56 protein-coding genes and 1 pseudogene are annotated in these 57,300 nt (G+C 42.6%); 30 read left to right on the plus strand and 27 right to left on the minus strand.

Features of this window, described 5'->3' with window-relative positions; genetic code table 11:
- Positions 1-302: 302 nt before the first annotated feature.
- Genes pdxA through FTV31_RS05500 form a run of 3 tightly spaced genes read left to right on the plus strand, consistent with a single transcriptional unit; the run spans position 303 to position 2,965 of the window.
- Complete coding sequence (gene pdxA / locus FTV31_RS05490; RefSeq protein WP_218948678.1) at positions 303-1,271, plus strand: 4-hydroxythreonine-4-phosphate dehydrogenase PdxA; 969 nt, start codon at positions 303-305, stop codon at positions 1,269-1,271.
- Positions 1,272-1,301: 30 nt separating this feature from the next.
- Positions 1,302-2,114, plus strand: a complete 813-nt coding sequence (gene rsmA / locus FTV31_RS05495; protein ID WP_180013514.1) for a 16S rRNA (adenine(1518)-N(6)/adenine(1519)-N(6))-dimethyltransferase RsmA — start codon at positions 1,302-1,304, stop codon at positions 2,112-2,114.
- Between the two features lie 5 nt (positions 2,115-2,119).
- Positions 2,120-2,965, plus strand: coding sequence for a symmetrical bis(5'-nucleosyl)-tetraphosphatase (locus tag FTV31_RS05500; RefSeq protein WP_180013516.1), 846 nt, complete (start codon positions 2,120-2,122; stop codon positions 2,963-2,965).
- A gap of 56 nt (positions 2,966-3,021) precedes the next feature.
- Here FTV31_RS05500 and FTV31_RS05505 read toward each other — a convergent pair whose 3' ends face one another.
- From FTV31_RS05505 to FTV31_RS17270, 8 genes are all read right to left on the minus strand, one after another.
- A complete protein-coding gene (locus FTV31_RS05505; RefSeq protein ID WP_034704141.1) occupies positions 3,022-3,468 on the minus strand; it encodes a DUF2147 domain-containing protein in 447 nt (148 codons plus the stop codon).
- Positions 3,469-3,609: 141 nt separating this feature from the next.
- Complete coding sequence (locus tag FTV31_RS05510) at positions 3,610-4,059, minus strand: DUF2147 domain-containing protein (protein WP_004785238.1); 450 nt, start codon at positions 4,057-4,059, stop codon at positions 3,610-3,612.
- A gap of 60 nt (positions 4,060-4,119) precedes the next feature.
- A complete protein-coding gene (locus FTV31_RS05515; RefSeq protein ID WP_180013518.1) occupies positions 4,120-4,290 on the minus strand; it encodes a hypothetical protein in 171 nt (56 codons plus the stop codon).
- Between the two features lie 165 nt (positions 4,291-4,455).
- Positions 4,456-4,902, minus strand: a complete 447-nt coding sequence (locus tag FTV31_RS05520; protein ID WP_034704115.1) for a DUF2147 domain-containing protein — start codon at positions 4,900-4,902, stop codon at positions 4,456-4,458.
- 87 nt (positions 4,903-4,989) lie between these two features.
- Positions 4,990-5,664, minus strand: a complete 675-nt coding sequence (locus FTV31_RS05525; RefSeq protein WP_159123660.1) for an LrgB family protein — start codon at positions 5,662-5,664, stop codon at positions 4,990-4,992.
- A 9-nt stretch (positions 5,665-5,673) separates the two neighbouring features.
- Positions 5,674-6,045, minus strand: coding sequence for a hypothetical protein (locus tag FTV31_RS05530; protein WP_180013520.1), 372 nt, complete (start codon positions 6,043-6,045; stop codon positions 5,674-5,676).
- 34 nt (positions 6,046-6,079) lie between these two features.
- Positions 6,080-7,420: a ribosome rescue GTPase HflX gene (gene hflX / locus FTV31_RS05535; protein ID WP_166139222.1), complete on the minus strand. Its 1,341-nt coding sequence runs from the start codon at positions 7,418-7,420 to the stop codon at positions 6,080-6,082.
- Between the two features lie 76 nt (positions 7,421-7,496).
- Entirely contained in the window at positions 7,497-7,628 is a 132-nt protein-coding gene (locus tag FTV31_RS17270; protein ID WP_257220898.1) for a hypothetical protein, read from the minus strand.
- 189 nt (positions 7,629-7,817) lie between these two features.
- Between FTV31_RS17270 and FTV31_RS05540 the strand changes: the two genes are divergently transcribed.
- Positions 7,818-8,627 carry a 1-acyl-sn-glycerol-3-phosphate acyltransferase gene (locus tag FTV31_RS05540; protein WP_175968124.1) on the plus strand — a complete coding sequence of 270 codons (810 nt, stop codon included), beginning with the start codon at positions 7,818-7,820 and terminating at the stop codon, positions 8,625-8,627.
- 35 nt (positions 8,628-8,662) lie between these two features.
- Here the strand turns inward: FTV31_RS05540 and FTV31_RS05545 are convergent, their stop codons facing one another.
- On the minus strand, positions 8,663-10,297 hold the full coding sequence (locus FTV31_RS05545; protein ID WP_180013522.1) for a phospholipase D family protein: 1,635 nt from the start codon (positions 10,295-10,297) through the stop codon (positions 8,663-8,665).
- A 101-nt stretch (positions 10,298-10,398) separates the two neighbouring features.
- Here FTV31_RS05545 and FTV31_RS05550 point away from each other — a divergent pair, with 101 nt between their 5' ends.
- Positions 10,399-11,409: a metallophosphoesterase gene (locus tag FTV31_RS05550; protein WP_034704127.1), complete on the plus strand. Its 1,011-nt coding sequence runs from the start codon at positions 10,399-10,401 to the stop codon at positions 11,407-11,409.
- 23 nt (positions 11,410-11,432) lie between these two features.
- On the opposite strand, the gene FTV31_RS05555 is transcribed toward FTV31_RS05550, so the two are convergent.
- The 3 genes from FTV31_RS05555 to FTV31_RS05565 form a co-directional block, all read right to left on the minus strand.
- Positions 11,433-11,846 carry a hypothetical protein gene (locus FTV31_RS05555; protein ID WP_180013524.1) on the minus strand — a complete coding sequence of 138 codons (414 nt, stop codon included), beginning with the start codon at positions 11,844-11,846 and terminating at the stop codon, positions 11,433-11,435.
- A 144-nt stretch (positions 11,847-11,990) separates the two neighbouring features.
- Positions 11,991-13,307 carry an MFS transporter gene (locus FTV31_RS05560; RefSeq protein WP_180003873.1) on the minus strand — a complete coding sequence of 439 codons (1,317 nt, stop codon included), beginning with the start codon at positions 13,305-13,307 and terminating at the stop codon, positions 11,991-11,993.
- Positions 13,308-13,449: 142 nt separating this feature from the next.
- Positions 13,450-14,094: a hemolysin III family protein gene (locus FTV31_RS05565; RefSeq protein ID WP_034704133.1), complete on the minus strand. Its 645-nt coding sequence runs from the start codon at positions 14,092-14,094 to the stop codon at positions 13,450-13,452.
- A gap of 102 nt (positions 14,095-14,196) precedes the next feature.
- Here FTV31_RS05565 and FTV31_RS05570 point away from each other — a divergent pair.
- Positions 14,197-15,417, plus strand: a pseudogene (locus tag FTV31_RS05570) (SAM-dependent methyltransferase).
- The gene (locus FTV31_RS05575) at positions 15,411-15,848 is read left to right on the plus strand and encodes a GNAT family N-acetyltransferase (protein ID WP_034704137.1); all 438 of its coding nucleotides are present in this window, start codon (positions 15,411-15,413) and stop codon (positions 15,846-15,848) included. Before FTV31_RS05570 ends, FTV31_RS05575 begins: the two are co-directional and overlap by 7 nt.
- 53 nt (positions 15,849-15,901) lie before the next feature.
- Here FTV31_RS05575 and FTV31_RS05580 read toward each other — a convergent pair whose 3' ends face one another.
- The 4 genes from FTV31_RS05580 to FTV31_RS05595 form a co-directional block, all read right to left on the minus strand.
- Positions 15,902-16,255, minus strand: a complete 354-nt coding sequence (locus FTV31_RS05580; RefSeq protein WP_034705429.1) for a hypothetical protein — start codon at positions 16,253-16,255, stop codon at positions 15,902-15,904.
- Positions 16,256-16,420: 165 nt separating this feature from the next.
- Positions 16,421-18,553, minus strand: a complete 2,133-nt coding sequence (locus tag FTV31_RS05585; RefSeq protein ID WP_180013526.1) for a 3-hydroxyacyl-CoA dehydrogenase NAD-binding domain-containing protein — start codon at positions 18,551-18,553, stop codon at positions 16,421-16,423.
- A gap of 10 nt (positions 18,554-18,563) precedes the next feature.
- Positions 18,564-19,769 (minus strand): acetyl-CoA C-acetyltransferase, encoded by a 1,206-nt coding sequence (locus FTV31_RS05590; RefSeq protein ID WP_180013528.1) that lies wholly within the window; start codon positions 19,767-19,769, stop codon positions 18,564-18,566.
- A gap of 224 nt (positions 19,770-19,993) precedes the next feature.
- A complete protein-coding gene (locus tag FTV31_RS05595; RefSeq protein WP_004785199.1) occupies positions 19,994-21,004 on the minus strand; it encodes an AraC family transcriptional regulator in 1,011 nt (336 codons plus the stop codon).
- Positions 21,005-21,217: 213 nt separating this feature from the next.
- Between FTV31_RS05595 and FTV31_RS05600 the strand changes: the two genes are divergently transcribed.
- From FTV31_RS05600 to FTV31_RS05610, 3 genes are all read left to right on the plus strand, one after another.
- Positions 21,218-22,342, plus strand: coding sequence for a CaiB/BaiF CoA-transferase family protein (locus FTV31_RS05600; protein ID WP_180013530.1), 1,125 nt, complete (start codon positions 21,218-21,220; stop codon positions 22,340-22,342).
- Positions 22,343-22,568: 226 nt separating this feature from the next.
- Complete coding sequence (locus FTV31_RS05605) at positions 22,569-24,212, plus strand: nitrite/sulfite reductase (protein ID WP_180013532.1); 1,644 nt, start codon at positions 22,569-22,571, stop codon at positions 24,210-24,212.
- Entirely contained in the window at positions 24,205-24,690 is a 486-nt protein-coding gene (locus FTV31_RS05610; protein WP_180013534.1) for a DUF934 domain-containing protein, read from the plus strand. The genes FTV31_RS05605 and FTV31_RS05610 overlap by 8 nt, the downstream gene beginning before the upstream one ends.
- A 52-nt stretch (positions 24,691-24,742) precedes the next feature.
- Here FTV31_RS05610 and FTV31_RS05615 read toward each other — a convergent pair whose 3' ends face one another.
- From FTV31_RS05615 to FTV31_RS05625, 3 genes are all read right to left on the minus strand, one after another.
- On the minus strand, positions 24,743-25,198 hold the full coding sequence (locus FTV31_RS05615) for a VOC family protein (RefSeq protein ID WP_179993197.1): 456 nt from the start codon (positions 25,196-25,198) through the stop codon (positions 24,743-24,745).
- Positions 25,199-25,384: 186 nt separating this feature from the next.
- Positions 25,385-26,560 carry an acetyl-CoA C-acyltransferase gene (locus tag FTV31_RS05620; protein ID WP_180013536.1) on the minus strand — a complete coding sequence of 392 codons (1,176 nt, stop codon included), beginning with the start codon at positions 26,558-26,560 and terminating at the stop codon, positions 25,385-25,387.
- 112 nt (positions 26,561-26,672) lie between these two features.
- The gene (locus FTV31_RS05625) at positions 26,673-27,194 is read right to left on the minus strand and encodes a GspH/FimT family pseudopilin (protein WP_180013538.1); all 522 of its coding nucleotides are present in this window, start codon (positions 27,192-27,194) and stop codon (positions 26,673-26,675) included.
- 375 nt (positions 27,195-27,569) lie between these two features.
- Between FTV31_RS05625 and omp38 the strand changes: the two genes are divergently transcribed.
- Together omp38 and FTV31_RS05635 are read left to right on the plus strand one after the other, a co-directional pair.
- On the plus strand, positions 27,570-28,646 hold the full coding sequence (omp38, locus tag FTV31_RS05630) for an outer membrane protein Omp38 (protein ID WP_180013540.1): 1,077 nt from the start codon (positions 27,570-27,572) through the stop codon (positions 28,644-28,646).
- A 104-nt stretch (positions 28,647-28,750) separates the two neighbouring features.
- Complete coding sequence (locus tag FTV31_RS05635) at positions 28,751-29,284, plus strand: cysteine peptidase family C39 domain-containing protein (RefSeq protein WP_180013542.1); 534 nt, start codon at positions 28,751-28,753, stop codon at positions 29,282-29,284.
- Between the two features lie 55 nt (positions 29,285-29,339).
- On the opposite strand, the gene FTV31_RS05640 is transcribed toward FTV31_RS05635, so the two are convergent.
- From FTV31_RS05640 to FTV31_RS05650, 3 genes are all read right to left on the minus strand, one after another.
- The gene (locus tag FTV31_RS05640) at positions 29,340-30,803 is read right to left on the minus strand and encodes an amino acid permease (RefSeq protein ID WP_180013624.1); all 1,464 of its coding nucleotides are present in this window, start codon (positions 30,801-30,803) and stop codon (positions 29,340-29,342) included.
- A complete protein-coding gene (locus FTV31_RS05645; protein WP_180013544.1) occupies positions 30,803-31,837 on the minus strand; it encodes a methyltransferase in 1,035 nt (344 codons plus the stop codon). The genes FTV31_RS05640 and FTV31_RS05645 overlap by 1 nt, the downstream gene beginning before the upstream one ends.
- 66 nt (positions 31,838-31,903) lie before the next feature.
- Positions 31,904-33,274 carry a uracil-xanthine permease family protein gene (locus FTV31_RS05650; protein ID WP_180013546.1) on the minus strand — a complete coding sequence of 457 codons (1,371 nt, stop codon included), beginning with the start codon at positions 33,272-33,274 and terminating at the stop codon, positions 31,904-31,906.
- A 162-nt stretch (positions 33,275-33,436) separates the two neighbouring features.
- Here FTV31_RS05650 and typA point away from each other — a divergent pair, with 162 nt between their 5' ends.
- Positions 33,437-35,272: a translational GTPase TypA gene (typA, locus tag FTV31_RS05655; protein WP_180013548.1), complete on the plus strand. Its 1,836-nt coding sequence runs from the start codon at positions 33,437-33,439 to the stop codon at positions 35,270-35,272.
- 152 nt (positions 35,273-35,424) lie between these two features.
- Positions 35,425-35,868 carry a large conductance mechanosensitive channel protein MscL gene (mscL, locus tag FTV31_RS05660; RefSeq protein ID WP_159123684.1) on the plus strand — a complete coding sequence of 148 codons (444 nt, stop codon included), beginning with the start codon at positions 35,425-35,427 and terminating at the stop codon, positions 35,866-35,868.
- Between the two features lie 121 nt (positions 35,869-35,989).
- Here mscL and FTV31_RS05665 read toward each other — a convergent pair whose 3' ends face one another.
- Positions 35,990-36,274 (minus strand): peptidylprolyl isomerase, encoded by a 285-nt coding sequence (locus FTV31_RS05665; RefSeq protein WP_005237136.1) that lies wholly within the window; start codon positions 36,272-36,274, stop codon positions 35,990-35,992.
- The gene (gene mutM / locus FTV31_RS05670; protein ID WP_180013550.1) at positions 36,271-37,131 is read right to left on the minus strand and encodes a bifunctional DNA-formamidopyrimidine glycosylase/DNA-(apurinic or apyrimidinic site) lyase; all 861 of its coding nucleotides are present in this window, start codon (positions 37,129-37,131) and stop codon (positions 36,271-36,273) included. Before mutM ends, FTV31_RS05665 begins: the two co-directional genes overlap by 4 nt.
- Before the next feature lie 383 nt (positions 37,132-37,514).
- Between mutM and FTV31_RS05675 the strand changes: the two genes are divergently transcribed.
- The 3 genes from FTV31_RS05675 (at position 37,515) to FTV31_RS05685 (ending at position 40,976) form a co-directional block, all read left to right on the plus strand.
- Entirely contained in the window at positions 37,515-38,777 is a 1,263-nt protein-coding gene (locus FTV31_RS05675) for a carbohydrate porin (RefSeq protein WP_180013552.1), read from the plus strand.
- 104 nt (positions 38,778-38,881) lie between these two features.
- Positions 38,882-39,991 (plus strand): NADH:flavin oxidoreductase/NADH oxidase, encoded by a 1,110-nt coding sequence (locus FTV31_RS05680; protein ID WP_180013554.1) that lies wholly within the window; start codon positions 38,882-38,884, stop codon positions 39,989-39,991.
- A 58-nt stretch (positions 39,992-40,049) separates the two neighbouring features.
- Positions 40,050-40,976, plus strand: coding sequence for an AEC family transporter (locus FTV31_RS05685; RefSeq protein WP_180013556.1), 927 nt, complete (start codon positions 40,050-40,052; stop codon positions 40,974-40,976).
- A 73-nt stretch (positions 40,977-41,049) separates the two neighbouring features.
- Here FTV31_RS05685 and FTV31_RS05690 read toward each other — a convergent pair whose 3' ends face one another.
- The 3 genes from FTV31_RS05690 to FTV31_RS05700 form a co-directional block, all read right to left on the minus strand.
- Positions 41,050-41,847 carry a tetratricopeptide repeat protein gene (locus FTV31_RS05690; protein WP_180013558.1) on the minus strand — a complete coding sequence of 266 codons (798 nt, stop codon included), beginning with the start codon at positions 41,845-41,847 and terminating at the stop codon, positions 41,050-41,052.
- 273 nt (positions 41,848-42,120) lie between these two features.
- Entirely contained in the window at positions 42,121-42,846 is a 726-nt protein-coding gene (locus FTV31_RS05695) for a folate-binding protein YgfZ (protein WP_180013560.1), read from the minus strand.
- Between the two features lie 115 nt (positions 42,847-42,961).
- On the minus strand, positions 42,962-45,124 hold the full coding sequence (locus FTV31_RS05700; protein ID WP_180013562.1) for a multicopper oxidase family protein: 2,163 nt from the start codon (positions 45,122-45,124) through the stop codon (positions 42,962-42,964).
- A 749-nt stretch (positions 45,125-45,873) separates the two neighbouring features.
- Here FTV31_RS05700 and acnD point away from each other — a divergent pair.
- The 13 genes from acnD (at position 45,874) to FTV31_RS05765 (ending at position 57,278) form a co-directional block, all read left to right on the plus strand.
- Entirely contained in the window at positions 45,874-48,480 is a 2,607-nt protein-coding gene (acnD, locus tag FTV31_RS05705) for a Fe/S-dependent 2-methylisocitrate dehydratase AcnD (RefSeq protein ID WP_180013564.1), read from the plus strand.
- Positions 48,481-48,599: 119 nt separating this feature from the next.
- Positions 48,600-49,214: a hypothetical protein gene (locus tag FTV31_RS05710; RefSeq protein ID WP_257227156.1), complete on the plus strand. Its 615-nt coding sequence runs from the start codon at positions 48,600-48,602 to the stop codon at positions 49,212-49,214.
- Between the two features lie 443 nt (positions 49,215-49,657).
- Positions 49,658-49,801 (plus strand): zinc ribbon-containing protein, encoded by a 144-nt coding sequence (locus tag FTV31_RS05715; protein ID WP_179993182.1) that lies wholly within the window; start codon positions 49,658-49,660, stop codon positions 49,799-49,801.
- A 120-nt stretch (positions 49,802-49,921) separates the two neighbouring features.
- Positions 49,922-50,500 carry a DUF4126 domain-containing protein gene (locus FTV31_RS05720; protein WP_180013566.1) on the plus strand — a complete coding sequence of 193 codons (579 nt, stop codon included), beginning with the start codon at positions 49,922-49,924 and terminating at the stop codon, positions 50,498-50,500.
- A 197-nt stretch (positions 50,501-50,697) separates the two neighbouring features.
- Positions 50,698-50,904, plus strand: a complete 207-nt coding sequence (locus FTV31_RS05725; RefSeq protein WP_180013568.1) for a hypothetical protein — start codon at positions 50,698-50,700, stop codon at positions 50,902-50,904.
- Between the two features lie 128 nt (positions 50,905-51,032).
- Positions 51,033-51,254: a hypothetical protein gene (locus FTV31_RS05730; protein ID WP_004785142.1), complete on the plus strand. Its 222-nt coding sequence runs from the start codon at positions 51,033-51,035 to the stop codon at positions 51,252-51,254.
- A gap of 149 nt (positions 51,255-51,403) precedes the next feature.
- A complete protein-coding gene (locus FTV31_RS05735) occupies positions 51,404-51,652 on the plus strand; it encodes a DUF6868 family protein (protein WP_180013570.1) in 249 nt (82 codons plus the stop codon).
- Between the two features lie 125 nt (positions 51,653-51,777).
- On the plus strand, positions 51,778-52,491 hold the full coding sequence (locus FTV31_RS05740) for an SIMPL domain-containing protein (protein ID WP_180013572.1): 714 nt from the start codon (positions 51,778-51,780) through the stop codon (positions 52,489-52,491).
- A gap of 746 nt (positions 52,492-53,237) precedes the next feature.
- Positions 53,238-53,693 (plus strand): hypothetical protein, encoded by a 456-nt coding sequence (locus FTV31_RS05745; RefSeq protein ID WP_180013574.1) that lies wholly within the window; start codon positions 53,238-53,240, stop codon positions 53,691-53,693.
- A gap of 87 nt (positions 53,694-53,780) precedes the next feature.
- The gene (locus FTV31_RS05750) at positions 53,781-54,446 is read left to right on the plus strand and encodes a pseudouridine synthase (protein WP_180013576.1); all 666 of its coding nucleotides are present in this window, start codon (positions 53,781-53,783) and stop codon (positions 54,444-54,446) included.
- Positions 54,447-55,015: 569 nt separating this feature from the next.
- Positions 55,016-55,960 (plus strand): hypothetical protein, encoded by a 945-nt coding sequence (locus FTV31_RS05755; protein ID WP_180013626.1) that lies wholly within the window; start codon positions 55,016-55,018, stop codon positions 55,958-55,960.
- Between the two features lie 236 nt (positions 55,961-56,196).
- The gene (locus FTV31_RS05760) at positions 56,197-56,592 is read left to right on the plus strand and encodes a ribonuclease E inhibitor RraB (RefSeq protein WP_034171734.1); all 396 of its coding nucleotides are present in this window, start codon (positions 56,197-56,199) and stop codon (positions 56,590-56,592) included.
- Between the two features lie 239 nt (positions 56,593-56,831).
- A complete protein-coding gene (locus FTV31_RS05765) occupies positions 56,832-57,278 on the plus strand; it encodes an SRPBCC domain-containing protein (protein ID WP_004785131.1) in 447 nt (148 codons plus the stop codon).
- Positions 57,279-57,300: the final 22 nt, after the last annotated feature.

Genomic DNA, 57,300 nt, shown 5'->3' on the forward strand with positions numbered 1-57,300 from the left:
TCTGCAATTGCTCAACCATCAAATAGAAAGTTGACCATGAGATGCCTGTGTATCGCTTGAACTGAGGATCAGAAAGCTTGTTTGAATCGATGTATTTCATCCGCAGATTATGCACGAATGCTAAGAAGTCCGGAGTGCAAATATTAACCAAAAAGAAGATCGGTTTTTGATTTATGAAAGAGATCTAATATAATGAGAAAGGTACAGTATTATTTGAATAAACATCATCTAAACCTTTATCTAAAACTTTCCCTGTGAAATTTGTACTAAAATAAGGACAATTGATAATACAGAAGAAAGTCATGCTGCCTTTATATATTACCAGTGGTGAACCTGCCGGAATTGGTCCAGATATCTGCTTGAGTCTGGCGGATCGTATTGATGAGCGTCCATTGGTGGTACTTGCCGATCTGGAAATGCTCCGTCAACGGGCGCAGCAGTTAAAACTTCTGGTTGAACTGATTGAATATACAGGGCAAACGACTTCTTCAGAAAAAGGTCAGCTTTATGTTGAGCACGTGCCTTTAAAAGAACCGGTAGTACTAGGTCAGCTAAATAGCCATAATGCCGCTTATGTACTGGAGCAGCTACGTCGTTCAGCCGAATATGCCATGTCAGGCAAAAGTGTCGGAGTGGCTACAGCGCCAGTGCAAAAGTCGGTAATCAATGATGCTGGGATTCATTTCAGCGGTCATACCGAGTATTACCAGGAATTTGCGGGTGTACCGCGTGTGGTGATGATGCTGGCGACTAAAACTTTACGTGTGGCTTTAGCAACCACACATCTTCCACTTCGTGCAGTTGCCGATGCGATTACTCCGGAACGCCTGCATCAGGTGATTGATATCCTGATTCATGACCTGAAATCCAAATTCAAAATTGAACATCCGCATATTCTGGTCTGCGGTTTAAATCCACATGCGGGTGAGGGTGGTTATCTGGGTATGGAAGAGATTGAAGTGATCAATCCAGTACTAGAAACTTACCGTGAGCAAGGTATCAATATGAGCCTGAGCCTGCCTGCAGATACTTTATTTACTCCTGAAAACCTGAAAGATGCCGATGCTGTTTTGGCGATGTATCACGATCAGGGCTTACCTGTGTTAAAATCTCAGGGCTTTGGTGAAGCCATCAATATTACTTTGGGCTTACCGTTTATCCGAACTTCTGTCGATCACGGCACAGCACTCTCCCTCGCAAGTACAGGCCTTGCGAAAAGCTCAAGCTTACATGTGGCTGTGGATTTGGCGCTGGATTTAGCGCGTCAATGATCTCGTCTTTATTACACGTTGGAAATGTCTATGTATCAGATTAATGCCTTAAACCCAAAAGATGAAGGGCATCACACGCGTAAGCGTTTTGGTCAAAACTTCTTACATGACCAACGTGTCATTGCTAAAATTGTGCGTTCGGTAAACCCGCGTGCAGGCGAAAATATTATTGAAATTGGTCCGGGTCTGGCTGCTTTAACATCGCCTTTAATTGGTGAATGTGATGCTTTGACTGTACTTGAGCTTGACCGTGACTTGGCAGCAGGTCTGCCAGGACGTGTGCCGCATCCTGAACGTTTAACCATTATTGAAACAGATGCACTGAAATACGATTTCACCAATTTGTTTGAAGAAGGTCGTCCGTTACGTGTAGTTGGAAACCTGCCTTATAACATTTCGACACCACTACTGTTCCATCTCCTGGAATTTGGTGACAAAGTCAAAGACATGCACTTCATGCTGCAAAAAGAAGTGGTGGATCGTATTACAGCTTCACCGAACACCAAAGAATATGGCCGTTTGTCGGTGATGATCCAGTATTACTGCAAACCAACCTTTTTGTTCGAAGTGCCACCGGGCTCTTTCAATCCGCCACCAAAAGTGACGTCTGCCGTGTTCCGTTTGGAGCCATATGATGTAAAACCGATCGTGGCAAAAAATGAAAAAGCTTTGGCTCGTCTGGTATCGCATGTATTTACCCAGCGCCGTAAGACTTTGCGTAATAGCTTGAAAGGGATGCTGGTTGAAGATGGTTTTGAAAAAGCAGGTGTAGATCCAATGGCACGTCCAGAGACACTGACACTTGCCCAATTTGTGGCTTTATCTGATCAAATGGTAGCTTAAAAATAATGACCCGCACTGTTCGATACAATTATGTGATTGGTGATGTACAAGGCTGTTTCGAAGCCTTGAAGGCACTACTGAAAGAAATCCGTTTTGATCCTGATCAGGACTTTATCTGGTTTGCTGGTGATCTGGTGGCTAGAGGGGAAAACTCGCTGGGTGCATTACGCTTTATTAAAAAGCTGGCGGATAATGGCGTGGCGGCAACAGTACTCGGTAATCATGATCTGACTCTTTTGGCTTATGCACGTGGCATCAAGTCGATCAAAGACAAGGACAATGTCCGTGATGTGATTGATGCGATCGACAGTGATGAGTTAATTGACTGGATCCGTAAACAGCCGATGTGTCTGTTTCCGAATGAACAGACGGTACTAACCCATGCCGGTATTCCCAATATCTGGGATGCGGCCAAGACGGCTGAATTGGCTAAAGAAGTAGAAGCCATTATTGCCCATGATGATTTTGAGGTGGTGGATGCTTTCTTAAAGGAAGTGTTTGGGAAAGAACCTACACTCTGGTCAGATGAATTAGAAGGTCATGAGCGTACGCGCTGTATCGTGAATTACCTGACCCGGATGCGTTTAACTGACGCAGAAGGGCGTCTGGAATACAGTTTTAAAGATTCACTGGATGATCCGATGCCAGAAGGGTTTAAGCCCTGGTTTGAATTTGAATCGAAAACTGCCGCAACCCATCGAATTGTATTCGGGCATTGGGCTGCTTTACAGGGTAAAACCATTTCTGAGCGAATTCAGAATGTCGATGGTGGTTGTGTCTGGGGTAATCAGCTGATGGCTTATCGACTGGAAGACCAGCAAATGTTCGCCGTCGATAATCCGGTATTTTAAAATATTTAAAGCTCAAAAAAGCCACGTTCAATGTGGCTTTTTTATTGTGCTGATGATTAGTCTGCGCGAATCCAGGTCTGGTTGCGGCCCAGAACTGAAACACCCACACTGGCACGTAGCGTTAAACGCTTGCCGGTATTGTTTAGACGAACCTTGGCATCATAAATTTTACCTGCCAATGGATCAATGACACGACCTTTTTCATAATTTTTGGTGCCTTCAACGTGTTTCAGGCCTTTTAGAATAGTCATGCCTAAAATCGGTTGATCGGTATAAGGGGCTGGGCATTTATTACATTTTTCGCGTGGTGTATAACCTGGACGTGGCGTGATTTTCGCAATCTTGCCTGAGTAAGTATTATTTGCTTCTTTTTCGATGACAATGATGGCTTTTGCTGCTCCAGTTTTATCATCAATCTGCTGCCAGGTTCCGCTAATATCTTGAGCCCACAGGTTCATCATGAATCCTGTAGTCAATGTGGCAAGGAGTATCTTCTTTAACATATCCATCATTCCAAAGAACTTTTCATTATTGCCCGCACATGTTAGGAAGATTGCACAAATAGTCAATAAATAATTAAAAATCATGGAATTAAATTTATAAAAAAAGCTGCATGTTTGGCAGCTTTGAGAAAAAGTGTGAACTTATTCCTGACGGATCCAGGTCTGGCTACGGCCTAAAGCAGAAACACCCACATAACCACGTAGGGTTAAACGTTTGCCGTTGCTGCTTAGACGAACCTTGGCATCGTAAATTTTACCTGCCAATGGATCAATCACACGACCTTTTTCATAATTCACGCTATCACCGACCTGTTTTAAACCTGTCAGTACGTCCATCCCCAAGATCGGCTGATTGGTATAAGGAGCAGGACATTTATTACAGGTTTTTTGTGGGGTATAACCTGGACGAGGCGTTACTTTGACAATTTTCCCGGCATAAGTACCATTGCTGTCCTGACGGATTTCAATCAGTGCTTTTGGTGAACCAGTCTTATCATCGATTTGTTGCCATGTCCCGGTCAAGTCTTGTGCATAAATGGTCCCAGTCATGAATGTAGCAATGAGCATTAATCCTAATTTAGATTTATTCATTTATATTTATCCTTTTTTCATAGATGAAACAAACTATCCCAAACACAAGCGTGTGGTTTTTTAATTTTGGTTGATTTTAGAGTAATGAGCGTTGCAGATCGCTCGGTCAATCTGCTTTAAGCCTGTTGATTCCCCATGACAGAAATCTGCCAATGTTAATTGCTTTGTTACTGAATTTTCAGTAAAAGCAGAGAAATTCAGTAAGATCTTTAACATGGTAATGTCTTGCATTCTATCTCCTTATATTGCGCATCAAAATCCGTTTGATGCTAAGCCTGTTAAAGCAAATGAATCTAATATTTATATGCATGTTTTATATTGTATAAAAAAGCATCTGTCTAATATTGATACAACTTAATGCATGAAAATGCAAGCTTCTGTGCACTAAGTCATGAATTAATCTTGTTTAATCCAAGTCTGGCTGCGTCCCAAGGCTGAAACACCTACATAACCACGTAGGGTTAGACGTTTGCCATTGGCACTTAATTTAGCTTTGGTGTTGTAAATATTGCCAGATAAAGGATCAATTAGTTTGCCCTGAGAGAAATTATTGTTACCTGCATCCTTTAAGCCGGTGAGTACATCCAGACCAAGAATCGGTTTATTGGTATAAGGTGCAGGGCAGGAAACACAGGTTTCACGCGGTGTGTAGCCAGGACGAGGCGTAATCTTGGTAATTTTGGCGGTATAAACACCATTTGAAGTTTCACGAATTTCCAGAATTGCTTTAGCTGATCCTGTTTTATCGTCAATACTTCTCCAGGTACCTGAAATATCGGAAGCGAAAGCCAGATGACTGAAAAAGGTCAGGGCTAAAACGGAGAATAATTGAACCTTTTTCATAGGTCTGTTCCTGAGTGAAAAATTCTTTATTTCTCTATAGTAAGAATAGTTTCACTCAGAAACAAACGTTAAATATTGATTGATGAGTCACATTTTTTGCAGATAAAGTATAAAAGTTGGCAACCAGATCGCAGTAAAAACGGCATTCACTGCCATGCCAAACGTAGCATAACGTCCGGCAACACTGCCACGCTGCCAGGCTTGAGCTGTACCAATCGCATGTGCTGCTAGACCTAGAGCCAGACCTGAAGCACGCTCATCATTGATATGTCGTAAAATAAATGGTGAAAATGCTGCACCAATTACGCCAGACAAAATGACGATCAGAATGGCCAGACTAACAGGTGCCTCCAGTAAGGTCGCAATATTAATTGCAATTGGTGTCGTGACTGCACGGGTGGCAAAGGCCATGATGTCGCCAGAAGACATATGTAGTAAATAGGCGAGACCCATCGGTAAGGCGACCGCACTGATACTGGCAAAAACCAGAATTCCGACAATAGCTTTCAGTGGCAGGTCATCATAACGCATGGCGGCTAGCGGAATCGCCAGTGCAACTGTGACATAACCAAGCAAATGGTTAAACAGTGGATTGACCTCATCCATATAATGCTCATAAGGAATACCCAGCACCAATAAAATCACCAGCACCAGGAACATGCTAAACACAATCACAGGAATTTGCGGAATAACACGATTGCAGGGTTTGGCAAGCAGATAAGCAATTAAGGTAATCGCAAAGCCATAAAGAACAGAAAACATGTGCGACTCCTATAACCAGCGTTTTGCCATTTTGGCGTAGATCCAAAGAGGGAGCAGAGTACTCAGGCATAACACCAGCATAAAGGCCGGAATTTTTTGTCCCATATGCATCAACATAATTAGCGCGCCTGCACTAATCGGTAAAAAAGCGAAGGCACTTTCTTTCATCAGCTTGTTATTGGTATCCACCAGACGCGCTGGAATTTTGCCAAAATAGCGCCAGGCAAATAAGGTGACTAGCAGGCTGATGAGTCCGACCAGGTTGCCCAATTCAGGGTGTTCCAGCTGGGTCATTAGCCAGACTGAAGCTTCACGAAATACAATAATTAAGAGGAGAGTGCTGATCCATGCTGGCCAGTCAATATGTTTTATCCAGTTCATTGGTGATGTCATTTAAAAGTTTACTTATCAAGTTTTACTCGATCTTACGCTGGATTTCAAACTCTTCAAGTGGACGCTGGAATTGAAGTGCTTGAGATCCCAGAATTTCTTCTATCGGTAAATGAGCCTGTTTGATCAACTGTTCCAGCTTTGGAGGTGCAATCCGTACATCGATATGTAACTGACCTTCATCATCATAATGTTCGGACTGAATCACATTCAGCGCATAAAGTTGATTGCGCAGTTTGCCATAGGCAGGTTTCAATACCAGTTCAAAGTGCTGAATCTGGCCCATTAATGCTTCATGAACTGCTTTGCGTAACAGATCCAGCCCTTCACCGCTATGTGCTGAAACATAGACCCGTTCAGGCTGACCGGGCTGTCGGTAAATGATTTTGGCATCTTCACCGCTACAGTCGATTTTATTATAAACCCGTAACACCGGGACGTCGGCACCAATTTCCTTGAGCACCTTTTCAACGGCTTCAATTTGTTCAAGCATTTCCGGACTGCTGGAATCGATCACATGCAAAAGCAGGGTTGCTTCAACAGTTTCTTCCAGAGTTGCTTTAAAAGATTCGACCAGTGAATGCGAAAGATTACGCACAAAGCCTACCGTATCTGCCAGTACCAGATTACCGACGCCGTCCCATTGCAGGCGTCTTAAAGTTGGGTCCAGAGTCGCAAATAGTTGGTCGGCTGCATAGACATCGCTATCAGCCAGAATATTGAATAAGGTAGATTTTCCCGCATTGGTATAACCTACTAAAGACACCGTTGGAACAGCCGCTTTTTGCCGAGCAACACGGCCCTGAATACGGGTTTGACGGACTTTTTCTATTTTGGCTTTAAGCTGTCCCATGCGGATACGCAATAAACGGCGATCTGTTTCTAGCAGGGTTTCACCCGGACCACGCAGACCGATCCCGCCTTTCTGGCTATCCAGATTGGTACGGCTACGAACCAGTCGTGAAGACAGATGCTGTAACTGTGCTAATTCAACTTGCAGTTTCCCTTCATAGGTGCGGGCACGCTGTGCAAAGATATCGAGGATAAGTTCGGTACGATCGACTACCCGGCAATGCACCACATTTTCCAGGTTACGTGCTTGGGCAGGTGTCAGCGCATGATCGAAGATGACCAGATTGGCATCCAATTCTTTGACCCGTTCAGCAATTTCTTCTGCTTTTCCTGAACCCACAAAAAATTTGGCATCCGGTTTTAAGCGTTGAACAAAGAGATGTTCCAGAATTTCGGCATTTGCAGATTGAGCTAACAGATGAAACTCTTCAGCATCAAGGTCATCCAGCATTTGTACGCTCACACTGACCAGTATGACGCGTTCTTTTCCCTGATGTTGCTCAAAATATTCCACTCAGGCCAATCTCCAGTTGAAAACTTCATTTTAGTTGAAAATGAACTTTACAGATACTGAAATAGCGGGCTTTGTTTTAAAGTGCCGTGACAAACAGTTGTGCAAGTGTTACGAGCAGCACCGTATATAACAGGGTACCCCCCAAGATATAGCTTAATACTTTTAAGGGCCGAATCATCTCAGCTGATTTGACTGTTTCATCTTGCATGATGAGCATCCTTTTTAATCTAATATTTCGATTGATTTATTTTATTTAATTCATTTAATGAATTTAAATTGAAAATATAGATATACTTGGTCGTTTTTTATTATCAATGCAAGTTGGACATGAACAGTATAAAATGAGTTTAATTCGTGGATATTCCCTGTATCTTGTTTAGGATTTAGTGATCTTTTTATGAACTCGACTGTACAAAATCAATCACCTGAGATACAAGGTTTTGCAAAATTCTTTCTTTATACAAGAAAAACGACTTCTGCATTAGCAGCCATCAGCCAGGGTTTTTATCTAGTTTACCGTCATGGTTTATATAAAGACCCGAATAACCCGAACAATACCCGGTATGTGCAATATTTCTGTCGCCAGTTGTGCAAGGTGTTTAATATCGAGGTTCAGGTCCATGGCGTGATTCCACGTGAGCCTGCATTATGGGTGAGCAATCATGTATCCTGGCTGGATATCGCCGTTTTGGGTTCAGGCGCGCGAGTGTTTTTTCTGGCCAAAGCTGAAATTGAAAATTGGCCAATTTTGGGCAAGCTGGCTAAAGGCGGTGGTACCTTATTTATCAAGCGTGGTTCAGGAGATTCGGTCAGAATCCGTGAACAGATTACCGATTTTCTAAAGCAGAATATTCCAGTCCTGTTTTTTCCTGAAGCGACCACATCTGATGGACGCTCAATTAAAAAAATTTATGGACGTATTCTGGGGGCAGCGATTGAAGCGCAACGTCCGGTACAAATCTGCCTGATCTGTTATGTAAATCAGCAGGGTGAACTGGATATGGTGGCGCCTTTTATTGGGAACATCAGTTTTGCCAAACATGTGCAAAATGTTCTGGAAATGCCTAAAGTAACAGCTCATCTGATGGCCTTGCCGGCAATTGCGACCGAAGGGCATACAGTAGAAAGCCTGACTGCACTAGTGCATGAAAATATGCTGGAGGGTTTGCAAAGGTTGCAAGCCAAAGTTTTAAAAAAGCCTCATTAAGAGGCTTTTTTATTAGAAATACTCCGAGATATTCATTACATAAAACCTTCGATTGGGAGTATCGACAGGAATTTTATTGAGGCTTTTTGATACCATTTCATTCCCGGCTCTTTTTTAAAGGTCTTTGTTTCACCTTTGGCATTACGGATTTTCCAGTTAATATTCTGGTTGGCATCCAGAACCAGCTTATAGGCATACTTGCTTAAATTCTTGTCCATGGTTTCGTGTACTGCACGGGCCAGATTAGGACTATTTAGCAATACGCCAATTTCAGTATTCAAATAAGCTGAACGCGGATCGAAATTAAAAGAACCGATAAACACCTGTTTTTGGTCAATGGCCATCAGTTTGGCATGCAGGCTGGAACGGCTCAGGCCTTTTAAGCTGACCTTCGCTTTTTGTGCCAGCTCTTCAGTATTGGCATTCAGGTTGTCGGCATCTGGAGCCGCCAAAAACTCATAGAGCTTAACATCATTTTCTAGCAATTCCTGACGATACTTGGCATAAAAAGCATGGACCAGCGGCACGTCATTGGCCTTATAAGAGTTGGTGAGTACACGAACTTTGACATCTTCTGAAGCCAGTTTCTTGAGACGTTCTGCACCCTGTTTTTCCGGTACAAAATAGGCAGACACGATATCCACACTTTCTTCCGGTTTTTCCAGATGCTGTAATAACTGGAAGTTCAAGTGATCTTCAGTCTTAGCCTTTGACTTGATTTTACTTGGTGGATCTTTGACGACTTCAGCTTCTACCCAATCAAGTTGAATGTTGTGTTCCAGCCATTTATCGAAAGCCTGTGAACGATTGGCCAGATTCAGGTAGTTCTGGATTGCAGTATCATGGCTATATTCTTCCAGCTGCTGTTTCAGGCTCGGGTAGCGTAGCGTATGATGACGAGGATTAACAATCTGCCGAACCGGATAGGCATAATCATCATTCCAGTATTCATCAAAAGAATGAATGATTTCATCAGAAGCGGCACCGACCAACATCACATCTACATCAGAGAACTGATAACTGTCACTGACGTTATAATACTGGTTACTCATGTTACGGCCGCCAATCAAGGCAATCTGGTTATCGGCAATAAAGCTTTTGTTATGCATGCGGCGGTTGATCCGTTTTAGATCCAGCAGCATATCCATGGCACGGTATTTACGGAAGCGGTAGGGGTTATACAGTTTGACCTCAATATTCTGGTGCTGATCTAGTGCCAAATAAATACCTTCCATTTTCTTGGCATTGTTATCATCCATCAACAAACGGACTTTTACGCCACGGTCTGCTGCCTGAATGAGGGCATGCAGAGCCAGTGCACCAATACGGTCGTTATCCCAGATGTAATATTGCAGATCCAGACTGCGTTCCGCTTTATTAATCAGCTGGATACGTGCAGCGAGTGCTTCGAGCGGATCTGGAAGCACATGATAACCGGTCAGGCCAATATTCTGCTGACGTAAAGGCTCAACAATCTGGGCCAGACTGGTTTGCGATGTATCCGTTTCAAATGCCATCCGGCTAGGCTGTTCAGTTTGCGGAGGCAGCGTACTGCAAGCAGGAATGCCGAGTACCAGGCTGCAGCTCAGTAAAATGCCAGCTTTATAGCGGTAAGCTTTTGATAAGCCAGAGGGTTTTGAATGAGCGGAAGCGTGGGGAGCATTTACCATAAACATCAAAGACTGAAAAATTTGGATTGAGTATAATTGCCAGCTATGAAAAGATAAATATAAAGCCACTAATCAGCTCCTCGACTCGACAAGGCAAATCTATGTGGGATACCAGTTCCGTACTTTTTTATTTTTATCTAGGCATGGCCATTCTTGCCGTTTGGGCAGTGTATCAGGCCTGGTCGAGTCAGTCGCGTACAGAAACCATTCATCCCTTTAAAGCATTTTGTCACCTGCTGGCTTTCTATCTGGCCTATTTGCTGATTCCGCTGGTGTTCTTCAGTATTTATGCAGGATGGATGGGCTACTATTCGATTCATGAGTCTATTTTTATTTTCGTGATTAGTGCCGTACTCAGTTATGCACGGTTTATCGAGCCGCATTTGATTCGGGTCGAAACCACGCCTTATCAAATCAATCCTCAACAGAAACTTAAAAAACCGGTACGGATTGCCCTGATTGCAGATTTACATATTGGTCTGTTTTCTGGACATGAACGCCAGTTAAGACAGATTGTACATAAGCTGAACCATCTGAAACCGGACTTGGTGGTGGTTGCAGGGGACTGGACCTATGAACCGGAAAATAAACTGGCACAGGAGCTGGCTGTCTTAAAGGAAATTCATGCGCCGGTATATTCGGTGACAGGGAATCATGATGAACAGTATCCTGGCCCTCCGATTCAGGAATTGCTTCGTTATGCGCTGGAAGTGAATCAGGTCATGGATATTGAAGGGCAGATTGTCGAGTTTGATGAATTTCGTCTGTTAGGGGTAGGGGATCTTTGGGCTGGAAAAACCGATATGCGCGCAATGCCGGATCTGCCTCAAGACAAGCCTTGGGTGATTCTGTCGCATAATCCAGATACCGTGGACATGGTGCCGAAATTGCCAACACGACCATTGATGCTTTCTGGACATACGCATGGCGGGCAGGTCGAGTTACCTTGGCTGACGGATTATGTGATGAAAAAGGTCTCCATTCTGGGCCATAAAAAAGGTCTATACCGGCATGAACATGCAGATGTATTTGTGACCGTGGGAACGGGTATGGTAGGGGTACCATTCCGTTTTCGCGTACCACCAACCATTGATATTATCGAATTGGTCTAAAAAAACTGATTCATTCGTTGCTGTTAAAGCAGTAGCCAGAGCACAATAATAATCAGTAAAATCACGGCTGCGGTGATCCAGATTTTCTTTTCAATCTCACGGCCGGGCACACGTTTGCCGACTTGCTGTGCAGCCACCTCAGTATCTTTAGCGATACTGAGATTAGGATGCTCTGGAACTTCCAAAGGTGTAGTTACCACTGGAATATTTTCATCTGCATCATCAGTGAACCGTGGGCCAATATTGCCTTTATTGTCCCGATTCAGCGCCAGATCATGCTCTCTGACAATTTCATCAATGACCTGTATCGCCTGTGATTCATCTAAAGCTGTATGCGTCCGGATATAGCGAATGGCGTCCAGTTTTTTATCATCCTCTAGCAGAATCACAATATCTACCAGCTGTTCTTGAGTAAGTTGCTCAATAAGATCCTGCATCACTCTGCCTCATTCTCTGGCTTTATTTATTTGATTGTTCCCGAAATATCCGCAAAGAAGTAGCAAGTTTTTGTTGTGAAATCATAAAAAAAGCCAGCATAAAAATGCTAGCTTTGATTGAGATGACTTAATCTATCATGATCCTTAGATCTGATTGTTTACATCATCATTTTTAGTTTCACGGATCAGCAAGAATGCAAGCAATGACAGGATAGAGGCTGCTGTGAGATAATAACCTACTGCAGACAAGCCATAAGTTGTTGCCAGTTTGGTTGCAATCAATGGTGCGAAAGATGCACCAAAAATACCCGCCAGGTTAAAGGTCAGTGCAGAACCGGTATAACGTACTGAAGTCGGGAAGATTTCAGACAATACAGTACCAATCGGACCATAAGTCAGACCCATGATCGCTAGGCCGATACATAAGAAGAAGAACACAACCAGCGTACTGCCTGATTCAAGCATGTCGGCAAAGAAGATACCGAAAATAGCAGAGACCACACATACCGCGATTGAAGTTGTCTTACGACCGAATTTTTCCGCAAGTACCGCTGAAAGTGGAATGAACGCAGCAAAGCACAGAGTTGCAACTAATTGCAACTGAAGGAATTCTTCACGTGTATAGCCGAGCTGTTTGGTACCCCATTGCAATGCGAATACAGTCGTCAGGTAGAACACCACGAATGTACAAATCGCAGCGATGGTACCCAATACCAGCATTTTAGAATGCTTTTTGAATACTTCGAAGAAGGGTACATTCACTTCTTTCTGCTTTTTCAATACGTTCTGGAATGCAGGAGTTTCATGCAGTTTCAAACGAATCCATAGACCCATAATCACCAGTAGCGCACTAGAGATAAAGGGAATACGCCAGCCCCATTGCATGAACTCTGCTTCAGACATGAATGCGCCAAGCGTCAAGAATGAGCCTGTTGCCAGAATGAAGCCAATTGGTGCACCAAGTTGCGGGAACATACCATACCAGGCACGTTTGCCTTCTGGCGCATTTTCAGTTGCCAATAGAACCGCACCTGACCATTCACCACCCAAACCAAGGCCTTGGCCTAAACGGCAAAGAGCCAGCAATAATGGCGCAGCAATACCGATTTGTGCATAAGTTGGCAATAAACCAATGGCAACGGTAGAAAGACCCATGGTCAACAAGGCCGCGACCAGTGTCGCTTTACGTCCGATCCGGTCTCCCAGATGACCAAAAAGTGCAGCGCCGATTGGACGGGCAATAAAGGCAATCGCAAAGGTTGCCAGCGACTGAATAGTCGCAGTCATAGGATCTGTACTTGTAGGGAAGAACAGATAAGGGAAAATAATAACGGCAGCTGTGGCATAAATATAGAAATCGAAGAACTCGATTGTAGTGCCTACTAAACTTGCTGTTAAAACACGAAATTTTGAATTGGTTGCTGTAGTTTCTGTTACAGCGATAGAATCTGAAGACGCCATGAATAACCTTACACTTACTAAAAATAAAAAACTTAGTTTTAAAAGCGTAATCTTTTTAAAAAAGGCGTAATTTTTTAAAAAAACAACTGCAATCTTCTCGTTTCAACTCGCTCAGGGTCACTGAAATGGAGAAATGAGATGATTAAATCACGTAAAGATAGATAGACAGAAAATGTGATCCTGCGCCTATCAATACAAAAATGTGCCAGATAGCGTGGGTATATCTTACTCTTTTTAAAGCGTAAAACAATGCACCTACAGTGTATGCTAAGCCACCAATGATTAGAAAGGTTAAAGATTGAGCACTTAAGTACTGCTGCATATCGTCCATAACTAGTAGTGCAAGCCATCCCATGACCAGATAAGCGACCAAAGAAAGTTTCTGGAAACGGTTGATGAAAATGAACTTGAATAGTGTTCCAAGTACAGCAATCACCCACAAAGCAATCAGTAAATACTGGGCTTTGGCTGTTGGAATCGCAATCGATAGAAACGGGGTATAGGTACCTGCAATCAGGTAGTAAATTGCCGTATGATCAACTTTTTTGTAAAAATAGCGTCGGTCTGCAGCGGTAGACATATGGTAGAGCATCGAAGCGGAAAACAGCAGAATCATGCTGAAAGCATAGACCCAAAGGCCAATCCATTGTCCGGTACTCAAATAAGAGCCTTTAATAATCAATAAAATACCGGCAATCAAAGCCAGCGCAGCACCGAGGCCATGACTAATGTAATTAATCCGTTCCTCATTGTGATCATAATCTGGAACTAGGGGAGCATTCTGCATGATTGTCATTCTTGTTTAAATATACACTTGTATAATAATTCAATTTTGCTTTTAAGTTAAGAACAATTAAACTTGAGCAGCAATTCATATCAGGTTTTTCTTATGTCGACATCGACTTCTCTCTCGGTTCAGGAGCAACAATTCTTGGAGGCTTTTCAGCAAGCCTTTGAAACTGATCATTTTGATCGTCTGATCTTAAGTCAGTATAAAGGTGAACTTGAACAATTGGAGAAAATAACCTTTAGAGTCATTTCGCTCAATGAGCAGAAAGTCTTGAGCTGTATCTATCGATACAAGACTCAGGATGTCACTAAAAACTATCCTTTGAATGAAGCCTTAACTCAAGTAAGGGAATTATTGGCCTGTTGCAAGCAAGCTAACCTGTTTACTGATCAGGAAGAATTGCAGCTGAAGAAAAACAAGAAAAAGGCCATGCTGACACGAAGTAAAGCTATACCTGCCTCCACAAAGGCAAAAGCCGAGCAAGGCCATGACCGGGTTAAACAGCGTTATGTCGATCAGGACAGTGTATTCCTACAGCATTTAGGAATCACCGATCAGCAAGGCCAGATCATTCCGAGCATGGCGCGTAAGTGGAAACAGATTAATAAATTTGTCGAGATTTTCTCAGGTGCACTGGCTCAAATCCAGCCGCAGGAACAAGGATTACGTATCGTCGATTTCGGTTCAGGTAAGGGATATTTAACCTGTGCGCTATATGATTATATGCAAAAACATGGTCAGACGCCGTATGTCACCGGCGTAGAGCTGAATCCGAAAATGGTCGAGTTCTGTCAGAATGTCGCGTAGCAATCTGGTTTTAGCCAGCTGGATTTCTTCCAGGGCGATGTGCGTACCTATGAACCGGAACGTCTCGATGTGATGATCGCTCTGCATGCCTGTGATGTGGCGACCGATTTTGCAATCCATAGCGGTATTCGCTTGAATGCACAGATCATCATGTGTGCTCCATGCTGTCATAAAGAGTTAAGACCGCAATTACAGAGTCCGAAAGTGCTGTCACCAATGTTGCAGTTTGGCATCCATGCTGGGCAGCAAGCCGAAATGCTGACGGATACCATTCGTGCCTTATTGCTTAAGGCGTATGGGTATGAAACCAAGGTCTTTGAATTTGTGGCCCTAGAACACACCAGTAAAAATAAAATGATTCTGGCGACCAAACGGAAGGATTATGGACAGCCCGATCAGGCTGTTCTCGCCCAGATTCAGGCATTAAAAGAGATGTATGGAATTCAAAAACATTCACTGGAATTGTTATTGAATAACCAGTGGGATCAGCAGGGAATTGGTTCTAAATGCTAAACAATAAAAATCTTAAAATCATGTCAGGCAGCTGGGATGAGTTAGCCCAAGATGCCAGAGTGATACGTGAAGCCGTTTTTATTCAGGAACAGCAAATTGCTCCCGAAGATGAATGGGATGCTGAGGATGCAATCTCTACGCATTTTGTGGCTTATTTACAGGATCAACCCGTTGCAACTGCACGCTTATTAAAAAATCACAGTATTGGTCGTGTAGCTGTGTTGCAGTCGGCACGTGGTACGGGTATCGGCCAAAATATCATGCAGGCTGTGATTGATCAGGCCAAGACAGAGCAACGTGAATTCCTAAAGCTTTCTTCACAGGTACATGCGATTGGCTTTTATCAGAACTTGGGTTTTGACGTGCAGGGTGAAGAATATCTGGATTGTGGCATTCCACATATAGATATGTATCTCAGCTTAAAAGACTAAAAAATAAAAAAGCGAGGAAAACCTCGCTTTTTTAAATTTGATCTTGGAACTGCTTAGTGGCCATGAGTGGTATTTTCGTCATGGCTAGCATTGTCCATCTGTGCATGTTCTTCAGCAGACATATTGTGCTCTTCCACGCTCGTCTCATGAGTCTGATGAGATGAAGAGGTCGCCTGACGAGCTTCACGGTCAGCCTGTGCTTTGGCTAAAGCTTCTGGAGACATCGCAGGTGCATTCTTAAATGCATGCTGCTGGGTATTTTCTTTCTTTTGCTGGCTTGGCATGTAGTCTGGTTCATTACTGACCGCAAGCCAGAAAAACAACATGAATAATCCACCTAAAATACAGAAGATAATCAGTGCTTTCCAACCCCAAGGTGATTTTTCAGGTGAACTGTGATCAGTCATATGCATGTACCCATCGTGGATGTCTAACTCATGTAACTTTATAACATAAATTGCCTGGAAAGCAGATCAAAATGTGTCATTTAGAGATAATATCAAACTTAGAAATTCTATGGCGTTGAAATAAAAAAGAGGAGTTAAGCTCCTCTTTTTTTCTAGATTCAGTTTTTAAAAACGCTGGCCTTCAGCAACTTTCTGTTTGAGTAACTGTGGCGCTTTGAAACGTTCGCCATATTTACGTTCCAAGATTTCAGCACGATTCAAGGCCCTGGTTAAACCATACTGGTTCAAGAACTGCACTGCACCTCCCGTCCAGGCGGCAAAACCAATTCCAAAGATTGAACCAATATTGGCATCGACCACTGACTCCAGCACACCTTCTTCCAGACAGCGTACGGTATCCAGCGCTTGAACAAACAGGAAGCGGTCTATCATTTCCTGTTCAGAAATATCCACTTCTTTATACCAATGCTCCAAGCCAGACCACAGCTGCTTTTTGCCACCTTCAGGATAATCATAAAAACCTGCACCAGCAGCTTTGCCCTTACGGTTAAACTCATGAATCATGGTTTGAATCACGGCATCTGCATCGGTGCTTGGACGTTCTTTGCCTTGTGCAGCCAGAGCCTTACGGCTTTCTGCAGCCACATGCTCAGAAAGTGTTAGAGAGACTTCATCCTGAATAGCAAGTGGTCCGACTGGCATACCGGCTTTCAGCGCAGCCATTTCGATACGGGCTGGATGCACCCCTTCGGTAAGCAAACGTAATCCTTCCTGTACAAACGTACCAAAGACACGGCTGGTAAAGAAGCCACGACTGTCATTCACTACAATCGGTAATTTGCCAATCTGCTGCACATAGTCAAATGCCTTGGCCAGTGTTTCTGCTGAAGTATTTTTTCCCTTAATGATCTCGACCAGTTGCATTTTGTCGACTGGACTAAAAAAATGCAGACCGATAAAATTCGCCTGATTTTGAGAGGCTTGAGCCAAGTCACTGATGGGTAGAGTCGAGGTATTAGAGGCCATTACACCGTTGGCTGATAAATATTGCTCTGCTTCCTGAGTAACTTTGGCTTTGAGTTCCTGATTTTCAAATACTGCTTCAATGATCAGGTCACAGCCTTGCAAATCTGCTGCTTCTGTTGTGGTGTGAATCAGACTTAAAATCTGGTCACGTTTTTCAGCTGTTAAGCGGCCTTGAGCCACTTTTTTATCTAATAATTTCTGACTATAGGCTTTGCCTTTTTCAGCAGCTTCGACCGAAATATCTTTCAGCACCACCTGAATGCCTTTGCTGGCAGTAACATAGGCAATACCAGCACCCATCATGCCTGCACCCAAAACACCTACTTTGGTGGCTTTCCATGGCGCGAAGTCTTTAGGGCGGCTGGCACCCGACTTGATGGCATTCATGCCATGCCAGAACGTACCGATCATATTCTTGGAAATCTGGCCGGTAGCGAGATAGGTGAAATAACGCGATTCAATTCTCAGTGCGGTATCAACATCAACCTGAGCGCCTTCAACCGCAGCGGATAAAATGGCTTCAGGAGCTGGATAGCAGCCCTTGGTTTTATCACGCAGCATCGCAGGAGCAATGGCCAGCATCTGTGCAACGGCAGGCGAAGAAGGAGAGCCTCCCGGAATTTTGTAACCTTTTACATCGAAAGGCTGTTGGGATTGCGGATGTTGTTTAATCCAGGCTATAGATTTATCTAGTAACTCATCCAGTGAGTCGGCTGTGTCATGTACCAGTCCCAAAGACTTGGCTTTTTCTACACCGAACTGTTTGCCTTCCATCAGCAAAGGTAAGGCATTTTGCAGGCCTAGCAGACGAACCATACGGACAATACCACCACCGCCTGGCAGCAAGCCTAAAGTGACTTCAGGTAAACCAAACTTGGTTTTGGCATCATTGAGGGCAATACGATGATGGGCACATAAAGCGATTTCCCAACCACCACCGAGTGCGGTGCCATTTAAAGCTGCCACCACAGGAATGCCACACGTTTCGATATAGCGTAATTTGGCTTTCATGTCTTCAATCATATTGAAGAATTCAGTGGCATGTTCAGGCGTCGCCTGAATCAGCTCATCCAGATCACCGCCAGCAAAGAATGTTTTTTTCGCTGAACGGAAAATAATTCCGGCGATCTGTTCATCAGCCTGTAACTGAGCAACGACTTCATCCAGAGCCGTGCGAAAGTCGGCATTCATGGTATTGGCGGACTGGTTCGGAGAATCAAAGGTCAGAATGACAATGTGATCTTCAGTTTTTTGATATTGAATTGCGCTCATACTGATCTCCTTATACCAACTCAATAATAGTTGCGATGCCCATACCACCACCCACACACAGGGTGGCCAGTCCACGTTTCTTACCTTGACGTTCCAGTTCGTCCAATAAAGTGCCTAGAATCATGGCACCGGTCGCACCGAGTGGATGTCCCATGGCAATGGCACCCCCATTGACATTCACTTTGGCAGGATCAACTTTCATTTCATTGATAAAGCGCATCACCACAGCAGCGAAAGCTTCATTGACTTCAAACAGATCGATGTCATCAATGGTGAGTCCAGCTTTGGCTAAAGCCTTACGTGCAGCCGGGGCAGGGCCGGTCAGCATAATGGTTGGATCGGCACCAACCAGTGCCGTTGCCAATACCTTGGCGCGTGGCTTGAGATTTTGCTGTTGGACTGCCTGTTCGGAGGCAAGTAATACGACTGCTGCACCATCCACAATGCCTGAAGAATTACCCGCATGGTGTACATGGTTTACAAAGCCTACTTCCGGATATTTCTGTAGAGCGATAGCATCAAAGCCCATCTGGCCCATCGTTGCAAAACTTGGCTTTAATACACTTAAGCCTTCTGCAGTTGTTGTCGGTTTAATAAATTCATCTTTGTCTAGAATCACGACGCCAGCTTTATCTTTCACTGGAATAATAGATTTATTGAAATGACCATTCGCTTGAGCTGCTGCCGCTTTCTTTTGTGATTGCTCGGCGAATTGATCTACATCTGCACGACTATAACCATCAATGGTCGCGATCAGGTCAGCCCCGATACCTTGTGGAATAAAATCGCAAGCCATATTGGTTTCCGGATCGAGCGCCCACGGACCACCATCTGAACCCATCGGAACGCGAGACATGGATTCAACACCACCTGCAACGACCAGATCTTCCCAGCCTGAACGGACTTTTTGTGCTGCCAGATTTACAGCTTCCAGGCCTGAAGCACAGAAACGGTTGATCTGTACGCCAGCCACATCGTTGTCCCAGCCTGCGGCAATTGCAGCAGTTTTGGCAATGTCTGCACCCTGGTCCCCAATTGGTGTCACACAGCCCAGCACAATATCATCCACCTGAGATGTATCCAGGTTATGGCGTTCTTTTAGTTCATTTAAGAGCGTAGTCAGTAAACTAATTGGTTTAACTTCATGTATTGATCCGTCTTTTTTTCCCTTTCCGCGTGGCGTGCGAATGGCATCAATAATATAGGCCTCGCTCATACAATATCCTTTTCTTGCTTTACTGAAATTGTTCTAATGCTTCGAGTGTAATGATTAAATCTTGAAGTGCAATGACGAGAACGGACCAGATCATTTGAGCAATTTGGTCAGTCTTGATGGATTAAAAAGCGGGCATAAAAAAGCCCAAGTCTGGAGCTTGGGCTAGGGGCTTGTAGCGCTTAATAAACGATACTTTTCAAGTATACATTTTTAGAGCAAGGTTTTTAATGGTAACCGTGTAACTGACGGTATAGACCAGGTGTTACCCCTGTCCATTTTTTGAAAGCACGGTGGAAAGTGCTGGTTTCACTAAATCCGACCTGTTGTGCCACGTCTTCCAGCGTTAAATCCGGATTAAGCAATAAGTGAATTGCGGCATCACGGCGCAGTGCATCTTTCACGCCCTGATAGCTCTTGCCTTCAGCAGCCAGACGGCGACGCAAGGTTTGTGGAGACAGGTAGAGCATTGATGCAACATCGTTCAAGGTCGGCATTTCTTCACCGATCTGGCTCTTCAATACATCACGGATCCGAGAAGTCAGCGAGTTGGTATTTTTAAATTTAACTAGAAGTTGAGCAGGTGCTGCTTTCAGGAATTCTTCCAGAGTTTCTTCATTCTGGCGAATTGGCAGATCCAGATAATCCGCTGCAAAGGTAATTTCAGTACGCGGCATATCGAACTGCATGACTGGGGCAAAGAACAGCGCATCGTATTCATCTGCATGCGCAGGACGCGGGTAGCTGAAATGTACACGTTCCAGCGGCAGACGACGTTCAATTAACCACGATGCCAGACCATGCCAGATCATGAGCATGCTTTCAGTAATAAAGTGTTCCGGATCCATCGAATTTGGAATCAGGGGAACCAGGCGCGCTTCATGCTTGTCACGTTCCAGGGTTACAGACCAGTCGTCACCAAAGAGTTTGTAAAATTGTGAAGAAAGCTCGAGTGCATCGCCCAGCGTTTTGGCATGGATAATCAGCTGACACATGATCGCGAAAGTGCCCAGACGACGCGGCTGTTTGTCAAAACCGACATGTTCGTCCTGGGTCACCATCCAGAGCATCTTGATAAAACGGGTATATTGTTCAGGCGAAATACGGGCCTTCGGCTGATGCAGAAGCTCGGCTTCAATCCCAACGTGAGACAATAAAGTATCGACATCCATGCCCAGGCGCTTAACGCCGTATAAGGCTGCATTGACGAAATGGATACTGATCGTATCACGACTCATGTTTAATCCTTCAGTCTCTTTAATGTTCACTAATATTTGACCTAAATGACAAAAAATAAAAAATCAATGGCAATTTACAAGAATCCAATTACCATTTTCTTACATGTTAAATTGCCGAAACTATCAAGGTAAATGGCTGAACATGACATTGTTTTTGGGCATTTATGTTCTTATGATGAGGCAAAAAGCGATATAAATAGAGTAATAACTCCAATGTCATATGCATTAAAAGGTTTGAAAATATTAGATTTTTCTACATTATTACCTGGTCCATTTGCCACATTATATCTTGCAGACATGGGTGCAGAAGTTGTGCATATTGAATCACCCACACGTCCTGATCTGGTGCGTTTAATGCCACCTTTTGCACATGGACAGGCCACAACGCATAATTATCTGAACCGAAACAAACATTCTGTCGCACTGGATTTAAAGAATCCCGAACATATTGAACAAATCAAATCCCGAATTGCAGATTATGACATTGTCGTAGAGCAATTTCGCCCAGGTGTGATGCAACGGCTTGGCCTGGATTATCCAACACTCAGTGCGCTCAATCCACGCTTAATTTATTGCTCGATTACCGGTTATGGTCAAACGGGTCTATATAAAGATCGGGCAGGGCATGATATTAACTATTTGGCTTTATCTGGGATTGCTGGGCATAGTGGCCGGATCGAAAGCGGACCACCGGCAATGGGAATCCAGATTGCTGATGTCGCGGGCGGTTCTATGCATGCACTGGTTGCCATTCTGGCAGCGGTGATTGAGCGGCAGAGCAGTGGTCAGGGACAATATATTGATATTTCCATGACCGATTGCGCGGCGACATTAAATAATATGGCAGCTTCTGCCAGTCTGGCGGGTAATCAGCACCAGCAGATTGAATCCGGTTACTTAAATGGCGGTACCTTTTATGACTATTATCAGACTCAGGATAATCGCTATTTGTCAGTAGGCAGTTTGGAGCCTCAATTCATGCAAGGTCTGGCACAATTGCTGGATTTGCCAATTATTCTGGAAAAAGGTGCTTCTTTCGCACCTGAAGATCATGCTTTAGTAAAACAGGCGATTCGCGACAAAATCAGATCTCAACCTCTATCTCACTGGCAAGCCTTATTTTCTCAGGCAGATTTCTGTGTCGAACCTGTATTGAAGCTTGATGAAGCCCTGCATTCTGAGCTGGCGCAGCAACGTGAATGGGTGGTGCAGGTGCCAGTTAAAGCTGATCAGCGGGAGCAAACCGAAGCCCAACTGGCTTGCCCGATCAAGTTTTCCAGATCAACTATGCGATATCAATTTATTGGTCAGGCTTTAGGCGAAACCGAAGAGTGGTAATTGAACGACTTTCTCGTTTTGGTTTATGAAAAAAACTGCTAAAGATTTAAAAAATAAATCATTCACGTTAAAAATCAGAGGAAGCTGATCTAAAGCTTTATATCATTGAAAGTTTGCTAGGCTTATCAATAAAATCGCTATGAAATATGTATAAAAAGCATTTTATTGATAGATTCAATGTCGTTATCCTTGCCGACGATATAATAGAAACTACTAGCTGTACGCCATGTATTTATATACTGATTTCGATCAGCAACTGATTAATGAACGTGTTGCACAGTTCCGTGACCAGACGGAACGTTATTTAGCGGGCAAATTGACGGAAGATGAATACCGTCCGCTCCGCCTTCAAAATGGTCTTTATGTACAACGTTATGCGCCAATGTTGCGTATCGCAGTACCTTATGGCCTGATGAATTCTAAACAACTTCGTAAAGTGGCTGATCTGGCGAAAGAGTATGATCGTGGCTATGCACACGTTTCAACCCGTCAGAATATCCAGTTTAACTGGCCTGCACTAGAAAACGTGCCTGATATGCTGGCTGAACTGGCAACCGTGCAAATGCATGCGATCCAGACTTCAGGGAACTGTATCCGTAATACTACCACTGACCAGTATGCAGGTGTGGTGGCAGGTGAAATTGCAGATCCACGTCCAACGTGTGAATTGATCCGCCAATGGTCAACTTTCCACCCGGAATTTGCTTTCTTGCCACGTAAGTTCAAGATTGCGGTATCTGCGCTGGAAGAGATTGACCGTGCGGCAACTTCATTTCACGATATCGGTGTCTATATCGTGAAAAATGAAGCAGGCGAGATCGGCTATAAAATTAAAGTCGGCGGCGGCTTGGGCCGTACTCCAGTAATTGGTAGCTTTATTCGTGACTTCCTGCCACGTGAAGACCTGATTGCTTATCTTGAAGCGGTACTACGTGTCTATAACCTGCACGGCCGTCGCGACAACAAATACAAAGCACGTATCAAGATTCTGGTAAAAGCATTAACTCCAGAAGTTTTTGCTGAAAAAGTTGAAGCCGAATTTGCGCATACTGTTAAAACGTTAAAGATTGATGCAGAAACCTTGGCGAAAATGGATGAAAACTTTACTCCATTTGATTACCAAGATTATGCAGATGAAGACTTCACTGATTTGTTTGCCCAGTATCCGAAGTTTAAGCAATGGTTCAATATCAATACCAATGCACATAAAGTGAAAGGTTATCGTATTGTCACGATTTCATTGAAACGTGCGGGTATTGCACCGGGTGATGTGACCACTGAAGAGATGAACCTGATTGCAGATCTTGCAGACAAGTACACCTTCGGTGAACTGCGTACGACTCACGAGCAAAATATTGCGCTGGTAGATGTACCACAAAAAGACCTGTTCGAATTGTGGCAGACGCTGGATCAGCATAACCTGGCACGTGCGCATATCGGCTTCTTGACTGACATTATCTGCTGCCCAGGCGGTGACTTTTGTTCATTAGCAAATGCGAAATCCATTCCAATTTCTGAAGCAATTTCACGCCGTTTTGATGATCTGGATACGATTTATAACTTGGGTAAACTGGACCTGAACATTTCAGGTTGTATGAACGCCTGCGGTCATCATCACGTGGGTAACATCGGTATCTTGGGTGTAGATAAAAAAGGTGCTGAATTCTATCAGATCACTTTAGGTGGTAATGCTGACCATGATGCCTCTATTGGCGATATTCTTGGACCATCATTTGCTGCAGAAGTGGTGCCGGATATCGTAGAAGAAATTCTGAATACTTATCTTGACTTGCGTCAGGACGGTGAAGAGTTTATCGATACTTATCGTCGCGTCGGCATTCAACCATTCAAGGAGCGCGCATATGCTTAATACCGCACTACAAGTGCTCTCTAAAGATGGCACAATTGCAGATAACACTTACCAGCTAATTAGTGAAGATGGTGTATTGCCACAGGGTGATGTAGTTCTGACTGTAGAGCAGTTAGACCAGATTGCCAATATTTCTGGTAAAAAAGCATTGTACTTAACGGTTGATGCTTCACCTGAAACCAATGAATTCCCACTAGACCAACTTGATGCTATTTTTATTGAGTTTGCAGGTTTTAATGATGGCCGTGGTTATTCATTTGCTGCATTGCTTCGCCGTCAAGGTTTCCAGGGTGAGCTGCGTGCGACTGGTGATGTGTTCAAAGATGTCTTGAACTACATGAAGCGTTCTGGTTTCGATACTTTTGTCATTAAAGAAGGTAAAGATATTCAGGAAGCAGCTGCAGGTTTGGGTGATTTTACCAATCCTTACCAAGCTTCTACAGCAGTACCGACGCCGAATTATCAAACTGGGGCTTAATTCACCTTCAACTAAAAAAGCCTCCAGATGGAGGCTTTTTTGTATTTAAATCTTAGGGTGCACGTTCTTCAAGTAGGCAGTTAATCATCCATTGCACTCCGAATTGATCCGTAAAGGCACTATAAAGCGCACCCCAAAAGGTTTTTTCTAAAGGCATTTCGATTTGACCATTCACCGATAAAGCTTCATAGAGTCGTTTGGCTTCATCCTGTTCATTGGCACTTAAAATAATCGCAATATAGTGATTAGTACCCTTACTAAATGCTGGTGTATTTTCAGTACAGAGTTTGTCATTGATATCAGAGCCCATGAGCTCTGTGTATTCATTAATTGGAAGTGAGATATGCAAAATCAGATTTTTTTCTTCATCTGATAAATCAATTCCTTGCTGTCCAGGCGTATCTCCATAACGGGTTAGACTGGAAAATTCGCCACCAAATACCGAACGATAAAAGGTAAAGGCAGCTTCGGTTTCACCCTGGAAATTGAGATAGTGATTAAGTCGCATGCAGGCTTCCTTTTCTTGTTTTGAATCCCTTTAATTTACGCCTTGAATTGAATCTGATTGATAAAGAAGCTTTATGAAAATGTAATTAAAAGAATTTACTTTATGGACAGATAATAAAAAAATGAAATATTTATAAAATAAAAAGAGGGCTATAAAAGCCCTCCCTGCTACTTGATTATAAAAGATTTAGATCAGTTCGATAGCGACCGCAGTTGCTTCACCACCGCCAATACATAGCGCAGCGATACCACGTTTACCACCTGTACGTTTCAATGCATGAATCAAGGTCAGGATAATACGTGAACCGGTAGAACCAACCGGGTGACCGAGTGCACATGCACCACCGTTAATGTTGACTTTTTCAGGATCAAGCTTGAACTCATCCATCGGGCACATGGTGACCATGGCGAACGCTTCATTGATTTCCCAAAGGTCAACTTCCTCAGCTTTCCAGCCAGTTTTATCCAGAACTTTCTGAATCGCACCCACTGGCGCAATCGTGAATTCAGATGGATGCTGGGAGTTTGAAGCATAAGCAATGATTTTAGCCAAAGGCGCTAAACCTTTAGCTGCTGCATTGTCGCTTGAAGTCAGAACAAGGGCAGAGGCACCATCTGAAATTGAGCTGGCATTTGCTGCCGTAATTGTCCCATCTTTTGCAAAAGCAGGACGAAGAGTTGGAATCTTATCAATATTGGCATTGAAAGGTTGTTCGTCCTTATCAACTACGACATCACCTTTACGGGTGGAAACAGTGACTGGCACGATTTCATCAGCGAAGTAACCTTCGTTGACTGCAGTTTGAGCACGTTTCAGTGAACGGATCGCAAACTCATCCATCTGTTCACGGGTATAGCCTTTTGTATTCGCCATATCTTGAGCAAATGAGCCCATCAGGCGACCAGTTTCGGCATCTTCCAGGCCATCCAGGAACATATGGTCCTTGATTTCACCATGACCCATACGGAAACCGCCACGCGCTTTTGGCAATACATATGGCGCATTGGTCATGGATTCCATCCCACCTGCAACCACATAAGTTGCAGAACCTGCCTTAATCATATCTGCCGCTTGCATAACTGCTTTCATGCCTGAACCACATAATTTGTTGATGGTGACGGCACCTGTAGAATCAGGCAGACCCGCTTTACGCATCGCTTGACGGGCAGGACCTTGTTTTAAACCTGCCGGGAGTACACAACCCATAATGACTTCTTCAATATCGGTTGGCTGCAAGCCTGAACGAGCAATCGCTTCTTTGATGGTGGCAGCGCCCAGTTCAGGTGCAGTAACGCTAGCCAGGCTACCTTGAAAGCCGCCCATCGCTGTACGTGCGCCATTGACAATTACGATGTCAGTCATTGTTATATCTCCCTATAAGTTTTGATCATTTTTTCTCGAACCTAAGCAGTATATTGAAAAAAGTACAGGATTAAAGTCCTAATCTGGATAAATCATAGACTCTAGGGTTTTATTAACAGGATGCCAGATGTTCGATCCGGATATGTCCCATTTTATTCAAGACAATACGTTGCTGGGACGAAAGGTGAGTAGAACAATAATAAAAGCTGCCATTCGATCCAATTGGTAAAGCCGTCTGGGCTTGATAAGTTACGTTCGGCATACTTAAAGCACCTCGCCAACTCAAGTTACCGTATTTAAGATTAAGTTGTTCAATGTGTAAAATTTGTTCGTCATTGTCGACTTGACGATTACGGTTTTTATCAATAAATACCAGCAAATTTTTATTCCATTGGTTTGCTTGACAGGTTAATGAATCTTGACTGGGACAAATCACAATATTCTGGTGAAACACAGCTGCCTGGCTGCGTGCATAACGATTGGTTGCTGTAAGTTTCATCGGAATATTTTTAGCTTCCTGCTTGGATAGATAATCATGAAAGTAAGGCAAAGCAATGGTGACCACAATTGCGATAAGGGCAATACAGATAATTAACTCAACAATAGTGAACGCTCTTGTTATCTTTTTATACATAGAGTTACCTGATTTATATATTATTTTTATTTGAAACATGCTATTAATTGTGCGTTTTTTATGCTTAATTGAGCGAGTAAGAAATACCTTACTCAAAATTCAAAAAGGCGCTTAAAAATAAATTGGCAATGACAATAGGCGATTCACAACAAAAAATTGAGTAAAAAATTACTGAATTACAACGGAAATTGTAAGTAATTTTGTCAATAATTTACTTGATTAGATTAATCAAGCACTTGGAAAAATAATAAAGTGTTTGTATGATGCGCAGTGAATAGCTTAAAAATAACACTGGGGTAAAAAAAGCCTATCTCAGAATGGCCTATTAGAAGGCTTGAGCTTGAACAACAATTGTTATCTCTGGAGGATAAATCCATGAAAATGAGTCGTATTGCTTTAGCAATGCTTGTAGCTGCTCCTTTTGCTGCTGCAAACGCAGGCGTAACTGTTACTCCATTAATGTTAGGTTATACTTGGCAAGACACCCAACACAACAATGGCGGTGACGATGGCGAACTAACAACTTCTGGTGAAATGGAAGATGATCTATTTGTTGGTGCTGCAATTGGTGTTGAACTAACTCCATGGTTAGGTTTTGAAGCTGAATATAGCCAGGTTAAAGGCGATATGCGAGATCTACCAGGTGCTGAATACAAAGGTCAGAACATTGCAGGTAATTTCTATGCAACTTCTGATGTGTTCACTGGCAACTATGACAGCAAAATCAAACCATATGCATTGTTAGGTGCTGGTCACTACAAATATGAGTTTGACGGTGCTTCAGAAGCTGCTTTAGGTCGTACTGGTCGTGGTTTTGAAGAAGAAGGTACACTAGGTAATGCTGGTATCGGTGCATTCTGGCACATCAACGATGCTTTAGCGCTACGTACTGAAGCTCGTGGTACTTACCACTTCGACGAAAAATTCTGGAACTATACAGCACTTGCTGGTCTTAACGTAGTTCTAGGTGGCCGTTTAAAACCAGCTGCTGACGTTGTAGAAGTTGCTCCAGTTGAGCCAGTTGCTCCAGTTGCTCCAGCTCCACAAGAGTTGACTGAAGACCTGAACATGGAACTTCGCGTGTTCTTTGATACGAATAAATCAAACATCAAAGACCAATACAAACCAGAAATCGCGAAAGTTGCTGAGAAGCTAGTTGAATATCCAAACGCAACTGCTCGTATCGAAGGTCACACAGACAGCACTGGTCCACGTGCATTGAACGAACGTTTATCTCTAGCTCGTGCTAACTCTGTTAAATCTGCACTTGTTAACGAATACAACGTAGATGCATCTCGTTTGTCTACTCAAGGTTTCGCTTGGGATCAACCGATTGCTGACAACAATACTAAAGAAGGTCGTGCTATGAACCGTCGTGTATTCGCGACAATCACTGGTAGCCGTACTGTTCTAGCTGAACAACCAGTTGCAGACCAACCAGCTGCTCAATAATTCGTTATTGAACACTGATTAAAAAAAAGCGACTCTTTGAGTCGCTTTTTTTATGGCCGTTTTTTGCATACACTTGCTGCTCGAAACTGATTTTGAGTTAAAGCATGAGCATAGAACTTCCTCAAGACTTACAAAGTCTGGAAGCTAATAGTGGTATTTATGCGATCTGGATGATTTTTCATCATTATGGAATAGATCTGCATATTCCTGATTTAGTGCAATTGACACAGCATAATAATGAGTTAGGAGCTTCAAGTATTGCGCTCGCTGTTGCCCTTAAGACATTGGGACTCGATGTTGAGTTTTTTACAGAAACTGATCCCGCTAAACAACCGCTTGAAATCCAGTTTTATCAAAAAGCCCAAGAACTCAAATTGCCTGTTCATGAATATCCACTTTCTTATACAGATATTCAAAAATCAGTGGATAAAGGCTGTTTTGTAATCGTGTTCTACGACACGCTTGAAGGGGTGGGGAACCATTCATTGATTTATGAAATCAATGAAAAAGAGATCAGTTTCTTTGATAGTTTTAATGCTATGTCTAAAGAAGTTTTCGAACAGCAGCGTCGAATAGAAGGTATTTGTCAGCAAGTCATCGTGATTGATGATCGTAATTTTGTCATGCGTCATAGCTGATTTCAGAATATAAAAAAGCAGCCACTTGAGCTGCTTTTTTAATAAAGGTGAGATATTAGTCTTTTTCAATATTCATTGGTTTAACATCCATCTCCTGATAGGAAACCAGTTTAGTTTTATATTTCCACTTATAACCTAGCCAGATCACTAGAAATAATAAAATACCGATATAAGTAGAAAGGACAGCCAACCATTCACCATCTAGGACAGCTTGATAATTCTGACCTAGAACAACAATTGAACAAAGAATGAAGGCAAACCAAGGCGCGAACGGGAAGAATTTAGCTCTATAGGCTAGACCTTCAAGTTGATAGCCTTGAGCTAGATAACCTTTACGGAAGCGGTAATGTGAGATTGCAATTCCGAGCCAGACAATGAAGCCACACATACCTGACATATTCAGCAACCAGTTAAAGACTTCCTGCTCGCCAAAGAATGTGGTCAGGAAGCATAGTGCCGCAATTGCCGTGGTCGCATACAGGGCATTCATCGGTACACCGCGTGGATCTAGATGGGCGAACAGCTTAGGTGCACTGCCTTTACGCGCCATATCGAATAGCATACGGGTCGAAGAATACATGCCTGAGTTACCCGCAGACAGAATCGCTGTCAGAATTACTGCATTCATCATACTGGCTGCAAAAGCAAAACCTGCTTTCTCATACAATAACGTGAATGGAGAAAGGGCAACATCTTCTGTTGCAGCTGCCTGTAATAGACGTGGATCATTATAGGCAACCAATGTGCCGATAATGAAAATACATACGATATAGAACAGCAGGATTCGCCAGAAGATCTGTTTGATCGCGACTGGAATGGTTTTTTGCGGATCTTTAGATTCACCAGCGGCTACGCCAACCATCTCAGTTCCCTGGAACGAGAATCCGGCAATCATGGCAACACCAATCAAGGCTTGGAAACCACCTACAAAAGGCGCTTCACCTACGCTCCAGTTTGCAAATGCCGAAACACCCGGTGTAAGCATGATCTTGGCAATCATCCAGATCCCGATGATGATAAAGGCAATAATCGCCAGTACCTTCACTAATGAGAAGAAGAATTCTGATTCACCAAAACCTTTTACTGTGAGGGCGTTAATCCCAAAGATCACAGCGAGGAAGATCGCACTCCAGTAAAAGCCCGGAATATCAGGGAACCAGAATTTCATAATGAACTGTACGGCAACCAGTTCAAAGGCAACGGTAATCGCCCAGTTGTACCAGTAGTTCCAGCCTAAAGCGAAACCAAAGCCACCTTCGACATATTTGGTGCCGTAGGTAAAGAATGCGCCCGAGGTCGGATTATGAGTCGCAAGTTCTCCAAGGCTGGTCATCAAGAAATAAATCATTACGCCAATCAGGGCATAGGCGAGAAGTGCACCACCCGGGCCTGCGCTGGCAATAGTCGCACCTGAGGCCAGGAATAAACCTGTACCGATAGACCCGCCAATCGCGATCATATTGAGATGACGAGCACCAAGCTTACGCTGCAGCTGCACGCTGTTCTGAGTTTCGCTCATCATGATTCCTTAGCATTTTTTTGAGTGCTGGCGAAGAGCACTTTAAAACCTTGTTGATCAGTTTTGACTGTACATTGGCCAAAACTTTGTTCAATTAAAATTGGATAATTTAAGAAACGGTTTGCCACAATCCATAATTCACCGCCAGACTTGAGATGACGACGCGAAGTCTTGCATAAAGTTTCGCTGGCCGCATAATTGGTCTGGATTCCCTGATGGAAAGGAGGATTGCTGACAATGGCATGTAAAAAGAGCGGTGCATCTTCAATACCTGACACAGCTTTAATTTCCAGCTGCTGAGGAATGAGTTGATTTTTCTCAAATGTCATTTGAGTAGAAGCCAAGGCAAAGGCATCCACGTCCAGAGCAAAAATACGGTTCTCAGGATTCAGTTTGGCTAAATAAGCACTGATCACGCCTGCACCACAGCCAAAGTCGGCAATCTTACCTGAGGTCACTTGAGATAAATAGGGTAAGAACACCGCTGTTCCTACATCCAGATGATCCTGACTGAATACTCCTGGAAGTGCACAAATCTGCAAATCACCTTTTGGTGTCGCCACTGTATAGGTCTGTGCCCAATCTGCCAACGCTTTTGCTTCGACCGTGCAGTCTAGAGTCAATTGCCACAATTGGCAATGTCGTGCGCTGTCGAGCTTGATGAGTTTACCATAAGCCTGTAGCTGCTTTGCCGCACGCTCTACGCCACCTTTCTTTTCACCGACCAGAAAAACGCTGCTGCCTTGTTTTAATCGGGCTGCAATATTGTGAATCAGATAATTCAATAATTCTTTTGATTTAGGTACGAAAATAACCGCCTGATCAAATTCCTGATCAGGAATTTCTGCGCCGAAATGAACCTGGGCCTGCTGTGACTGGAAATATTGAAAATCATTATAATTCCATGTCCAAACAAAGGGCTGGATAGATTCACCACATTCAGCAAGAAGCTCATCGGTCGGGGCATTTACCAGCAATACGCGACCAGACAAATAATCATATTGTCTTAATAAAACTTCGCTTTTAGGATCCATAGATCTCTCTCCAATAGAAAAAACACTGTCCGAGTCCAACTCAGACAGTGTTCTTTGGACATGAAATTACTTCTTTACTTCAGGAAGTACAATATTCAATATGAGGGCAGCAATACCGCCTGTCGCAACACCGGAACTAAAGATGTTACGGAATAATTCAGGAAGATGTTCCAAAATCTGAGGTACCTGTGCAACGCCTAAGCCAAGTGCAAGCGAAATTGCAATGATCAGCAGGGCACGACGGTCTAAGTGAATACCAGACAGGATATTAATCCCAGATGCAGCGACTGCACCAAACATCACCATCACTGCGCCACCAAGCACAGCTTGAGGAACGGCTTGGATCACACCTGCAACAGCAGGCAGTAGACCTAGAATCACAAGGAGTGCTGCGATCCATATCCCAACATAACGGCTAGCTACACCAGTCAATTGAATCACACCATTATTTTGTGCGAAAACTGAACTTGGGAAGGTATTAAATAAGCCTGCAAGTAGGGAGTTAGCACCATTTACCAATACACCACCTTTAATGCGATTCATCCAGGTTTGACCATCGACTGGCTGATTCGATAATTTTGATGTTGCGGTAATATCACCAATGGCTTCTAGTGAAGTCACCAGGTAAATGAATGCCATTGGAATAAACAAGCTCCAAGAGAAGCTTAAGCCAAAGTGCATCGGTGTTGGAATTTGAACCAGTGGCGCATCTTTTAAACTATCAAAGTTTAAATGACCCATAAAGCCTGCAAGGATGTAACCCACGACTAAGGCAATTAGGATGGCAGAACTTTTTACCCATGTAATACGCACACGGTTCAATAAAATGATCAGTGCCAAAACGGTACATGACATGATGAGGTTGTCTGCATTGGCGAAAGTTTTATCGCCCATGGCTTGATAACCACCACCCATGCTGATCAGGCCTTCTTTAATTAAAGTCAGACCAATCAATAGCACCACAATACCTGTTACCAATGGGGTAATCAGTTTTTTCACCCACGGTAAGATCCGTGACACACCCATTTCAATGAATGAACCCGCGATCACCACACCAAAGATAGATGCCATGACTGCTTCTACAGGTGTGCCTGCCGCAACCATCGCAGAACCAATACCGATAATAGTACCAATAAAGTTAAAGCTGGTTCCTTGTACAATCAGGAGACCTGCACCAAAAGGGCCGACTTTTTTACATTGTAAAAAGGTTGCGATACCAGAGATCACCAATGACATCGACAGAATCATATTGGTGTCTTCTTTTGACACACCAAGTGCCAAACAGATCAGCAGACCCGGCGTCACAATTGGGACAATAATGGCCAATAAATGCTGGAATGCGGCTAAAAATGCGATAAACGGTTTAGGACGATCTTCAAGGCCGTAGACAAGGTCAAGTTGATCCTTAGAAGGAGGAGATTGATTAAAATCAGACATGTGTCAATGCAAATTAAGGCTGGGTGGCGCTATTCTAATCGAGTTACACGTCATTACAAAAGTAATTGGAAAAAAAATTGACGCTCTCTACAAACAGTCACTGTCAAAAGTTTGTATTTTTCTGTATAATTTGCCCTCAAACTTTAGGCGTATCGAATTCACATGTCAGATATTAAAACTCTCCGTAACATTGCCATCATCGCGCACGTCGACCATGGTAAAACTACTCTTGTAGACAAACTTTTACAGCAATCAGGTGCTCTTGGCGATCGCGCAGGCGAGATCGAACGTGTAATGGATTCGGGCGCTATTGAAAGCGAACGTGGTATTACCATTCTTGCAAAAAACACTGCAATCAAATGGTTAGACAAGCGTACTAACACTGAATACCGTATCAATATCGTGGATACCCCGGGACACGCCGACTTCGGTGGTGAAGTAGAACGTGTAATGTCAATGGTTGACTGCGTACTTCTTCTTGTTGACTCTCAAGAAGGCCCAATGCCACAAACTCGTTTTGTAACGCAAAAAGCGTTCGCACGTGGTTTGAAACCAATCGTAATTATTAACAAAGTCGACAAGCCAAACGCTCGTCCAGACTGGGTAATTGACCAAGTATTTGATTTGTTCGACAACCTTGGTGGTTCTGACGAACAGTTAGACTTCCCAGTTGTATATGCTTCAGGTCTTCGTGGTGTGGCTGGTCCATCTCCAGAAGAACTTGCTGAAGACATGACTCCATTGTTCGAAACAATTGTAGACATCGTTGAACCACCAGCGGTTGACGTTGACGGTCCATTCCAAATGCAAGTGTCTTCACTTGACTATAACAGCTTCGTAGGTGTTATCGGTGTTGGTCGTATTCAACGTGGTTCAGTGAAATTAAACACTCCTGTAACTGTAATCGACAAAGAAGGCAAAACTCGTAACGGCCGTATCTTAAAAATCATGGGTTACCATGGTTTAGAGCGTATCGATGTTGAATCAGCTTCTGCTGGTGACATCGTTTGTGTAACGGGTATTGATGAACTTCATATCTCTGACACAATCTGTGATCCAAAAGCAGTTGAAGCTTTACCTGCACTTTCTGTAGACGAACCTACAGTATCGATGACTTTCCAAGTAAACAACTCACCGTTTGCTGGTAAAGAAGGTAAATTCGTAACTTCACGTAATATCCGTGAACGTCTAGATCGCGAATTGATTCACAACGTAGCATTACGTGTTGAAGATACTGACAGTCCTGACCGTTTTAAAGTATCTGGTCGTGGTGAGCTTCACCTTTCAGTTCTTATTGAAAACATGCGTCGTGAAGGCTTCGAAATGGGCGTATCACGTCCACAAGTAATCATCAAAGAAATTGATGGTGAAAAACAAGAGCCATACGAAAACGTAACGTTTGACGTTGAAGAGCAGCACCAAGGCGCTGTAATGGAACAAATGGGTCACCGTAAAGGTGAAATGACCAATATGGAAGTTGACGGTAAAGGCCGTATCCGTATTGAAGCAACAGTTCCTTCACGTGGTTTGATTGGTTTCCGTTCTGAATTCATGACCATGACTTCAGGTACAGGTATCATGACTTCAAGCTTCTCGCACTACGGTCCTATGAAACAAGGTACTGTTGCGAAACGTCAAAATGGTGTGTTGATTTCTATGGTTCAAGGTACTTGCTTGGGCTATGCACTATTCAGCTTGCAAGACCGTGGCCGTCTATTCGCTAAACCTCAGTTAGAAGTTTATGAAGGTATGATCGTTGGTATTAACTCACGTTCAGACGACATGACTGTTAACCCAACTAAAGCGAAACAGTTAACTAACGTACGTGCTTCTGGTACTGATGATGCGTTGACTCTCGTTCCGCACATTGAATTTACGCTTGAACAAGCGCTTGAATTCATTGAAGATGACGAGCTGGTTGAAGTAACACCTAAGTCAATCCGTATCCGTAAGCGTTACCTGACTGAAAACGAACGTAAACGTAACCGTTCTAAATAAGACTGGTCACTCATACGAAAAAAGCCGCTGAATCAGTTCAGCGGCTTTTTTATTGAGTAGAAATTACATACACTTAATAAATTAGTTTTAAATAGAAATCCCTAACTAATGTATAATCCATCACAAAATTGTATAAAAATACTGGTGACTTTATGAGCATTATTCAAGAATTTAAAGAATTTGCGGTAAAAGGCAATGTCATGGATCTCGCAGTGGGTGTGATCATTGGCGGTGCTTTCGGTAAAATTATCGATTCTATGGTGAAAGACATCATCATGCCTGTCGTGAGCTGGATCTTGGGTGGTGATGTTGATTACTCTAACTGGTTTGTCGTGTTAGGCGATAATCCAAATAATGTGACCAATCTGGCTGAAGCACAGGCAGCCGGTCTGAATGTCTTTGCTTATGGTAATTTCTTGACCATTCTCATTAACTTCCTGTTATTGGCATGGGTTGTATTCTGGTTGGTGAAACTGATGAACAAACTGCGCCGTGATAAAGCAGAAGAAGCAGCGCCTGAACCTGAAGCGACTCCGGAAGATATTGCATTGTTACGTGAAATCCGTGATGAGCTAAAAAAACGTCCGGAAGCTTAAGCTTTAGGGATAAATAAAAAAACGGCGCTGAGTGTGCCGTTTTTTTAATCCCCCTAAATCCCCCTTTTTCAAAGGGGGACTCCTCCCTTTCTTAAAGGGAGGTTGGGAGGGATTTATAAAATTAAAAATCCATCCGAAACTTAATTTCGACCAAATGAAAACCGAACTGACTTTTGACTGGGCCATGCAGAACATGTTCTGCAGCAGTAAAGACCAGTTTATCAATCACTGGAACGAGTTGGCCTTTTTTTACTTCACCGAGTTCACCACCACGTTTGGCAGAGTTACAGGTCGAATATTGTTTGGCAATCTTAGAAAAATCTGCACCTGCCAGAATCTTCTTCTTAAGCTGTTCCGCAGTATCTTTATCCTTCACCAGAATATGACGGACAATCGCAGTCTTCATGATTTCTTACCTCGTACAGCAGCCACACGCTTGGATGAAAGCTTTACCTTTTTCAGCGGCTGGCATTCAGGACAATAGACGGATGCACGCTGGCCGAGCTTGATATTTTCTAGTGTCGTTTCGCAGTTCACGCACATTTCTCCTGCACGGCCATAAGCCAACAGCGTCTGCTGGAAATAACCATTTTCTCCCATAGCATTGGTGTAGTCGCGTAAGGTAGAACCACCTAAGTCAATCGCCTGTTTTAAAATACGCTTGATCTCAACCACCAGTTTTTCAATCTGTTCGAAACTCAAACTTGAGGCTGGCTGGGCTGGATGAATACCCATATTGAACAGGCTTTCAGTTGCATAGATATTGCCTACGCCGACCACGACATGGTTATCCATAATTGCAACTTTGGTGCCAACGTTTTTATTTTTTAGTTTTTCAAATAGATATTCGGCATTAAAAGCATCGCTTAATGGCTCCGGCCCAAGCGTATCAATCAGTTTGCTTTGTGATTGAGCATCTAACCAGAGAATACAGCCGAAACGGCGCGGATCATGGTAACGCAGCTGGATCTCTTCAAACTGGATAATCAGATGATCATGCTTGCGCAATTCTTCATTGGCTTCACACAAGCGAAAGCTGCCTGACATACCCAGATGCCAGAGCATCGTATCCTGTTCAAATTGCGCCAGAATATATTTGGAACGACGCGTAAGCTGAATCAGGCGCTGTCCTTGCAGACGCGCGAGGTCATCAGGAATCGGCCAACGTAAACTAGGCTGACGCACTTCAACTTTTAGCACTTGCTGATTAAGAAGGGGAAGGAGGCTGGTTTTGGTGGTTTCAACTTCGGGTAATTCAGGCATAACACTTAGCAGCTAATATCATGAGGCTAATATTGGGCGTTTTAAGTCTGAATGCAAGTCCTGTTTGAATAGAAGTTATAAGCAGAACATTCAAAAATATTTTAACATTTGGTTAAAAAATAAACTTTAATATTGAGCAGGTTTCAGATTCAAATAATAAAAATAGGAAATATATGGGTTGATTCTTCGTATTTAACTTACTGAAAAATATAAATTATGTAGAATTTATTGTTATATAAAATATCTTTTCTTATAACTTAAAGTTTTACCAATAATAAAAAAATTGCTGCGTTTTTAAGTGAAAAGTTATGTAACGTTCTGTATCAAGTCATATAGGGCATGCATCAGGCTGCCTTTACTCTCTCCATATGTTTAGGTTTTATATGAAAAAGTTAAGTCTAGCTTTATTGCCATTGATGGCAGCCATGACCTCCGCTCAGGCTGAATCTGCATTTGATCCTCAAGGACAGTACCTGTTAGGTGACTGGAATGGAAAACGTACTGAACTTGCTCAACAAGGTGTCAAATTTGAAGCAAACTTGCTGACAGATACAGCGTATCTAGCTGATGGCGGACGTAATGAAGGGGCTGATCCTCTAACTTCTGCACAGTTATGGTTAGGTACACAGTTAGACATGGAAAAACTGGCTGGCTGGGATGGCGTAACTGTTCGTGCAGTTGCGACTGCACGTCAGGGACAAAGTACATCGGTACGTGATTTACAAGGTGATGCAGCTCAATGGGCCAATGTTCAAGGAACATTTGGCCGTGGTAACCAGGACAGTCGGTTAACCGAACTTTCAATTGAAAAGAACTATAAGGATCAAGGCCTGAGCATTAAAGCTGGTCGTCTGGGTCTGGGTATGGACTTTAACGTGATGGCCTGTGATTTTGCCAGTACAGCATTTTGTGCTGCGCAGATGGGTAAATGGCAGGGCAATATCTGGATGAATACCCCAGTCGCACAATGGGGTGCACGTGTAAAACAGCAGTTAAATCCTGAAGTTGCTGTACAAGTCGGTGTTTATGAATTTAATCCAGATAATGGTAATGCCAAAGCCGAAGGTCAGGGCTGGAGTCTGGATACCGACAATGCTGATGGTGTGACCATTCCTGCAGAAGTAATCTGGACACCAAAATCATTGGTAAATGGTTTGCCTGGCAGCTATCGTGTAGGCGGTATGTATAACACTGCTGATGATGTTGCCAACCAGAAAGATGTTGCGACAGGTGAAGGAAAAAACCGCACCTTTGCGGGCTGGTTAGCTGTAGAGCAGCAATTGACTTCAACGGGTAATGACCGTCAGGGTTTACACTCATTCGCTAACTTTACCTGGCATGATCGTGATACCAATAAAGTAGATAATTCACAACAGTTGGGTCTGAAATATATTGGTCTGGTGGATAGCCAGCCGAATGATATATTGGGTTTAGCGGTTAACCGTGTACATGTAAATGACCGCTTTGCAGATTCACGTCCAATTTATGATGCGAGTGCCGAATACAATATCGAACTCAACTACAGCTATAACGCAACAAAATGGCTGATGCTACGTCCAAACCTGCAATACGTTATAAATCCGGGGTCTAGCAATCAAGTGGATAATGCATTGGTGTTAGGTTTGACTACACGAGTGATCTTCTAAAAAGAATTTAATCACGTTATAAATAAACAGGCTCATCAGAGCCTGTTTTTTATTTTTTGGTAAAAAGTTCTGAAAAGCCACTTCACAAAAAGAGGGAATACCGCGTGTCACTACTATTTCAGCCGGTTCAGTTTGGATCATTGCAACTTAAAAATAAAATTGTGATTGCCCCGATGTGTCAGTACTCTGCAACCGAGCAAGGTGAAATCACTTACTGGCATGAACAACAATGGGCCAATTATGCCTTATCCAGTGCAGGTCTTTGCATTGTGGAAGCCACCGCTGTACAACCTGAAGGTCGCATCAGTTATGCCGATTTAGGGCTTTGGAATGACCAGCAGGCCAGTCAGATCAAAACCTTATTGCAAAAGGTCAAGTCAATTTCTCCTATGCCTTTTGCAATACAGCTTGCACATGCAGGCCGTAAAGCCTCTACAGATAAACCTTGGGGTGGCAAAGGGCAGTTCGCCCCAGATCATTCACTCGGCTGGCAAACTGTCTCTGCCAGTGATATTCCTTTCCAGGCTCATGAACATCCACCCAAGTCTTTAAGTGTTGATGAAATCCAGCAAGTGATTCAGGATTTTGCAGCCAGTGCCAAGAGAGCGGTTGAAGCAGGCTTTGAATTAATTGAACTACATGCAGCACATGGTTATCTATTGCATCAGTTCATGTCACCGTTATCAAATCATCGTCAGGATCAATATGGCGGTTCGTTTGAAAACCGTATTCGTCTGACACTTGAAGTATTTGAAGCAATTAAAGCCGCAGTACCAGACGGTTTTCCAATTGGTGTTCGTATCTCAGCAACGGACTGGATGGATGGCGTAGAAAGTTGGGATGTAGAATCTTCAGTTGAACTATCCAAAGCTCTGGAGAAACTGGGTGCAGTCTACATTCACGTTTCGAGTGCAGGTTTACACGTCGATCAGAAAATTGATGTGCATCCGAATTATCAGGTCCCTTTTGCTGAAGCGATTAAAAAGGACGTGAATATTCCAGTCATTGCTGTGGGTTTGATTACCGATGCACAGCAGGCAGAAGGCATACTGGAGTATAAACAGGCTGATGCGATCGCGATTGCACGTGCCTTGCTTTATGATCCACGCTGGCCTTGGCATGCCGCAGTAACGCTGGATGAAAAAATAGCAATTTCTCCACAATATTTACGTTCTGCACCGCATGGCTTAAATCAGTTGTTTGAATCGTTTTAAGGCTATTTTTTCTTAGAAAGGCTTATAATAACGCATCTCAAACAACAGGATATTTCATATGATTATTGCGGTAATTGTGCCCATATTTTTATTATTGGCACTAGGTTACCTGAGTGTGAAATGTCAAATTCTAAAAAAAGAACAGGTCGAAATGGTAGGGGCCTTTGTCATCAAAGTGGCCTTACCGTTACTGTTCTTCCAGTTTTTAGCCTCTAAAGATCTGCATGAAATCTGGTATTTTGAATACTTTGCGGTCTATACCTCTGTCACTTTATTACTTTATGGTTTCAGCTTCTGGCTGATGCACCGTCAGTTCCGGAATACCTCTTCGCATAGTGCTGTTCTGTCCTTGGGGGCAGCGATGTCCAATACCGGATTGATTGGTACAGCAGTACTCACTTTATTGGTGGGACAGCATGCAATGACCTATACCTCATTGGTGGTCATCATTGAAAGCATGATCCTGATTCCGATGGTGTTGATCCTGGCTGCACTCGGTACCCAACATCAAGCCAATCTGGGTAGTCTTGTGAAAAGTACCATTCTAATGCTGTTCAAGAACCCTTTATTTATGGGGGTGATGCTGGGTATGGCCTGTGCGATTTTTGAAATTCGCTTGCCAATTTATCTGGACCAGGTCTTTGCCATGATTGGACAGACTGCCTCACCTTTGGCGCTGTTTGCGATTGGTGGCGGAATCGTGGGCATGAGCCTGAAATATGTGAATCTGCAAAGTTTCTATTTGGTATTTTCCAGCAATATCCTGATGCCGATCCTGATGTATCTAAGTCTGAGTCGACTGACTCAGCTAAGTCAGGAAATGATTTATGCCGGGACTTTGATCGCAGCACTGCCTATGCCAACGATTTTTGGTATGTTAGGACAAGCATACGTCCTTAATGAGCGAACCTTAACCCCTTTATTGATGAGTACTATCGCAGGTTTCGTGGTTGCCAGTGGACTTATTACTTTGTGGTGGAGTTAAACACGCTGGTTTATAAATCTATAGCCCATAAAAAAAGCTCCAACAGGAGCTTTTTTATTTTGATCAGACCTGATCAACTTTTTTTGGCAGGTGCTTTTTTCTGTTCAGCAATCATTTTATCCACTGCTGCTAGAGATTCTCTGGCCTTAGGAATATTTTCCTGTGCTAGGGCCGCAAAGATCTTTTTCGCTTCAGGCAGGTTTTGCGCAACAATGCTACCGTTGGCAAACATATTGCCAATCGCCATCAGGGCAGGGACATAGCCTTTTTTCGCCAGATCCTGAATACTGCTCAAGCCTTGCTGGATTGGCTTTTCATTTTTGGTTTTAAAGCCGTTGCTGATGTCATATAAGGCTTTAGCATGAATGGCCGGCATATTACCCTTGCTAATAAGAGGCTGTAATTTTTTCAAAGCCTGCTGGTCAGAAGCTGTTTTGCCTTCAGCAAATAAAAGTACAGCCAGATCTACCGTCGCTTCATCGAAATTGGCTGCCGATGCGCGTTCCAGGTATTGTTTGGCTTTGCTCAAATCCTGCTTAAGACCTAAAGTACCACCGGTATAATTCTTGCCCAGTACATAGTTGGCCACTGCATAACCTTTGCTGGCGGCCTGTTCATATAGCTGAATAGCCTTTTTTTCGTCCTTGGCAGTGCCTTGGCCAGTTTGCGTTAAATAGCCTAAGTTATAGATAGCCTGTGCATTTCCCTGGCTGGCCAGTTTGCTTAAAGCATCGTAGGCACCCTTGAAATTCTTGGCATTCACCATCTCTTCAATTTTGGCAAATTGAGGGTCGACTGGGGCATTTGAAGTGTTTGCGAGGGCAAATTGGCTGGACACTGCAAGAATTGCAGCAAGTACTAATTTTTTCATTGTTCCGATAACCTTAATTTTTCTAACACCTAATCCCATGGTGCGATTTTTGTCGTTTTCATCTACATCATAAGACGATTTCAGGCTTTGTAAATACTGAATATGTGACTAATTACAAATTATTTGAGAATCATAGAGGAGGTGAATCAATAAAAGCGTGCTCGGTTTAAGGTGTGTTTTATTCAGTCAATCTTTGTCTATTTAATTGTTTAGCCTAATAAAAATAAAAAAGCCAGAATTGAATTCTGGCTTTTGCATCAAGATAACAGGTTATTATTGTGGACGTGCCACATCACCACTTAAAGCTTCAGGCAATTCCAGAACTTGTACTTCTAGCTCAGCCAATGCTTCAGGTTTGGCAACTACCAAAGCCTGATAACCCTCATCTGTACCAATGCTATTGACTACTTCGACGTCATTGTGCAGCTTGCTTGCAATAGCAGGTGCTTCGCCTGTACCTTGAATCAAATGCAGCCAGTGTTTTGGCTTGGCTTTAAACCATAAGCGTGCAATTACTTCCTGACCCAGATAACAACCTTTGTCATAGTGAATGCCTTCACGTTGATGAAGACGCAATTCCTGTGGCTGGAACAGGGTCGCAGTAGCCGCCTGAATCCAGGCCTGACCTGAGGCAATGGCTTGCTGTTGCCAAAGGGCAACATCCGTTGCAGTTTCAACAAAATCAGTCTGGATGTCATTGATGACTGGATAAATCGGGCCAACCTGTTCCAGTTTCATTTTTGAAAAAGCGCCAAACTTTTTAATGTGGCTGGCCAGTTCTGCTGCCTGATCTTCAGGGCTGACAATTTCAAAGCTTTCCGGATTAATTTTTTTCAGCCAGATGCCGAACTGGATACGTCCTTTCAAGCTACAGATCGCTGTATAGCGAGTCAGGTTTTCAGCTAGAGTTTCGACATTTAAAGTAACTTGACCCTGAAGGAATTTTTGCGCATCTACTCCATTCAGCGTAAATAAGGTAAAAGCAGGAGATGTTGCCATGATCAGCCTCAGTTTGAATACTAAAAATCAATCAAGCTATTGTGCAGCAAGCATTTAATAGAGGCAAACAAAAAAGCCAACAATCGGGATCGTTGGCTTTTCCAGGAGTGGCTATTTAGTGATGATGGGATGAGGTTGGCAGAGGTGAATCACAAGGGAATTTGCCTCCACAGACCCGTACCGTTTCCATCATGCCCTGATCTTCATGATCGAGGATATGACAGTGCTGTACAAAATCGCCTTCAAATTTCTTGTAATGACTTCGAAGAATAAATTTATAATTCGCCTTGATAAACAGGGTATCTTTGAATTGTCCTTTCATGCCACGATATTGCACATCATCTGTGTCATTATCATCAGGCGCTAATTCACTCACATCAACTTCTTTAGATTCGCCATTAGGACCAGTGACAGTTTTTAAGATTTTAACAATCTGGAATGGATTAACATGGATATGGAAAGGATGGCCACCAAAAGCTTCGGTCGTCAGTTCCCATTCATCCGTCTGCCCAATTTGTAACTGACGTACATATTCACGATCCGGATCTTTGGCATGTGTCCGACCGACTGATCCTTCGCCATCAAATGCATCTCCAAAACTGAGTAAGTCACCATCTTCTTTATGGCGGAAGCCAAATTTAAGACCATTTGCGAAAGCCAGTTCAAATTTACTGTACTGTTTTGGTCTGGAAGCGACCAGCTTGTCAATTGCAGGAGTCATTAGGGATGGATGATCGGTAAAGGCAGTAAGATCAAGTTTGGATAACTGAGTCTGAATCTCTTTGCTTAAACCAATTTTTTTCGCGCGCTCTTGCAGGAACTGGGCAGGAGTCTGCGCTTTTGTTTTGCTTGCCTGTACATTGACCCATCCCAGTAGTTGGGCATTGAAAGGGTGGTTTGGAGCTAGTTGAGGAGTAATTTGACCCGTTGGGATCGGTGCATTCACTTCATCCTCAATATTTAATTTGGAGTCATAAATACAGTATTTATTGGTGGTTGGGAAGGTAACCATTGCATCATGACGATAACCAGGCTGGAACACAGACAGTGTTCTGCGCTGTACCTGAGTCATGGTCAAACCATCTTGAGCAATCGTATAAACAGGTAAGCTTTTTAAACTCTCATTAAACTCTTTTGGATCTGCTTCCTGATATGCCAGACAGGCTTTAAGGGTGTCTGCGGCGCTAAATTTACTGGAGTTTGGCAGTTCTTTAATAATCAAACCAATGGTGTCGCGTACACCACCATGAATCATGCGCCAGCGATTAAAAGCATTCTGTTCAACTTTAATCTCTCCTAAAACTTTACCATTGATAGACGTATAAAAGTTCTGGCCGGCCCAAGAGCCAGGATTAGCGATATCTGTATAATCTTCAAGTAATCCTAAGCCTTTACCTTCGCAATTATTGGGAGTGTCAAATTTTACATCCGGGTCAGGGTTAGAGCATCGATATTGAATTTGCTGGAACAATAGGATGTTTTCATTTGGATAGCTATTTTTTTCTTTCCATAAAATGTCTATATCGCCTGTTTCAGTGACTTTGCCATTTTTCACTTTTGGTGTTCTTGAGCCTTCTACAATTAATGGGCCTGCCATACCACTCGATACCTGAATAGCTGTTGAGCCATGCAGATGAGCGTGATACCAGTAGGTTCCTGCCGGATGATTCGGCTCCATTTTGTACTGATAGTCAAATTTTTCCTGAGGTTTAAATTTCAGGAAAACATTATCACTATTGCCTTGAGGGCTTACCCAGAAGCCATGAGTATGCAGGTTGGTGGTATTAAAGCAATGTGGATCATTCACATTATCCACTTTGTCTGGGCAGGTGGCTTTCTGTTCAGGTGGAAGCTGGTTATTGAGGTTAATTTTCAGGGTTTCACCTTGTTTGACCCGAATCTGTGGACCGACTAAAAGGTCTTCAACAGACTCTCCAGCTTTTTTCTTGTTAAACAAGCTGGCATTAGTGAGATAACCTCTGACGAACAGTTGATCCCAGGTACTATTTCTCGGATTGTAAATCTTGCCGGTTTTATAAGCGACGATCAGTTCATGGGTGCCCTTGGAATTTTTTTGCAATAGGGGCGGATTGCTAATCAAAGTATCGGGTGCTGTTGGAGAAGGTTGTGGATTGTTGGGATTATTGGGAGTGGTAGGTGGGTTAGGGTTGTTGGGAGTTGGCGGTTTAGGATTGGAGGGATTTTTACCTCCATTCCAGCTTGCTGCCAGTACAGCGATCACTGCAGCAACGATACCAAGAATGGCGAGTTGTATCATTGTAATCACCCTTATGTGCTTTTGTGATGAGTGTTGTTGTTGTGAAGTAATTCGAGGGTAGATTTACAAAGTTGAGATACAGACTGTTATCACCAAATTAGGGGGAGGGCGACAGACGGTAAGCTAAAATGACGTGTGTAAAGTATTTTAGATAGGGATGCGTTTTATAAGCTCATGTTTATGAATCATTGTCCTATAAATATTTAACGTATTTCTAAAATTGTAAGAAAGTCTTAAAAAATATATGGAATTGAGAATGTAACTTATTTCGGGGTATGTCTAACCTGAAAAATGATTTTTTTCGCCTAAACTCGTCGAGCCATATCTGCAATGAAATTTACCATTTTCGGTTAAGAGTTATGCTTAACACTGAAATAAAAAAATATAGATTCAGTTTTTTATTAAATGAGCTATTTCTAAAATTAAAAAATTCTAAGCTTTGATTTCATATGAAATTTATCCTTAAACTCATTCCAAGAAATTGATTATTTTTTATGCTGTTATCAACATCTCATACTAAAGAATGAGACAGATTTAGGCCTATTTTTCAGAAAAAATGCAATTTAGAGTCAAAATTCTAAAGTATGGGTCAGTAATTTTGGTAAAAATACCATTTTTAGTATTTAAGCTTTTGAAAATTATAAGATTTGGGAAATGGACTTTCGACAGCGTACAATGCCTTTATTAAAAAACAAGTCATCAAGATATTTTGATGAATAAAAAGAGTAATGAAAGAGGGCAGGCAAGCTATGAACAATAACTACCGGAAACCGTTGCAAGGTACCCAGCTGGAATATTATGACGTGCGTCAAGCCGTAGAAGATATTCAGCCAGGCGCATATGCCAAACTTCCTTATACATCTAAAGTGCTGGCCGAGCAGCTGGTACGCCGTTGCGACCCTGCGATTTTAGAACAGTCTTTACGCCAATTGATTGAGCGTAAACAGGAACATGATTTTCCTTGGTATCCGGCGCGTGTAGTGTGTCATGACATCTTAGGGCAAACAGCACTGGTCGATCTTGCCGGTCTGCGTGATGCGATTGCCGATCAAGGCGGTGATCCGTCTAAAGTCAATCCAGTGGTGCCGACCCAGCTGATTGTCGATCACTCGCTGGCAGTAGAATATGGCGGCTTTGACCCAGATGCATTTGAGAAAAACCGTGCGGTAGAAGACCGCCGCAATGAAGACCGTTTCCATTTTATTGAATGGACTAAAACTGCGTTTGAAAATGTCGATGTAATTCCTGCGGGTAACGGCATCATGCACCAGATCAATCTGGAAAAAATGTCACCAGTCATTCAGAACCGTGATGGCGTGGCATTCCCGGATACCTGTGTGGGGACTGACTCGCATACTCCACATACGGATGCGCTAGGCGTGATTTCAGTCGGTGTTGGTGGATTAGAAGCTGAGAACGTGATGCTGGGCCGTGCATCATGGATGCGTTTGCCAGACATTATCGGTGTCGAACTGGTAGGACAGCGTCAGCCGGGCATTACCGCAACGGATATTGTTTTAGCTCTAACCGAATTCCTGCGTAAAGAACGTGTGGTTGGTGCTTATCTGGAATTCTTCGGTGAAGGTGCAGACAGCATGTCAGTCGGTGACCGTGCCACGATTTCCAATATGACCCCGGAATATGGTGCAACTGCAGCCATGTTCTATATCGATCAGAACACCATTGATTATCTGACGCTGACTGGTCGTGAATCTGAACAGGTCAAACTGGTTGAAACCTATGCGAAAGAGATTGGCCTGTGGTCATCAGAAATGACTCAGGCAGAATATCCACGTGTATTGCGTTTTGACCTATCGACTGTCACCCGTAACATCGCTGGTCCATCCAATCCACATGCGCGTGTATCAACATCTGACCTGAAAGAAAAAGGCATTGCGGGTGTGGTAGAAAACCGTACGGATGGCTTAATGCCAGATGGTGCAATCATCATCGCGGCAATTACTTCGTGTACCAATACTTCAAACCCACGTAATACCGTGGCAGCAGGCTTGTTGGCACGTAAGGCTAATGAACTTGGTTTAGTGCGTAAACCGTGGGTGAAATCATCTTTTGCTCCGGGTTCTAAAGCAGCGGCGTTGTATTTGGAAGAAGCAGGCGTACTAAAAGATCTGGAAAAACTGGGCTTTGGTATTGTGGCTTATGCTTGTACCACCTGTAACGGGATGTCCGGTGCACTTGATCCGAAGATTCAGCAGGAAATTATAGACCGTGATCTGTATGCCACAGCAGTATTATCCGGTAACCGTAACTTCGATGGCCGTATCCATCCATATGCGAAGCAGGCATTTTTAGCATCTCCACCGCTTGTCGTGGCTTATGCGATTGCCGGTACGATCCGTTTTGACATTGAAAAAGATGCACTAGGCACAGACAAAGATGGCAATCCGATTTACCTGAAAGACATCTGGCCATCGGATGAAGAAATTGATGCTTTGGTGAAAGAATCGGTAAAACCAGAGCAGTTCAAGAAAGTTTATATTCCGATGTTTGATCTGGGCGAGCGTGAGCAGGCAGCAAGTCCACTGTATGACTGGCGTCCGCAAAGTACCTATATCCGCCGTCCGCCATATTGGGAAGGAGCTTTGGCTGCACCGCGTACCCTTGCAAATATGCGTCCGTTAGCAATCCTTGGCGATAACATCACCACCGATCATTTATCTCCATCAAACGCGATTGTGTTGGATTCAGCAGCGGGTCAATATCTGGCGAAAATGGGCTTACCTGAAGAAGATTTCAACTCTTATGCCACGCACCGTGGCGATCACCTGACTGCACAGCGTGCAACCTTGGCGAATCCGAAGCTGTATAACGAAATGGTGGTACGTTCTGACGGCACCATCAAACAAGGTTCTAAAGCGCGTGTAGAGCCGGAAGGTGAAGTGATGCGTATGTGGGAAGCGATTGAAACCTACATGAACCGTAAGCAACCGCTCATCATTGTTGCAGGTAAAGATTATGGTCAGGGTTCAAGCCGTGATTGGGCTGCGAAAGGTGTGCGTCTGGCAGGTGTAGAAGCGATTGTGGCTGAAGGCTTTGAACGTATTCACCGTACGAATCTGGTCGGTATGGGTGTACTTCCACTTGAGTTTAAGCCGGGTACAGATCGTAAAACTTTGAAGCTGGATGGTACTGAGCTATATAGCGTAATTGGTAATATTGCGCCACGTTCAACTTTGACTCTGGTGATTGAGCGTGCGACTGAAGATGGCAAAAAACAGACCATTGAAGTGCCAGTGACTTGCCGTCTGGATACGGAAGAAGAGGTTTCTGTGTATGAAGCGGGTGGGGTATTACAGCGCTTTGCGCAGGACTTTTTAGAAGGAAATGTGGCTTAATTTTTCTAGTTACTAGTAAAAATCTCCCCTAACCCCTCTTTTCTAAAGAGGGGAACTCCCTCCTTTTTTAAAGGAGGGTTGGGGTGGATTAAAGTTGTTGAAATTGATTAGAGAAAAAAATGTCACTTTTAAGAGAGATACAAATTGATGCTATAAACTCAAATGCTAAGATTTCAGATTTATTAAGAAAATGTCAAATATTAGCTTATAGGTTGGGTAATGAAGATTTTAAGAATTGGATTAGCTTCGAATTGCAAGGCTATCCACAAGACCCAAAAAATGTACCTGACTATAGAATCTTAAATGTTAATTCAAAAGGCCATTTTGCAGGTGCTTTTGGAAGTGCTTTAAATAATGCAGATATGTTGACTTACAGTTTGCCAGAGCAACTTCAAAAAAGTTTATCAAAAGCATATTTTTTTAGCCCTATTGCAACCCTTGAGAGTTTAACAAATAATGAAAGTGAGGTCTTAACTCAAGATTGGAATCCAGCGATTATTGCTCATTACGGTTCTAAGATGTATGAGGGTTATAATTGTATGCAAGCTTGGAAAGTAATACCTGCTTCAGCTGTAGTAGGAATAATAGATACAGTAAAAACAAAAATCTTAAATTTTGCTTTAGAAATTGAGCTGTTAAATCCGCAAGCAGGTGAAGCTGCATTGAATTCTAATCCGATTCCTCAAGAAAAAGTCACCCAGATTTTTAATTTTAATATTGCTGGCAATGTTTAAAACTTAGCTTCAGGAAATCATCACAGCACTATCCATCAAGAAATTAATAACTCTCAAATTCCTCAAGAGTTTTTAGATTTATTAAGCACGTTGAGAAAATCTGAAATCGAGGAAGAGTTAGTTAGCGATCTAGAACTAAGAATTGAAAAATTAGGAACCTCAATTGGAACACCAGAATATACTTCCCAATATGGTGAGCTAATGAGTTTTCTCTCTAATCATGTCACTATATATACTTTCTTAGCTCCATTTATTCCAATGCTATCAAGCTATTTATCATAGAAAGTGAAAGTGACTAGGCGCAGCGACGGAATATCATTAAATCACAAATAAAAATATCACTTAGCTTTAACGACACTATCATTTACAAAAATGGACAATAGACATTCATCACAACAGAGTTATAATGCTTAGACCATTTTCTAAAACAACGGAGAACAAAGATGGTTACAGCTGGCTCAAAACCGGGAACAGGTTTCTATTTTTGTGTTCAATGCGGACATCGCGTCTTCTTAGAAATTGGTACAGACCGACTACCACCGTGTACCAAATGCCTCGGCACCCAATATAACGATAAGGTTGCCTAAGCACACGATATTCAAAACAGAAGATCCTGTTTTAAATAAAAGCCCTATCACCCGATAGGGCTTTTTTGTTAGCGTATAATTTGGATCATAAAAATGGCTTAAATCTCAAGGGCAAACAGCATGGAAACAATCCTCGGTTTATGTATCGGTATCGGCTTAAGTGCAGCCTGCGGTTTCCGTGTTTTTGTGCCTTTGCTGATAATGAGTATTGCCGCATTGATGGGCTGGTTTGAACCAATAACCGGTTTTGAATGGCTGGCCATGCCGGCAGTCTGTCTGGCTTTAGCCATCGCGACTATCTGTGAAATCGCTGCGTATTATATTCCCTGGGTGGACAATGCCATCGATACGATTGCAACGCCTGCAGCCATGCTCGCTGGAACCTTGACAACGATGGCTGCCAGCAGTGGAGAAATGTCCCAGTTTTTAGCTTGGGCCGCAGCGATTATTGTCGGTGGTGGAACAGCAGGGGCCGTGCAAATGAGCAGTGTTGCAGCACGTGGACTATCAACTGCTACCACAGGCGGTGTTGCGAATCCCGTACTCTCAACCGGAGAGTGGATCGGGGCTATTCTGTTATCTATTCTGTCATTGCTTTTGCCAGTGCTAGCTGCCTTGCTGGTCGTAATACTAGTCATCCTAGCAATCCGCTGGATACGTCTAAAAAAGAAAAACAAGCTAGAAAATTCCGCCTTATAAAAGTCAAATAAATAAATATTTATCACTAATTTTTAATGAAATATTTGCTTAAAGAAAGACCCCTCATCTTGTTCATTAAATTGCTTGATTTTTATTCAATAAAGACATAATTTTATTATGGGATTTTAAAAGACATAATTTTTTTATGGTTTTATTTGTGGTTGAACTTTATAAAAACAATATTATGGGAACTGTGAATGATTAAATTTATTGTAGATGAACAAGAGTCTGCCCAAGGCGTGCACTATATTCATAACGCAACACGAGGCTGTGAAGACCTGCCAGAATTTAATGACCAGATTCTGATTGGATATTTTGCTAATTATGATCTGGCTTATAAACGGGCAAGAATGAACTGGCCGAGGGAAAAAGTAGAGGGCTGTCATAAGTGCTGTACAGAATGAGATTTATAGACATATTGGGCATCATTTAAAACCCGTTATACAGTGGGTTTTACCATTTATTCTGTTTGAAAATTGATCAATTTGACCCCATGTAAAACTATAGATTTATCATGTTTAGGGCTGCTCAATTGCAACATTATCTTGATCTCAATCATGACTCGGGTGTGGCCAATTATGAGATTGGCAATGAGTTTATTCGGGTTCAATTCAAGAAAACCTCGAAAGTGTATACCTATAGCTATAGCAGTGCGGGCTATCAGCATGTGGAAAATATGAAACAGCTGGCCCAGTATGGTGATGGCTTAAATGCCTATATCAATCATCATACCCGTCATCTGTTTGTACGCTAAAAAGTGATCGCTGGAAGTGAGAACTGAAACTTTTAGCTGAAAATATTTAAACCATTTCCCTTTAGATCACAGATACAAATCAGCAGTTCCTGAAGATTTGATCAATCTGTTAACTTAAGGATAGATGGCTCTACAGGCAGGGAATCACTATGAATCTCGATTTCTGGTGTCGGTTTTTACTTTATACATTGGCTTTGAATTACGGTATCTTAATGCTTTGGTTCTTGCTCATTGTCTTTGCACGAGACTGGGTAAAACGACTACATGGTCGATGGTTTCAGCTTTCAGATTCGACTTTTGATACCATTCACTATAGCGGCATGGCCATTTATAAAGTCGGGATATTCCTGTTCAATCTGGTTCCGCTGATTGCCATATATTTGATGGGGAAAAGTTAGGAGATAAAACTTTCCAAAGTTCCAAGAATAAATAAAACTGATAGTCGCATCAGCATTACACAGAGCAGTTTAAACGCTTAAAATGCTCGAAACAAAATAACAATATGGAAAAGGAGTTCGGCTCAATGAATCAGTTTAAATCCGCCTTGATTTTAGGGGCTTTGATCGGCTTGGGAATGATTATTGCCGGATTCATTCTGGGTAATAGTGCGGTCAAGATTAAACAGTATGAGCGGATTGTTTCCGTAAAAGGTTTATCGGAACGTGAGGTTAAAGCCGATGTTGCAGTCTGGCCCATCCGTTTTAGTGGCGGTAGTCAGAATCTGACAGAACTGTATGACACCATGGAGCTGCAAACCCAGCAAATTCAGGCTTTCTTAAAAGGTGAAGGTTTTAAGGCAGAAGAAATTACCACCGGTTCTCCAGTCACTACAGATAAATATGCCCAGCAATACGGCGGTGATGCCAATGTTGCCTTACGTTATACCGCGCATCAGACCATTACGGTTTATACCCACAATATTGATGCAGTCCGTGCAGCGCAAACCCGTCTGGTCGCTCTGGGTAAAAAGGGCATTGCTTTTGGTGGTGATGATTCTGGGCAAAGAACGGAATATATCTTTACCAAATTGAATGACATTAAACCAGCGATGATTGAAGAGGCTACACAAAATGCCCGCAGTGTGGCAGAAAAGTTTGCAGCGGATTCTCAAAGCCGTCTCGGGAAAATCAAGACTGCCAATCAAGGTCTGTTTAGCATTGAGGACCGTGACAGCAATACGCCTTATCTAAAGAAAGTTCGTGTGGTTTCTACAGTGGATTATTATCTGGCGGATTAAATGGCTGGAAAGCTGAATAGAGGGGTCTAAAAAATTTAGAGCAGAATGAGGTTTTACATGAAGATAAATTCCAGTAATTCTGCTCTTTCTGCAATAAAAGATCTTTATTTTGAGCTAAAAGGTAAAAAATTCTTCTTCAAAAATATTTAAAGAAAAATATTTTCAAAAATTGGGAAAATTAAAAAATCTTAGGAAATTAATTTTGCCACAGCTTGGCTACTATATATCTCAAGGGTGTGATGGGATCGAAAAGAGTAGCATGCTGTGAGTGGCGCAAAACGCGAGTGCAGTACGAACCCAAAAGGTCTCGATTCGGCTTAGGACGCTATAGACCAAAAGTTTATAGGCTATAAGATCATTTCTTACAAAGAGTGATAGTTGAAGTAAACCATCAAGATGTTTTCCCAACACCCTCAAAATTTTCTCCTCTCATAAAAACAATCTTCTCCTCCAAACTGCTTAATACCCTCCTTACCCAGTCACTTATATTCTTCCTAAATAGCTGTAAATTCATTTGAGATTCAAATAAATACTATTTTAATCACATATCTAATCTATTTTATTTACAGCCTATTGCTTTCAATTATCCTTTATTTAAATACTATTCTAATGTCACCGGTTGTTTATAAGTATTTGATATAAATAATTTAAAGTATAATATGTTTAATATTTGCTCACAAATTATATCCTTGAAAAATAAAACAGAATGCTATGATAATTTTGCATATAAGAAAGGGGCACGTCCCATGAAAAAATATGAATTAGAAATCAGTTATCCGCATCAAGAAGAAGACGAAGCAGAGCAGCTAGGCAGCTTATCGGCAGAAGAAATTCTCTCTACTTTTAAGTCCATCAATTGGCAACAGTTACGGATTTTACAATTACAGATGCAAGCCGCCATTACCACTTTTACCGTAACAGACTCCGATGCTGAACAGTCAATTCAGATCACACTGAATGAACTGGCGCCGTCAGGTCAGCTTGAGTTCAGGCTGGAAAGTGATATTGAAGTCGAAGCTCAACATAAAATTCTGGGACTGTTTAGCCTGAAGAACAAAGATTATGTGTCATTCCGTAGTCTGACTATGTCACAGGTTCAGCAATATCTTATGGCATTTTTAAATGAAGATCTCGACAGCCTGAAAACCCAGTATCAGTCGGGTCATTCTGTATCTCCCATCAGTGCAGCGTCCAAAGCTTAGTCGGGCACTGATTCTGTAACAGGGCTGGATTGACAGTATTCCCTGACATTGTTATTTTGCGCGTTTTCTCCTGAATGCTTACAGCACATGCCTATTAACGACAACTTCGTCTACGCACCGCCTCAAGATCCATTGCATATCCTGTATGAAGATGATGATCTGTTCGTCATTGAGAAGCCGGCCGGTTTGTTGTCTGTTCCGGGACGTTTGCCTGAGCATCATGACAGTGCTTATCTACGGGTACTAGAGCGTTATCCGAATGCCAAAATTACCCATCGTCTGGATATGGCAACGTCTGGCATCCTGATGTTTGCCAAACATCGTGATGCTGAAGTGGCAGTCAGTAAAATGTTCCAGGCACGTACGGTCAGCAAGCACTATATTGCGCTGGTACAGGGAGAAATTCAGACCGAGGGCAGTGTCGATGTACCTTTGATTACTGACTGGGAAAATCGCCCTCGGCAAATGGTACATTTTGAACTGGGTAAAGCTGCCAAAACACTCTATCAACGGCTGGAATATCTGCCTGAGCAAGACATCAGCCGGGTATTGCTAACGCCAATTACCGGGCGTTCGCATCAGCTCAGAGTCCACATGCTGCATATCGGTCATCCGATTACGGGCGATAAAATTTATCATCCGGAACCAACGCGTAGTCCTCTTAATCGCATGGCCTTGCATGCCAGTGAACTGACTTTTACTCAACCCTTGAGTGGTCATAAAGTTGAAATTCTTGCCCCTGCACCATTTTAGTAAAATTTAAGCATTCAAAAAATGAATATGGATTCTGATAAATATTTAAATTTCAGTAAGCTGCAACAGAAATGTCAGAATTTATTTCAATCATCGGAAAATTATGGAGTTGAATTTAAGCAGTTTTCTAGAAAAACTATGTTCTGAATCATGTCTTATCAAGTAATGATTTTTTGAAATTAAAAAAGTGTATCCGGAAAAATTTCAGGAATCATTTAAGGGGGATTTATCACTTTATCTTTAGTTTAACTGTTTGATCTGTCTATTTTTATTAGGTTTTTCTCAAGATTTTCAGCCTATCCGGAATTTGTACTTATAACTTTTGATATAAAAATAAAAACCACTCTAATCAATTATTACCAACAGATTCATTTTAAGTAAATTGATAGGCATAAAAATATTAAGGTTTTATAGGTGAAAAATCATTTAAAATATCAATTATATTAAATATTTATGGTCATTTTTTATCTTTGATTCTCATCATTAAATTATGCAGAATAACTTTAAAACATCATAAATTTTTAATTTTTTAGTGCCTATATATGGTGCAAGGGGTAAGGGACAGGATGATGCTAAGTGGCGCGCTCTTTGTTCTCGCAAGTGTTTTAATCTTTGTATTACTACGGGTATTCAATAGCCTGAAATTATCAAGAAACAATATTCAGTCCTTACAGGAAAATCTGGATCATTCACGCAGTAAATTGGCTGATTATGAAACACAAGTTGATGAATTAAATTATGAAATGACCCAGCTACGGATGCAACTGGGAAGTGCCAGAACTGAACTGAATAAATATAAACAATATCAGGATATCTGTGACATCGAACAATACATTATTAACCGCAGCTTGCAGGCCGAAAATTTCGTAGAAGTAACCAAGCTTGATGCTTCCATCATGCTGGATGATCTCAAAGCCTATATCGCTCAGGTCAAAGCATATTTACAGAGTTTACAGGCTCAGGCCGAAGCTGATATTGAGCAACAGGCCCGAAAAGTGTTACAGGCTTATTATCAACAGGCCAAAGAACAGCAGCGACTGCAAGAAGTAGTTGAAGCTCTCGAGCATAAGATCAAGGCCTATCAACATGGTTTTGATCTGCCGGTCACGCAGCTTCTGGATCAGCTCATTAGTGGCTACAACGATACTGATGCAGCTCGGCATTTACTGACTATCAGAACACAAATTGAGCAGGCCAAAGAACAGCAGCAGGTGGCCAGCTGTAACTATGTCGATGAAGACCGGCGCAAGAGCACCATCGCGATTTTGAGTCTGGCATTTAATAGCAGGGCAGAATTCTATTTGTCCCAGTTAAATACTCATAATCTGGGAGAAATGCTGCAATCCTTAAAAGATGATTATCGCCTGATGAACTATAAAGGACAAAGCTTGAGCCAGGCCATGATTCAGGAGTCTTATCTGAACTTACGTCTGGAAGAGCTTAAATTCGCCGCCATTTTACTCGACCTTCGACAGAATCAAGTGTCTGAGCCATCTGCAGTGATCGCTTCCTAACTACAATTAAAAAAGACAGATCAACCGATGAAATTTTTTAATCTGCAGATTGATATGCAGGTATTTTTAATTAGATGAAAATGCAGCTTTTTTTCTCAAATTCTTAAATTTATATTGATAAAATTCAGTTGGTTATTTAGAGAAAGTTAATTTTTTTTCATATTCTGTACTCGATAATTCAAATAAAATAAGTTAAGCTGAATCGAATAATAAAACATCATAATAAGGATATCTCTATGGCACGCGATTATGACAAATTCCCTGACGATGAAAATGGTCATGTACTGTGGCAAATGTATCAGGATGGTGATGATCTGCAGGACGACCATGAAATAGAATTCTCAATAGCCTTTAATAGTGAAGAGCAGGCTGACCGATGTGCATTGCATTTACTCAAAGAAGAACAAAAGATAAGCCTATATCAGGATGAGGAGAGCGATACGCTGGAATGGACGATTACCATTCATGTCTATATGCAACCTACCTATGAAAATATTGTCGATCTGGAACAATGGTTTACCAGAATTGCTGCTGAATTTCAGGGTGAATACGATGGCTGGGGCTGTATGGCCTATGTTTACGATGATGAGGGTGACCCGGAAGAAGGTGAAAGCAAACTGCGTAGCAGCTAATCAAAATTTCCTTATTTAAGCCCGGTTAAGCCGGGTTTTTTATGGCCTGCGGTATTGGTCGGGTCAACTGTAGTTTTTTGTTATACATCCTATAAAATAGATAGATAACAATTATATTTAGGCCGTACAGTATGTTGGGCAGTTATTTAAATACTGAGGCCGACGAGATCGGGATGATCCGTCCGAATAATAAATAAAAATAATCTTTCAGTAAGAACAAGAAAAAAAGGTAGGCTGAAATGAGTTATACCCTAAAAATGCATCGCGTATTCAGTGCGCCACCGGAACGGGTGTACCGGGCCTTTATTCATCCAGATGCTATTGCAAAATGGCTGGCACCGCATGGCTTCACTGCCAGAGTTGAGCATGCCGAAGTCAAACCGGGAGGCAGCTATAAAATCACCCTGACCAATTTTGCCACTGGCACCCAGCATCATTTACATGGCACCTATCATGAAGTTATTCCCAATCAGTTACTGCGCTATACCGATTGCTTTTCTACACCTGAGGTCAAAGGCGAAATTGAAGTCACACTCATCTTTGAAAAAGTGTCTGTGGGTACCAGTCTGCATATTATTCAGGTGGGTTATCCGGATCTGGTACCACCATCTGCATGTCATTTAAGCTGGCAGGAGTCATTGCAGCTTTTGTCCTGGCTGGTCAATCCACATATTTTAGATGGTTAAGTTCAGTTAATTAAGTCGAGCG

Source organism: Acinetobacter sp. YH16031 (assembly GCF_013417335.1).
Taxonomy (GTDB): domain Bacteria; phylum Pseudomonadota; class Gammaproteobacteria; order Pseudomonadales; family Moraxellaceae; genus Acinetobacter.

What these genes read in the sequence shown, in the direction of transcription:
- rsmA (WP_180013514.1), top strand. Translation starts at nt 1,302, where the DNA reads ATGTATCAGATTAATGCCTTAAACCCAAAAGATGAAGGGCATCACACG.
- FTV31_RS05700 (WP_180013562.1), bottom strand. Translation starts at nt 45,124, where the DNA reads ATGATACAACTCGCCATTCTTGGTATCGTTGCTGCAGTGATCGCTGTA.
- FTV31_RS05520 (WP_034704115.1), bottom strand. Translation starts at nt 4,902, where the DNA reads ATGAAAAAGGTTCAATTATTCTCCGTTTTAGCCCTGACCTTTTTCAGT.
- FTV31_RS05545 (WP_180013522.1), bottom strand. Translation starts at nt 10,297, where the DNA reads ATGGTAAATGCTCCCCACGCTTCCGCTCATTCAAAACCCTCTGGCTTA.
- mscL (WP_159123684.1), top strand. Translation starts at nt 35,425, where the DNA reads ATGAGCATTATTCAAGAATTTAAAGAATTTGCGGTAAAAGGCAATGTC.
- FTV31_RS05560 (WP_180003873.1), bottom strand. Translation starts at nt 13,307, where the DNA reads ATGGCGTCTTCAGATTCTATCGCTGTAACAGAAACTACAGCAACCAAT.
- FTV31_RS05640 (WP_180013624.1), bottom strand. Translation starts at nt 30,803, where the DNA reads ATGAGCGAAACTCAGAACAGCGTGCAGCTGCAGCGTAAGCTTGGTGCT.
- FTV31_RS05530 (WP_180013520.1), bottom strand. Translation starts at nt 6,045, where the DNA reads ATGAACTGGATAAAACATATTGACTGGCCAGCATGGATCAGCACTCTC.
- FTV31_RS05540 (WP_175968124.1), top strand. Translation starts at nt 7,818, where the DNA reads ATGAACTCGACTGTACAAAATCAATCACCTGAGATACAAGGTTTTGCA.
- FTV31_RS05610 (WP_180013534.1), top strand. Translation starts at nt 24,205, where the DNA reads ATGCTTAATACCGCACTACAAGTGCTCTCTAAAGATGGCACAATTGCA.
- FTV31_RS05510 (WP_004785238.1), bottom strand. Translation starts at nt 4,059, where the DNA reads ATGAATAAATCTAAATTAGGATTAATGCTCATTGCTACATTCATGACT.
- FTV31_RS05580 (WP_034705429.1), bottom strand. Translation starts at nt 16,255, where the DNA reads ATGACTGATCACAGTTCACCTGAAAAATCACCTTGGGGTTGGAAAGCA.
- FTV31_RS05585 (WP_180013526.1), bottom strand. Translation starts at nt 18,553, where the DNA reads ATGAGCGCAATTCAATATCAAAAAACTGAAGATCACATTGTCATTCTG.
- FTV31_RS05740 (WP_180013572.1), top strand. Translation starts at nt 51,778, where the DNA reads ATGAATCAGTTTAAATCCGCCTTGATTTTAGGGGCTTTGATCGGCTTG.
- FTV31_RS05590 (WP_180013528.1), bottom strand. Translation starts at nt 19,769, where the DNA reads ATGAGCGAGGCCTATATTATTGATGCCATTCGCACGCCACGCGGAAAG.
- FTV31_RS05615 (WP_179993197.1), bottom strand. Translation starts at nt 25,198, where the DNA reads ATGCGACTTAATCACTATCTCAATTTCCAGGGTGAAACCGAAGCTGCC.
- FTV31_RS05675 (WP_180013552.1), top strand. Translation starts at nt 37,515, where the DNA reads ATGAAAAAGTTAAGTCTAGCTTTATTGCCATTGATGGCAGCCATGACC.
- FTV31_RS05525 (WP_159123660.1), bottom strand. Translation starts at nt 5,664, where the DNA reads ATGTTTTCTGTTCTTTATGGCTTTGCGATTACCTTAATTGCTTATCTG.
- FTV31_RS05690 (WP_180013558.1), bottom strand. Translation starts at nt 41,847, where the DNA reads ATGAAAAAATTAGTACTTGCTGCAATTCTTGCAGTGTCCAGCCAATTT.
- FTV31_RS05750 (WP_180013576.1), top strand. Translation starts at nt 53,781, where the DNA reads ATGCCTATTAACGACAACTTCGTCTACGCACCGCCTCAAGATCCATTG.
- FTV31_RS05735 (WP_180013570.1), top strand. Translation starts at nt 51,404, where the DNA reads ATGAATCTCGATTTCTGGTGTCGGTTTTTACTTTATACATTGGCTTTG.
- FTV31_RS05720 (WP_180013566.1), top strand. Translation starts at nt 49,922, where the DNA reads ATGGAAACAATCCTCGGTTTATGTATCGGTATCGGCTTAAGTGCAGCC.
- omp38 (WP_180013540.1), top strand. Translation starts at nt 27,570, where the DNA reads ATGAAAATGAGTCGTATTGCTTTAGCAATGCTTGTAGCTGCTCCTTTT.
- FTV31_RS05550 (WP_034704127.1), top strand. Translation starts at nt 10,399, where the DNA reads ATGTGGGATACCAGTTCCGTACTTTTTTATTTTTATCTAGGCATGGCC.
- FTV31_RS05645 (WP_180013544.1), bottom strand. Translation starts at nt 31,837, where the DNA reads ATGGATCCTAAAAGCGAAGTTTTATTAAGACAATATGATTATTTGTCT.
- acnD (WP_180013564.1), top strand. Translation starts at nt 45,874, where the DNA reads ATGAACAATAACTACCGGAAACCGTTGCAAGGTACCCAGCTGGAATAT.
- FTV31_RS05710 (WP_257227156.1), top strand. Translation starts at nt 48,600, where the DNA reads ATGTCACTTTTAAGAGAGATACAAATTGATGCTATAAACTCAAATGCT.
- FTV31_RS05745 (WP_180013574.1), top strand. Translation starts at nt 53,238, where the DNA reads ATGAAAAAATATGAATTAGAAATCAGTTATCCGCATCAAGAAGAAGAC.
- FTV31_RS05600 (WP_180013530.1), top strand. Translation starts at nt 21,218, where the DNA reads ATGTCATATGCATTAAAAGGTTTGAAAATATTAGATTTTTCTACATTA.
- FTV31_RS05685 (WP_180013556.1), top strand. Translation starts at nt 40,050, where the DNA reads ATGATTATTGCGGTAATTGTGCCCATATTTTTATTATTGGCACTAGGT.
- FTV31_RS05565 (WP_034704133.1), bottom strand. Translation starts at nt 14,094, where the DNA reads ATGCAGAATGCTCCCCTAGTTCCAGATTATGATCACAATGAGGAACGG.
- FTV31_RS05760 (WP_034171734.1), top strand. Translation starts at nt 56,197, where the DNA reads ATGGCACGCGATTATGACAAATTCCCTGACGATGAAAATGGTCATGTA.
- FTV31_RS05595 (WP_004785199.1), bottom strand. Translation starts at nt 21,004, where the DNA reads ATGAGTCGTGATACGATCAGTATCCATTTCGTCAATGCAGCCTTATAC.
- FTV31_RS05635 (WP_180013542.1), top strand. Translation starts at nt 28,751, where the DNA reads ATGAGCATAGAACTTCCTCAAGACTTACAAAGTCTGGAAGCTAATAGT.
- FTV31_RS05515 (WP_180013518.1), bottom strand. Translation starts at nt 4,290, where the DNA reads ATGCAAGACATTACCATGTTAAAGATCTTACTGAATTTCTCTGCTTTT.
- FTV31_RS05555 (WP_180013524.1), bottom strand. Translation starts at nt 11,846, where the DNA reads ATGCAGGATCTTATTGAGCAACTTACTCAAGAACAGCTGGTAGATATT.
- FTV31_RS05695 (WP_180013560.1), bottom strand. Translation starts at nt 42,846, where the DNA reads ATGGCAACATCTCCTGCTTTTACCTTATTTACGCTGAATGGAGTAGAT.
- FTV31_RS17270 (WP_257220898.1), bottom strand. Translation starts at nt 7,628, where the DNA reads ATGCAAGATGAAACAGTCAAATCAGCTGAGATGATTCGGCCCTTAAAA.
- FTV31_RS05725 (WP_180013568.1), top strand. Translation starts at nt 50,698, where the DNA reads ATGATTAAATTTATTGTAGATGAACAAGAGTCTGCCCAAGGCGTGCAC.
- FTV31_RS05650 (WP_180013546.1), bottom strand. Translation starts at nt 33,274, where the DNA reads ATGTCTGATTTTAATCAATCTCCTCCTTCTAAGGATCAACTTGACCTT.
- FTV31_RS05765 (WP_004785131.1), top strand. Translation starts at nt 56,832, where the DNA reads ATGAGTTATACCCTAAAAATGCATCGCGTATTCAGTGCGCCACCGGAA.
- FTV31_RS05605 (WP_180013532.1), top strand. Translation starts at nt 22,569, where the DNA reads ATGTATTTATATACTGATTTCGATCAGCAACTGATTAATGAACGTGTT.
- FTV31_RS05500 (WP_180013516.1), top strand. Translation starts at nt 2,120, where the DNA reads ATGACCCGCACTGTTCGATACAATTATGTGATTGGTGATGTACAAGGC.
- FTV31_RS05620 (WP_180013536.1), bottom strand. Translation starts at nt 26,560, where the DNA reads ATGACTGACATCGTAATTGTCAATGGCGCACGTACAGCGATGGGCGGC.
- FTV31_RS05715 (WP_179993182.1), top strand. Translation starts at nt 49,658, where the DNA reads ATGGTTACAGCTGGCTCAAAACCGGGAACAGGTTTCTATTTTTGTGTT.
- mutM (WP_180013550.1), bottom strand. Translation starts at nt 37,131, where the DNA reads ATGCCTGAATTACCCGAAGTTGAAACCACCAAAACCAGCCTCCTTCCC.
- pdxA (WP_218948678.1), top strand. Translation starts at nt 303, where the DNA reads ATGCTGCCTTTATATATTACCAGTGGTGAACCTGCCGGAATTGGTCCA.
- FTV31_RS05665 (WP_005237136.1), bottom strand. Translation starts at nt 36,274, where the DNA reads ATGAAGACTGCGATTGTCCGTCATATTCTGGTGAAGGATAAAGATACT.
- FTV31_RS05575 (WP_034704137.1), top strand. Translation starts at nt 15,411, where the DNA reads ATGCTAAACAATAAAAATCTTAAAATCATGTCAGGCAGCTGGGATGAG.
- FTV31_RS05755 (WP_180013626.1), top strand. Translation starts at nt 55,016, where the DNA reads ATGCTAAGTGGCGCGCTCTTTGTTCTCGCAAGTGTTTTAATCTTTGTA.
- FTV31_RS05505 (WP_034704141.1), bottom strand. Translation starts at nt 3,468, where the DNA reads ATGTTAAAGAAGATACTCCTTGCCACATTGACTACAGGATTCATGATG.
- typA (WP_180013548.1), top strand. Translation starts at nt 33,437, where the DNA reads ATGTCAGATATTAAAACTCTCCGTAACATTGCCATCATCGCGCACGTC.
- FTV31_RS05625 (WP_180013538.1), bottom strand. Translation starts at nt 27,194, where the DNA reads ATGTATAAAAAGATAACAAGAGCGTTCACTATTGTTGAGTTAATTATC.